Below are 57,671 nucleotides of genomic sequence, written 5' to 3'. Positions count from 1 at the left end.
ACCCTTTTTAATTCAGCAAGGATTTATAATGCGTACGCCAAGAGGAAGAGAAGTTACAGAATTGGCATACAAACATTTAGGAAGAATTAAAGGTAGAAGTCAAGGAGAATTGTTTTAGTCTAAGAAACAAGAAACAAGAAAATAGATTGATTTTCTGATAAAATATAATTTAGTAATACATAAAATAGAGATAATAGATTTTGAGTTGGAGTCTTTGTTCTTAATTCTATTTTCTTTGTTCTGATTTATGAATATAAAAAAAGTAATCCCAATTTTAGAATGGTTGCCAAACTATAATAAATCGCTTTTTAAGGGCGATTTAATTGCGGGCATTACTGTAGGTATTATTCTAATTCCGCAAGGAATTGCGTATGCATTAATTGCAGGTTTACCACCTATTTACGGCTTATACTGTGCCTTAGTTCCACAGGTAATGTATGCCATTTTTGGCTCCTCAAGGCAAGTCGCAATAGGTCCTGTAGCTATGGATTCTTTAATTGTTGCAACAGGAGTTTCTACATTGGCATTAGCAGGTTCCGAAAGTTACATTTCCATAGCCATTCTATTAGCATTATTGGTAGGAACTATTCAATTTATAATGGGTATTTTTAGTTTAGGGTTTATTGTAAATTTCCTCTCTAAACCCGTAATTACAGGATTTACATCTGCAGTTGCATTGATAATTGGACTCAATCAATTTCGAAACTTGCTAGGAGTAGATTTTGTACAAAGCGATCAAGTACATATAATTTTAGAAGATATTTGGTTACAAGTTTCAACATTTAATTTGCATACAACCATTATCGGATTAATTTCTGTAGCAGTAATTATTTTTTTTAGAAAAATAAATAAAAAAATACCCAATGCTTTAATTGTAGTTGTTTTTGGAATTTTAATAACGAAATTCTTTGGAGATTCTATGAATAATGTAGCTATTGTAAAAGACATTCCCTCTGGCTTACCAAGCTTTAGTATTCCTACTTTCGATGTAGAACAAATAAGAGAATTATTACCAATTGCATTAACCTTGGTAATGGTTGGTTACTTAGAAACCATTTCAATAGGAAAATCTTTAGAAGCAAAACAAGAAGAATATCGCGTAAGACCCAATCAAGAATTAATTGCTTTAGGGTTAAGTAACATCGTAGGTTCTTTGTTTAAAGCCTATCCTACAACATCAAGTTTTTCACGTTCTGCCATCAATCAAGAAAGTGGTGCAAAAACAGGAATGGCAGCATTAATTTCTGTAGTAATGGTAATTATTACCTTACTTTTTTTAACGCCATTTTTTTACTTTTTACCCAAAACAGTTTTAGCAGCCATAATAATTGTAGCTGTTTTTGGTTTAATTAACTTTAAAGAAGCCACCTTTTTATGGAAAGCAAATAACTTAGATTTCTGGTTAATGATTGCTACTTTTTTATCAACCTTATTTTTTGGTATCGAATATGGTATTATTGTAGGAGTAGGTTTATCGCTAATTATTTTAATTTTTAGAACCTCAAGACCTTACTTTACAGAGTTAGGCAAAGTGCCAAACTCTAATTTTTATAGAAATAAAAACCGTTTTAAAGAAGTAATTATCGAAGACGATATATTGGTTTTTAGATTCGATGCGCAATTATTTTATGCAAATTCGAGTTATTTTAGAGACAATTTAGATGCAATGGCTTTAAAAAAAGGAGACCATTTAAAGTTGATTGTAATTGATGCAGAAAGTATTAATAGAATAGACAGTACAGGGGTAGAAATGCTTAAAGAAAGAATTAAATACTATCAAAAAAAGGTGTAGCCTTTTATTTTTCGGGTGTTAAAGGCCCAGTTAGAGATTCGCTTTTTAGAGGCGGATTGTTAAAAATAATTGATTTGAATCATTTTTTTATGAGAGATAACGATGCCGTTATTTACTATAAAACAGGAGACAGAGCACATCAAGAAAAGTACGCAAAATACATTCATCAAGCTTACGAATAAAAATAAAATAGCTGACAAATATCATTGGAAAAATTGTATTTCTATTGTTATTTAGAGCTTTGTAATAAAAATAGAGAAGAACATGATTATAGAACAAATTTATACAGGTTGCTTAGCACAAGGTGCTTATTATATCGAAAGTAATGGAGAAGTTGCGATTATAGATCCGTTAAGAGAAGTGCAAGATTACATCGATAAAGCAAATAAAAATAATGCGAAAATAAAATATATTTTCGAAACGCATTTTCATGCAGATTTTGTAAGCGGACACGTAACTTTAGCAGAAAAAACACAGGCAAAAATTGTTTTTGGTCCCACAGCTAAAACAAATTTCGATGCCATTATTGCAAAAGATAATCAGGTTTTTAAAGTAGGAGAAATTACCATAACCTTACTGCATACACCTGGCCATACTATGGAAAGTTCTTGTTATTTGTTAAAAGACAAAAACGGAAAAGACCACGCAATTTTTAGTGGAGATACCTTGTTTTTAGGAGATGTAGGAAGACCAGATTTGGCACAAAAAGGAGACATTACACAAGACGATTTAGCTGGATATTTATTTGATAGTTTGCGAAATAAAATAATGCCTTTAGCAGACGATGTTATTGTATATCCTGCTCATGGAGCAGGTTCTGCCTGTGGAAAAAATTTAAGCAAAGAAACTGTGGGCACGATTGGCGAGCAGAAAAAAAACAATTATGCACTAAGAGCAGACATGACAAAAGAGGAATTTATAAAAGAAGTTACAGAAGGTTTATTACCACCACCAGCTTATTTTCCTTTAAATGTAAAACTGAACAAAGAAGGCTACAAAGACATCGAAGATGTAATTGAAAAAAGCACAAGACCTTTGTCTGTTAAAGAATTTGAAATTGCTGCAAACGAAACAAACGCTGTTGTTTTAGATGTAAGACATCAAACAGAATTTATAAAAGGTTTTATTCCTCAATCTATTTTTATAGGAATCGATGGTGGTTTTGCACCTTGGGTGGGTGCATTAATTAAAGACATTAAGCAGCCTATTTTATTGGTTTGTGAAAATGGTAGAGAAGAAGAAGTAATTACCCGTTTATCGAGAGTTGGTTTCGATAACGTAATAGGTTATTTAGAAGGAAGTTTTAAAGCTTGGAAAAATGCAGGCAAAGAAATAGACACTTTAGAGTCGATTTCTGCGAATACTTTAGAAGAAAAAATAAAAGAAAATATTCCTGTTTTTGATGTAAGAAAACCAGGAGAATTTGCAAGTGAACATATAAAAGTTGCCGCAAATACACCCTTAGATTTCTTAAATTCTCATATTTCTGAATTTCCTAAAAAAGGAGATTTTTATGTGCATTGTGCAGGAGGATATCGTTCTGTAATTGCAGCTTCAATTTTAAAAGCAAGAGGATACCATAATGTAATTGATGTTGCAGGAGGGTATGCAGCTATTAAAAAAACTAGCATAGAAAAAACAGATAAAGTTTGTTCTTCGACTTTAAAATAAGTAAAATGAAAAAATATGTCTTTTGGATTTTAGTTGGAATATTTTTTTCTAGTTGCGATACTCAAGAAGAAATTAAAACAATTTCTACAAAAGAATTAAAAGCACTTTTAGCAAAAGAAAATATTCAATTAATGGACGTTAGATCTCCAAAAGAAATAAAAGAAGGCTCTATTAAAACGGCCATGTTTGCCAATTATTTCGATAATGATTTTGCTAAAAAAGTAACACAGCAGTTAAACAAGTTAAAACCCGTTTATTTGATTTGTAGAAGTGGCAACAGAAGTGGTAAAGCATGCAAGATTTTAAAAGAAAAAGGGTATAATGTAATAAATGTTTCTGGTGGTTATAACCAGTGGAAAAAAGAAAATTAGCTAAATTAAGCTACCCAAAAGTTAATGATAAAAACCCTTTGTGCACAAAGCAAAATCTTTTGTAAGCTTTATAGTTGGTAAAATCGAATATTAAAAGAAGCTGTCTCGAAAGTATAAAAATTTGTCATTTCGACTGTAATTTTGTCATTTCGACTGTAATGGAGAAATCTTATTTATCGAATTTTAGTATTTTAGATTTTTCGATAACTTCGGTAGCTACTTTCAATCAAAATATATTTTAATTTTAGTAATGCTCAAAATAACAGTTAAATTTACTTTTGTGACAGCCTGTTTTATGTTTTAGCCTAAATATGTTCTTAACATGTGTCCTTTAGATTTTGATTTTAAACGATTTAAAGCGCGTTGTTTTACCTGACGAACACGTTCTCTCGATAAATCGAATTTTTCACCAATTTCCGATAAACTAGAAGCAGTTTCATTTCCAATTCCATAAAACATTTTAATAACCTTGGCTTCTTTTAAAGACAAAGTATCCAAAGCTCTGTCTATTTCTATAGATAAAGATTGGTTCATTAAATTTTTATCGGGTTTTGGAGATTCATCATACTGCAATACGTTGTATAAATTAGCATCTTCACCTTCTTTAAAAGGAGCGTCCATAGAAACATGTCTTCTAGAATTTCTTAAAGATTGTGCAACTTCAGTTTCAGTCATATCTAATTGCTTCGCAATTTCTTTATGTGTTGGCATGCGTTGTTCGTCTTGCTCTAATCTGGCATATATTTTTTTAATTTTACTAATGCTTCCAATTTTATTTAATGGCAAACGTACAATTCGAGATTGTTCTGCAAGTGCAGACATTATAGATTGACGAATCCACCAAACAGCATAAGAAATAAACTTAAAACCTCTGGTTTCATCAAAACGTTTTGCAGCCTTTACCAAACCTAAATTGCCTTCATTAATTAAGTCAGATAATTTTAAGCCCTGTCCTTGATACTGTTTCGCAACAGATACAACAAATCTTAAATTTGCGCTCACAAGTGTATTTAATGCTTTTTCATCTCCTTTTTTAATTTTTAAAGCCAATTCTACTTCTTCATCAGCAGTAATTAACCCAATTTTACTAATTTCTTGAAAATATTTTTCTAAAGATTTTGCGTCGCGATTGGTTACTTGTTTTACAATTTTAAGTTGTCTCATATATAATTTTTGATTTTTTTTATTAATTAAATGATTTTTTTAAAGAGAAAAAACGCTCTTAAATAATGTTTGTTATAAAGCAATGTTTCTAAACAAATTAGAAAACAGAAGAAATAAATAAAAGAATTTGATTTTTTAGAACTGATAAATCAATAATAGAAAGATGATATTTTTTTCGATTCTTCATAAAGTCCCAATATACAAAAAAGCGCTATTTTTAGCTAAAAATGGCGCTTTTTCTTTTCTTTTTTAACTAAAATTAACGAAAAAGCCAATTTTAAATAATAATGATGCTGTTTATAATTAATTTTACAAGTATATTTTTAGTAAAAAAATAGTATGTTGTTTATTTTCTAAATTTTTGAGCGTCGTTTAACATAATATCTAAAGCTTTTGTAGATATTGAGAGTTCCCATAAAACAAGTAATAAAGAAACGAGTAAACATAAAATACTTCCTGTAAAAAATAATTTGCCCACAAGTTGATTTTCAAAAAACAAAGCAAATAAAGAACCGGTGCAAAGAATAAAACCGATAACTCCGCATATTTGCATTCTTTGAATTACCCAAATTCTCTTTCTTAAAATAGGAATTTGGTAATTTATTTGATCGTCGTTACAATGTTTTTTGTTCTCGTAAAGCTCTCTTATAAATTTTGCAACTGTTGTAAAACGATTGTTGTAAGCTAACAGTAGTAAACTAATAGAACCAAATAATATGGCTGGCGTACTTAGTTCCATATCTTTAAAATATCCTTTGAGATTTCAAATACATCTTTTTCTAATACTTGGTATTGGTAATCTAAATCTGTAACCATTTGGTTACCTAGTTTTATTTTTTTAATAAATTTTAAGGCTTTGGGTTTTAGTTTTACCACTGCATTTTTATGCATAATAATGGTAGCATTATCAACAGTACCTAATAAGCCTCTAGGTTCTTCTAAAGCTCTTATAGAATAAGAATAAAAAAGAAATTGTGGTTTCCAAAGAGGAATAATTACCCATTCTTTTCTTTTGTGAGCTTCTATAAATGCATTTGTACAATCTTGTATGGTTCCGTTTTTAAACTTAAAACCTAAGGTGTCTAAACCATAGTTTTTTATAATATTTCTCGAAAATCTAGAAATCCCTGCACCTTCATTAATTCCTTGAATGGTTTTATTAAATTTTTCTGCATTTGCGGGTTTTAAAATGTCATTAATAGAACTTACAAGTGTTTTTGGTACATAATCTGGAACTCCCCAAATACAAAACGGATTGTATAATGTAGAAAATTTTACAGTTGTTTTTGCCACAGTTTCAATATATTTTCCATGAGAAGATGGCAACCAGGCACCTAAAACCAAATCTATTTTTCCTTCTCTATATTCTTTAAATAATTCTTCATGGGGTGCAGTATGTAGTTGGTATTGTTGCCCAATAGAATCGAAATAATTAAGTACAACTGCAGCAGCTACTTTATGAAAACTTAAATCAATTTGACCTATTTGTAATATTTTATGTTTCATTTTAAGGTTTACAGGAATAAATGGTGTAACTAATTTGAGTTTTTGTGTAATTTTCTGGTAATTAAAGTATTAAAGAGGTAAAAATAGTTATTCTTAAAAAGAGTTGTTTAAAAGCTCCAACACCAAATTTTGGTGTTGGTCACTTTTATTTTTAATATAAATGGATTAATTTAAAAAAGGATAATCTGTATAACCTCTTGCAGTTCCACCACCAAATAAAGTATGGTCGTCGCTAATTTCATTCATTTCGGCATTTAACTCAACACGCTTAGGATAATCTGGATTTGTTAAAAATTTTCTACCAAAACCAACCAAATCAACTAAATTTTTACCTAATAAATCGTTGGCTTGTTCTGGAGTTTTGTTTCCTGTTGCAATAATTGTTTTGCTAAAATTTTTTCTTAATTGAATTCTAAAATCATTCGGAATTTCTGGAGCATCATCCCAATCGGCTTCACACAAATGAATGTAAGTAACGCCAATGCGCTCTAATTCTTTCGCGGCAATTTGTATGGTTTCTAAAATTTCTGGATCGTTCATGTCTTTAAAACTAATAAAAGGAGACAAACGAACGCCTGTTCTTTCGGTTCCAACTTCCTTGGCAACAGCTTCTGTTATTTCAGTTAAAAGTTTAACTCTGTTTTCTTTGCTTCCTCCGTATTCGTCGTTTCTTTCGTTAGAATTACTTCTTAGAAATTGGTCGATTAAATACCCATTTGCTCCGTGAATTTCTACACCATCGAAACCTGCTTCTATGGCATTTTTTGCACCAACTCTAAACTCTTCAATTACTTGATTGATGTCTTGTTGTGTCATTTCTTTTGGTGTTTCTACAGGTACAAAAGTTGCATCTCCATTTGGGGCGCCATCAAAAATATAAACGCTCGTTTCTTTTGCAATTTTTGCAGAAGGTCCTATAGGTTGTAAGCCATTTACTTTAGAACTCGAAACACGGCCAACATGCCATAATTGTAAAAAGATTTTGCTTCCTTTTTTGTGCACTTCGTCTGTAATTAATTTCCAACCTTCAATTTGTTCTTTTGTATAAATTCCGGGTGTTTTTGCATAGCCCATTCCTTGCAAAGAAACTTGTGTTGCTTCTGTAATTATAAGTCCAGCAGAAGCTCTTTGCCCGTAATATGTTGCCATTAATTGGTTGGGAATATCACCAGGTTGAGATGCTCTTGAACGGGTCATTGGTGCCATTAAAAAACGGTTTTTTTAAAGAAATTCCGTTCATATCATAAGGTGTAAAAAGTGTGTTTTTCATATTATTTTAATTTAAAATTTTTGTTAATTTTTCTCTACTAATTATTGTAATATAGCCCGCAAAAATACCTATTAATAAAGGTATAAATAGCTTGGAAAAAATGGTTGTTATTGTTGCTTCTGAGGCAAAATATAAGACTGTTCCTAAAAAAGTTGCGGCAATAAATTCTTCCCAACCTTCTATAATTTCTAAAAAAATAAGAAGCGTTGCAATCCAAAAAACTACGAATGCAGTAACATATAAATCGAAACTTGGTTGTGCTATTAATGTTTTTAAGTAAACAATAAGGTAATTTCCTAGCAATGCAATAAAAATACCAATAAAAAATGCGATTAACATTTTAAAAGACTTTTTCATGTTGCAATTGTGTAAAAAATAGTTCGCCCACGCAAAAAATACAACCCATGCTTTTATAGAAAGCCAACCAGAGATTACAATAACAATAGCCGCAATTAATCCAACTAAAAGAGAATGAAGTATGGTATTTTTATATTTTTTGTTCATCTATTTTTCTTTGAATTCTACAGTGGTAAATATTATTGTGTTTTTTCCGATATTTTCTAGGTTATGAATAAAATAGTTTTGTTCGTTTAAATGTGGAAAATATTTGATGTCATTTTTTTGATACTCAGTTTCAACAATACGACCATCTTTATAATAAGATCTAGATTTTCCTTCTGTAATTGCTGTGTAAAAGTATGGTTTGCAATGTTTGTGAAAGGGCAACGATTTTCCTGCCAATAATCGAATGTTCCAAACTTTAAAAGTTTCTGTTTCTAACAATAAATGTTCGCCAACATTTTCGTTATTTTCTGCTGTTTTTAATGCTTCTTTTAAGTCTTCTGTCCAAAAGGAGTTCCAGTTTCCTTTTTTGTTTATTTCTGTTGTTTTCATTATTTCTTGTGGATTAAAGTGTCCATAGAAATTTTATTTTTATCGATATTAGTTATAATAAAATAGAAGAACAATGCATAAATCATTTGCATTCCTGCCCACTCCCACTTTTCTATTAAACACGAACCGGTTATTAAAATAATAATTACAATTGCTCCAGTAATACTTGCTCTGTAGGTAAACCACCCAAGGATTAATAAAAGCCCGACTGTAAATTCTAAAAAAGGCAAAACACTTCCCCAGGTTGAAACCATAAAAGTTGGTAAAATACTATCTTGAAATGTGGTAACCATCCAATCTTTAAATCCGTTTAATTTAGAAAAACGCACCAAACCATGCCCTAAAAAATTAACACCCATTGCAATACGAAGCAAGGCAAAACCTGTTTGTTGTGGAGTTGTTTTCATAATTTTATTTTTTAAAATGATATTTCAGCAATTTGTTATCTAACATTAAAGGAATAAAAAGCGATTTCGTTTTTTTATCGAAAAAAGTATCGGCACTTCCTTTTTTTAGGTTGATAACCTTTGTTGTTGTATTTAATTTTTTGGAATAATATAACAGTTCGCCAGCCAACCAATCTGTTAGTAAAAAACCGTGTAAAGTTTCACTTAAACCATCTAAGTTGCCAATAGGTTTTGTAATCGGTTTTATGTTTTTAGATTTTAAATCGACACTTAGTAAATTTCCGTTTGTGGTAGTTTCATAAGTTTTTGGATTCATGTTTTTACCCCAATTAGCAACAAATAATTTGTTTTTAGAAACGTATAAACCATTTGGCATGTTTAAATTTTTGTCTTTTAACCAAAGTTCTACGGTTCTATTTCCTTTTTTAGGTAATTTGTAAATTCCGCTAAAACCAAAAGTGTTACTGGCATATACATTCCCTTTTTTATCAACGGTAATGTCATTTAAAAAAGTAGCGTCTTTAGCTTTAAATTTTTCTACTTTGCCAGATTTTATTTTTATTTCTACAATCTCATCAATATCTGTAGTATATAATTTTCTCTTGAAAATAACCAATCCTTTTGGTGCATTTAAACCTGTAATCCATTTTTCAACTAATATTTTTCCATCTAAACGAACTTTAGAAATATAACCATTTCCATCTTTTTCTGTAGGAGCACCATTTATATTCGAAACATATAAAACGTTGTTTTTTGTGTCTAAGACAACACTTTCTGGGTTTTTGAACCCTGTAAGTTCCCAATCTTTTTCTAATTGAAAAGGCAATTTACTTTGCGCATTTACAAATTGAGAAATGATGAGCAATAATGTGTATAACTGTGTTTTCATTGTGTTTGTTTTTAGCAATTACTTTATTTGATTTTCTTGATTTTCAGCCCCGATTGAACTTTTTAACTTCGCTCAAGACAAACGCTGTGTTTGAAATCCTTTTTGCTATTTCTGCAAAAAGATTAAGTAATAAAAGCAGATTCTTAGCTTCTAATTATTAAACTTAAATTCCGAATTATCTTCTGGTGTATTTGGATCGTTTTTTACCATATTTGCAATCTCGTCTTTACGCATAAATACAACACCTTTGTGCTTTTTTGCATATTGTATAAACTGGTCAACTGCATTTACAACTGCTGGAGTTCCGCCAATTCTATCGTGCATGCTTATAGACATCATGCGTCTTTTTGTTGCCCCTTCTTTATATAATTGATCGAATTCCATTTTTAATTGTGCCAAATGCTGATTTGGACTCCAGTGTTTTCCTTCGATATTTACAATGTCGTTATTTCTTAAAGTGTAAGGCATTACTACAAAGTTCTTTCCTCTAACTTTTGTAATAAATGGTTCGTCTCTACTTAAATCGTCTATGTGGTATAAGAAATCTAATTCTTGTAACACCTTTAAAGTATTTGGGCCTCTTCGCAACCAGTTTGCGTTGTAACCACGACCTCTTTTACCTGTAATTGCTTCTACAGTATCAATTCCTTTTTTTATAAAATTAAGTTCGTCTTTATAGCTTAAATTCCACTGATCTTTCCAAGCAATTCCATGGGCAGCAATTTCGTGCCCTCCATTTGCAATGGCTCTTGCAACTTCTGGATATTTTATAGCGGCTTCGCCAACGACGTGAGAAGTAACATAAATATTGTGTTTTTTCCAAAGGTCTAACATTCTATAAACCCCTTCTTTTGCTCCATAACGAAACCAACTTTCTGCAGGCATGTCTGGATTGCCTTTTGGTAACGGGTTTCCAGAAAAAGGACTTTCTGCGCCTTCTGGTTGTCCGCCAGTTTCAAATTGCATAGAAACCGAAATCACCAATTGTGCACCATTTGGCCAATAGCTTTTTCTGCTTTGTATTTCGCTACTTAATTTCTTTTTTTCTGGTGCTTCTTCTTTTTTAGCATCATATACCGAAAATGTTATTAGTACAATGGCCGCAAATGTTTTGTATAATGTTTTCATTTTTTAAAATTTATTTCTTTTATAATTATTCTACAAAATTAGCGTAGAAGTGTAGGGTTAATGTTGTACAAATTCATTGTATATTTGTATAAAACCATTAAAGTGAGATGAAAAGGTTTACTATTTTAAAATCGATTGATGTTATTGAGTTTGAAGCGAAACAAACTTGGGGATATCCAAAGCACAAACACAATTTTTACGAACTTACCTTTATCTTAAAAGGAAAAGGAAAACATGTGTTTAACGATAGCGCTGTTGCTTATAAAAAAGGAGATGTTTTCTTTTTAACACCCAAAGACGAACACGAATTTTTGGTAAAAGCACCTTCTAAATTTGGAATTTTAAAATTTACAGAACAATTATTTTTAGAGAAAACAAATTTTAGTATAATAAACAAAGAGTTAAAAGCTCAGTTAGAATCGATTATTTTTAATTCTTCAATTTCTGATAAAAGCATAAAAGCTTACCAAGAAGATAAAAAGCAATTGTTATACTTGTATAAAATGATTAAAACGGAGTTGGAATCCCCTAATTTACGGAGTAGAAATATTATTTTAGAGTTGTTTGGTGCTCTTTTATTAATTGTTTCTCGAAATTTAATTTCTAATGTAGATTATGTATCGAACCCAATTTTATTGGAAAAAGAAAAAATTGAAAACATTTTAAGATACATAAGATTGCATCTTTTTGATGCAGATAAAGTAAAAATTAAAGCATTAGCCAATACCTTTAACATGTCTGCCAATTACATTAGTATTTATGTGAAAAAACAAACAGGAATTTCGATAAAAGACTACATTATAAAATCGAAATTAAAATTGGCGGAAAGGCTTTTAGAAGAAAGTAACTTAAATATCACGCAAATTGCTACAAAAACGGGTTTTGTAGATGTGAGCCATTTTAGTAAAATATTTAAAAATAAATATGGAAAAAGCCCAAGTGAATATCATAAAAAGTAAAAAAAAGCTGCCTAAAAAAAATTGAAATGTAATTTCGACTGTAATGGAGAAATCTTATTTATTGAATATCTAGATTTTTCGACTTCACTTAAAAGGATTTGTTATTTTTTAGACAGCCTCTTTTAGTAGGTTTTAGAACTTTAAAGTTACGCCAACTAAGAAGTTTCTTGTGGCTTGTGGGTAATAACCAGCGCCATCTTCTGTAATTGTATTTCCATTTCCATCAGAATAATCGTAGGTGTAATAATACCCTCTGTTTACATATTCTGCATTAAAAATATTATTAACTAATGCAGTAAACACGATTGATTTAAAGATTCTTTTCGGCGAAATTTGATACACAAAATTCAAATCACTCGTAAAAAATGCATCTAAAACGTCGTTATTAGAAACACGACTTCCTAAATTACTCATTAATTGTTTTCCAACGTATTTAGAGAGTAAAGAGAATTGTAAATTATCTAAAGGTTTGTAAGTAAAAATGTTTCCAACAACTACTTCTGGCGAAAAAGAAAGATCTGTTTTTCCTAAATTCTCTAAACTTCCTGCAATAGAAGCAATAAAATTTCGATTCTTATTACTACTAAATGCCGCATTTGGGCGTATAGAAAATCGATCTGAAAGCGTAATATCTGCATCTATTTCTAAACCTAACCTGTAACTATTTCCAGAGGTTGCTCTCACTGGAGCGCCAACATCATCCAAAGCACCTGTTAAAACTAACTGATTTTTATAATTCATATAATAAATATTGGTATTTAATTTTACAGTTTCCTTTTTTAAACGCCAACCCAATTCGTAATCGTGTAAAGTCTCTGGTGTTGTAACTCCGTTTTCGAAATCGTTTCTATTTGGTTCTCTATTTGCCACTGCAAAAGAGGCGTATAAATTGTTGTCGTTGTTAATTTCGTAAGTAAAACCAAACTTCGGATTAAAGAAATTAAAATCGGCATCAACGTCAATAGGCACAATATCCGAAGTAATTCCTTTGGTTTGATAATTTACAAAACGACCTTGTAAATCTACATAAACACCTAATTTCTCACTCACATCGAAAGTTGCTTTTGCGAAAGCAGAAAAATCTGTTTTTTGGGCATCAGAAAAATAATAACGATCTCTAATATTGGCATTTGTACCAAATTGTTTTGCCCAAATTACTTCCCCAAAATGATCTCCATCATATTTAGAATACGAAACTCCAGAAACAAAATTTAAACCTTCTGCTTTATAATTTGTGCTGAAATTTACGACATGAAAATCATTATCTAACCAACGTCTAACAATTAAATCGGTTTCGCCATTTCCATTTGTAGCTTCTACAATTCCGCCAAAATCACTTACATCTTCATCTTCTTTAAACTGCTCGAAATATCCAGAACCTTTGGTGTAATTCAACCCTAAATTTGTAGACCAGTTTTCGTTAATTTTTTCATTCCAGTGCAATTGATAATGATTTTGTTCGTAATTATCTACCTCATTTTCATAGGTATAAGGGTTTTGTCTTCTGTCTTCTTCTAATTGTTTTTTTGTTAAACCAAACCAAGATTGATACGTTCTTTCTTTTCCACCAAAAGTAATGGCTTTTATCAACGTATTTTCATCAGAATAACTTCCTTGTAAATAGTACGATTTTAAATCAGAAAAAGCTCTATCTACATAACCATCTGAATAAATATTAGACAAACGTCCAGCAATTTCTACATTATTATTTAGTTTTCCTGTACTAAATTTTACCGTGTGTTTTCTGGTCGCAAAAGAACCAAAAGAATTTGAAATTTCTCCAAAAGCTTCTTCTGAAACGGCATCTGTTAAAATATTTAAACTTGCACCAAAAGCACCAGAGCCGTTTGTAGAAGTTCCTACTCCACGTTGTAATTGTAAATTCTGAGTAGAAGAAGCAAAATCGCCTAAATTTACCCAAAAAGAACCGTGACTTTCTGCATCGTTGTAAGGAATTCCGTTTACAGTTACATTAATTCGTTCGCCATTAGAACCACGAACGCTCATATAAGTGTAACCAACTCCAGCACCAGCATCGCTAGATGAAACTACGTTTGGCAAATAATTCATTAAAATAGGAATGTCTTGCCCTAAATTACGTTTTGCAATTTCTTTCTTAGATAAGTTCGAAAAAGTAACAGGTACATCTGTATTTACACGAACTGCAGAAACCAAAATTTCACCCAATTGGGTTGCATCTGTATTTAGTTGAATTACATACTCTTCGTCTTTTATAATGGTAATTTTCTCGGAAATAGTTTTGTAACCAACAAAAGAAGCCTGTATCGTATAAACACCTTTTGGTAGGTTAATACTAAAATTTCCATCGAAATCTGTTGCTGTTCCTTTTTTAGTTTCTTTCACTAAAATGGTTGCACCAAATAACGGATTTTTGTTTTCATCGACAATTTTTCCCGAAAACCTAAACGATTGGGCGTTTGCAACAATACTTGCAAACAAGAATAAAAAAATGGATATTTTTTTCATTTTAAAAAAATAAAACGAATAAAAAGAGGTAATTATTCTTATAATTAATATTGAATAACTTCGTTAAAAACTTATAAATTATTAGTTTTAAAATATCACTTCGAGCGCAGTAGAGAGGTTTTAATAATTCTCGACTGCACTCGAACTAACAACTAAATAATTTAGTTAAGTTCGAATTTCCCTAAACAGCATTATCTGTTCTAGGTTCTTTGGGTATGATCTCAGCCTTTTCCAGTATTCAGCCATCAGTATGCAGTTTGCAGTTTAACTGCTTACTGCCAACTAAAAAACTGCCAACTAAATTAGCACCCCTTTTTGAGAGCGACGCAAAATTACGCTATTATTTGTAATTTCTGAAAAGAAATAACGACAAAGGATGCTTAACAGATAAATAATAAAATTTACAAACATGAAAAGAATCGCAATTAATGGAATGGGACGAATTGGACGTGCCGCTTTAAAAGTAATACTAGACACACCAGAATTAGAAGTTGTGGCAGTTAACGATTTGGTTACTGCAGATAATATTGCGTATTTATTAAAGTACGACAGTGTTTATGGAGTTTACGAAAAGGAAGTTTCTCATGACGAGAATCATTTAATTATAGACGGTAAAAAAATTAATTATTACTCTAATAGAAATCCAGAAGAATTACCTTGGAAAGAAAACAATATCGATATTGTTATTGAAAGTACAGGTTTTTTTACAAATCGCGAAGATGCTGCCAAACATATCACTGCAGGTGCAAAAACGGTTGTAATTTCTGCACCTACAAAAAGTGCAGATACACCTACAATTGTACACGGTGTAAATTCTGAAGCTGGTAAAACCAGTATTTTTTCTTGTGCAAGCTGTACAACAAATAATATTAGCCCGGTTGTAGAGGTTTTAGGTAGAAGAATAGGAATTAAAAAAGCAATTATGACAACGGTTCATGCTTATACAGCATCACAAAACATGGTAGATTCTGTTTCTAAAAAGAACTATAGAATGGGCAGAGCTGGAGCTGCGAATATTGTGCCAACTTCTACAGGCGCTGCAATTGCAACCACAAAAGCGTTGCCACAATTTGCCAATAAGTTCGATGGTGTTGCATTGCGAGTGCCAATTCCAGTAGGTTCTATTTCAGATATGACTTTCGTTACAGAAAAAACAGTAACTGTCGAAGAAGTGAATGCAATTTTAGAAGAAGAAGCCACAACAGATCGTTACAAAAAAGTATTAGCGACAACTTACGAGCCTATTGTTTCTTCGGATATTGTTAAAAGTTCGTTTGCATCTACAGTAGATTTAAGTATGACAAGAGTTGTCGATGGCGATTTATTAAAAGTAATGACTTGGTACGACAACGAATGGGGATTTACCAATCAAATGATTCGTCAAATATTAGAAATTTAAATCAAAAAATAATTCCTCGAGGCTCAGTTTCGAGGTTTTTCGTTTAAAATGTCATTTCCGTGAAAACGGAAATCTAAATACAGCATTTTGGTTTTTTGACCTTTTTAGGTAACAATGAAACCAGCGAAATACCTCTGTAGCTATGTCTCGAGGATGGTTAGTTTCAAGAAATTTTTTATTTTCTACAAAGTTTATTAGAAAGAAGCTGTCTCGAAAGTATTAAAATTGTTATTTCGACTGTAATAGAGAAATCTTATTTGTTGAATTTTATATTTTCGATAACTTCGTTAGCTACTTTCAATCAAAATATATTTTAATTTTAGTAATGCTCAAAAATAACAGGTAAACTTACTTTTGTGATAGCCTCTTTTTTGTTTACTCTAACTTTGGCTTTTTTCGAAGTGCTTTTTTAAGTGCAGTTTTTTTATTTTTTTCGATATTTTTTTTAATAGCAGCTTTACTTGGTTTTGTTTTTATTCTTTTTTTAGGACGAATTAAATTTGTTTTAATCAATTCCAAAAAACGTTTTATGGCAATTTCTTTATTTTTATGTTGAGAACGCGTTTCTTCGCAAAATAGCACCAGCGTATTTTCTTTCGTTAATTTTGATGAAAGTTTCGTTTTTAAAAGCTCTTTTTCATTATTGGAAAGCGATTCAGAATTTTCTAAATCGAAGGTCAATTCAATTTTAGATGACGTTTTATTTACGTGTTGCCCGCCAGCGCCAGAACTTCTAATGGCCTTAAAATTTAATTCTTTTATGATGTTTTCTTTATTCATAAATAAGATAACTGTCTGTTCGAGCGCAGTCGAGAACTATTAAAACCTCTCAACTGCGCTCGAGGAGACAGGAATACAATTAATTTTATTTCGCAATTACAATCAAGTATTGGCTCATGACTCTAAAAACGAAGCAATCTTCTTTCTTAATAATTAAAATTAGCACTAAAGCCCTCTGAGTTTTGATGCAAAAAATGCATATCTACATCTCGTAAAGAATCAGAAAACGAATGCAAACCTTTCTTTTCTTTTAGAATTTTATCAATGGCTTTTATGGCGTTTTTTAAACGTGTTTCTTTATTACCTTTTAATAAAATATAATTTTTGTTGTGTTTTTTTAATGCGTTTTCGAAAGCATTAAACATTTCTAAACGCTGTTCTGGCCTGTCACGCAAATCGTCTGCTTCCCAAGGAGTATCTATGTAGGTTAGTAAATACAAATCGTATTCGTTTTTATCTGCTGCTTCATTTAATTGATCATCTACAAAACCACCATAAAATTCTTCAGAATATACTTTTGTTTCTAACAAATCTGTATCGCAAATTAATATTTTGTCTGCTTTTTTAGCGAGCGAATTTTCTAGTTTTATTTGTCCGATTGCGATGGGTAACAAATCGTCTTTTTCGCAAGTTTTACGTTCGTTGTTCCATTTATTTTGCAAATATTCACGAGCAAATTCAGGAGCCCAAACCGTATTGTAATGCCTTGCTAAATGGCGTGAAAGAGTTGTTTTTCCTGTAGATTCTGGCCCAAATAAAACAACTTTTACGATGTTGATTTGGGTTTGTGTAAGTTCTTTTTCCATGCGAAATAACCAAAAATGGCAATAAAAGTAAATCCGAAATATTGAAAACTTGTAAAGGTAAATCCTTTATATAAGTATAAAGGTACAGAAATTAAGTCTCCAACAATCCAAAAAAGCCAGTTTTCTACTTTTCTTTTTGCCATTAACCACATGCCTACAAAGAAAATTCCGGTAGTAATTGTATCTATATAAGCCACCCAACCTGTCCATTTATCGAATGTTTTATAAACGATAAAAACAAACAATAAAGTGGCAAAAAAGATGGCAATCGCTGTTTTTTTCTCTTTAGCAGTTGTCCAAGAAATGGGCGTTACGTGTGTATCATCGACTTTACGTGTCCAAACATACCATCCATAAACGCTCATTATAAAGTAGTAAACATTTATCATCATGTCTCCTAAAAGTCCCCATTTTAATAATAAATACACAAAAATTACGGTGCTTATCATTCCAGTAGGAAACACCCAAATTTTATTTTGTTTCGAAAACCAAACAGATAAAAAACCAAAAACAACAGCAATAATTTCGAGTACGATATCTATGGTGGCGTATTCTTTATATTGAGAAAAAAAGAAATTAAAAATTTCTGACATCGAGTTTTATTTATAAGTTGTAAATTTAATACATTCTGTTAGTTCGAGTGATTTTTTCGATTGAAATGAGAAAAAAATGTATCGAGAACTTTTAGCTAAGTTATTATGGATTTTTGCTGGAGTTTATTTTTAGTGAAGTCAAAAGGCAGGAATGATAAAGAGAATCTACTTTTTTAAATCGTTAAAAAAGCTTTCGTTGTCTTCAAAAGCAGTGCCAATAACTACCAAATCTGCGCCAGCATTAAAAGTTGCATTTAATTGTTTTTTAGAGCGAATGCCACCACCCACAATTAAAGGAATAGTTAAACTTTTTTTTACAATGTTAATAATACTTTCGTCCACAGGCACTTTGGCTCCAGAACCGGCTTCTAAATAAATGAGATTTTTGCCAGTATATTCACCAGCCAAAGCAGTGTTTACAATCAATGTTTTGTTTTTTTGTGCAATTGGTTTTGTGCTAGTTACTTTTTGCGTGGCAGTTTCTTTTTGCCCATCGATTAAAATATAGCCAGTGGGTAAAATCTCTAAATTTGAATTTTTTAAAAAAGGAACTGCTTTAATTTGTTGCTCGATTAAATATTCAGGATTTCTGGCAGAAAGTAAGCTTAAAAATAGAATTCCGTCTGCTTTATGTGTAATTTGAGAAACATTACCAGGAAAAAGTATAATTGGTAACTGCGTTATACTTTTTATTGCCGAAACTACTTTTTCTGTTTGATTGTTTTTATCGGTACTACCACCCACAAAAATATGAGTAGCAATAGATTGATGCACTTTTTCAAGAAAAGAAGGTAAATTTTCTAAATTAATTTTTTCGGGATCAATTAAAACAGCCAATAATTTTTTGCCTTCTTTTTTTGCCTGTAAGATGTTTTGGTAGATATTCACAATTGCGAAAATACAATTTTTTGTTGCCTTGAGTAAAGTAGAAAGTTTTAAGAGTTTAGAGATTTCTCGATACAAATTTTTCGTTCCTCAAAATTCACTTGAAAAGAAAAACTACTTTGTAACTTTTTCATTTAATACTTTAACATTATTTTTAATACGCAAACACACAAGTAAAGCCTTCAAACTCTAAAAACTGAATATTATAAGCAGTTTGCTCTCCATTATAACGAATTTCTCCCGTAGTTTTTTCGTCTTCAAACTTAAAATCTTCAATATAAATATGGTGTAAAAAAGTAGTTTTTTCTTTCCGTAAATTTTGTATAAACTCTCTTTGGCACCCCAAACAATGGTTAATTTGCTTATCAAAGCATCATGGTTTGCAATGGTTTTATACTCTTCGAGAGGTGTAAATTTATGAGCGATTTTTAAAATTTTATCGCGTTGTTTTTCAATATCAATACCAACATGTAAATCATCAGAAATAATAAGGGCAGTAAAGGTAAACGAATGTGTAATGGAAATAAACTTTCTGTCTTTTAAATGGGGTTTTCCAAATTCGTCATAAACCAAATCAAAATCTGTGTAACCTACTTTTTTTAACAGATGTCTTATGCTTAAAAATCCTTTTTGGTGTAGTTCCGATTTCATTGAGTTCAAACGAGTTGAGCTACTTTCAGAAAGAGAAACGCCGTTTTTTAAATCTGGTATCGATTCTTCAATCTTCCAAATCAGTACTTTAGTAGTTTTGTTAACCGTTAATGTTTTGTAAAGAGCCATATTTTTTAATTTCTATGTCGTAACTTTGCAGTCGCAAAAAAACAGAATTTAAATATACAAAAATATGAGTGCAACAAAAGCATACGTTCCGTTTAAAGTTAAAGATATTTCTTTAGCAGATTGGGGAAGAAAAGAAATTGAATTAGCAGAAGCAGAAATGCCTGGATTAATGAGTTTAAGAGAAGAATATGGAGAAAGCCAACCTTTAAAAGGAGCAAGAATTGCAGGTTGTTTGCATATGACTATTCAAACAGCGGTTTTAATAGAAACGTTACAAGCGTTAGGTGCAGAGGTTACTTGGAGTTCTTGTAATATTTTTTCTACACAAGACCAAGCTGCAGCTGCAATTGCTGCAACAGGAACACCAGTGTATGCGTGGAAAGGTATGAACGAAGAAGAATTCGATTGGTGTATTGAGCAAACCTTATTTTTTGGTGAAGATAGAAAGCCATTAAACATGATTTTAGATGATGGTGGAGATTTAACCAACATGGTTTTAGATCGTTACCCAGAATTGGCTGCAGGAATTAATGGTTTGTCTGAAGAAACAACTACAGGAGTTCACAGATTATATGAACGTGTAAAAAACGGAACCTTACCAATGCCAGCAATAAATGTTAACGATTCTGTTACAAAATCGAAATTCGATAATAAATATGGTTGTAAAGAAAGTGCAGTAGATGCAATTCGTAGAGCAACAGATATTATGTTGGCAGGAAAACGTGTTGTGGTTTGTGGTTATGGAGATGTTGGTAAAGGTACAGCTGCTTCTTTTAAAGGTGCAGGTTCCATTGTTACGGTTACAGAAATCGACCCAATTTGTGCGTTACAAGCAGCAATGGACGGTTTCGAAGTAAAAAAATTAGAAACCGTTATTGCCAATGCAGATATCGTAATTACCACAACAGGTAACAAAGGAATTGTTCGAGGAGAACATTTCGAAGCAATGAAAGACAAAACAATTGTTGCAAATATTGGTCATTTCGATAATGAAATTGATGTACCTTATTTAAATGCAAACAGCGAAAAAGTGGAGATTAAACCACAGGTAGATAAATACAATATCAACGGAAAAGATATTATTTTGTTGGCAGAAGGGCGTTTGGTAAATTTAGGATGTGCAACTGGGCACCCAAGTTTTGTAATGTCTAACTCTTTTACAAACCAAACCTTGGCGCAAATAGAATTGTGGACTAATAAAGATGCTTATGAAAATAAAGTGTATATGCTACCAAAACATTTAGATGAAAAAGTCGCAAAATTACACTTGGCTAAAATAGGGGTAGAGTTAACAGAATTAAGCAAAGAACAGGCCGATTATATTGGCGTAACTGTAGAAGGACCTTATAAACCAGAGCATTATAGATACTAAAAATAGGCGTTAATTTTTTAATTGCAATTTTTATAAACTATTTGCCATTTCGAAATACGCCTTTTATGGCGATTGAGAAATGGCATCGAAATTTAAAATCCTTACATTAATTTGTAGGGATTTTTTTACTTTAAATGATTGTTATTCACAAAAAATATATCGATAAGTTGGGCGTTTTAACAGGCTATCCACTATATCTTTTTATGCTAAATTTATTTTCAGCACCTTGTACATTTAAATATTATTTCGAGTCTTAAAAAACAAACTAAAATTTTTATAGAGTTTAGCATAAAAAGGATGCCGTTTCTATCCTTAACGCGGGTTTTCGAGTCTTAAAATATACTATTTATGATTTGAAATTACTGTAATAAAACGCTTTTTTTCCTTTCTATTTTATTACAAAAAGAAACTGTAACGAATGCTATGTTTTATTTTCTAATTTAGAAAAACATCATTTAGTTTTACAGTAAGATCAAATCATAAATTATAAATCTTTAAAAGCAACCACCAAAAATTACTGCTAAAAACGGAATATTTATTCTACAACCACTCTCCAGCCATAAGGGTCCTTAGCTTTATTGGTTTGAATGTCTGTAATTGCTTTCTTTAAAGTTGCTGCAAAAGGTTTTTCTAATTCAGGTAAATCGTAATCTGTTCCTTGGTACCCAAAACCAGCAATGGGAGAAATAACAGCCGCAGTTCCTGCTCCAAACATTTCTTTTAAGTTTCCAGATTGTGCAGCCGAAATTACTTCAGAAACCGAAATTTTACGCACTTCAACATCCATATTCATGTCTTTTGCAATTTGAATAACACTTTTACGTGTAATTCCGTCTAAAATTCTATCGCTTGTTGGGCTCGTAATTAAAGTGTCGTTAATTCTAATAAAAATATTCATGGCACCAGCTTCTTCAATATACTCGTGCGTATTATCGTCTGTCCAAATTACTTGGTTGTATCCTTTCTCAATCGCTAATTGAGTTGGGTAAAACTGCGCAGCATAATTTCCACCAGCTTTTGCAAAACCAACACCACCATTAGCAGCACGTGCGTATTTTTCTTCAATTAAAACTTTTACTTTTCCAGCAAAATAAGCCCCAGAAGGTGCTGTACAAATTAATAATTTATATTCGTTTGCAGGAGAAGCATGAAAACCGTTTCCAGAAGCAAACATAAAAGGGCGAATGTATAAAGAACTTCCTTCGTTTGTAGGAATCCAGGCTTCATCTACTTTTAACAATGTTTTTAAGCCATCCATAAAAACATCTTCGGGTATTTGCGGAATTACCAAGCGTTCTGCAGATTTATTTAAACGTTTACAATTGTCTAAAGGTCTAAATAACAACGTGTTTCCTTCTGCATCTTTGTAGGCTTTCATTCCTTCGAAAATAGATTGTCCGTAATGAAAAATCTTTGCAGAAGGGTCTAAAGAAATGGGGCCATAAGGCTCTATTACTGGGGTTTGCCATTTTCCATCTTTATAATCGCAAACAAGCATATGATCCGAAAAAACGCTACCAAAAGGCAAGTTGTTAAAGTCTATGGTATCTATTTTAGACTTTTTTATATGTTTGATTTCTATAGTAGAACTCATAATTAAATTGATTAAAATTTAGCACAAATGTACATAATTTATTTATCTGAAAGAACATAATAATATGGGTTTTGCACTAAAATTATGTACATTTGCATTAAAATTATTAAATATGCAATCTATAAAGGTAATCGTTAAATTTTGTGCAATCGTAGCATTGGTTTTTACAGCTTGTAAAGATGGAAAAAAAGACCATAAAACACTAGAAAATACCACAGAAGAAATGGCATACGCAACTTTTGGAGATAAAATTTCTGAAAAAGATGCGTTCACAAAAGACCAAATGTTGGCGAAATTCGAAAACATGAATGTGGGTGATACTATTGATGTAAAATTTACTTCAGAAATTAAAGAAGTTTGTTCTAAAAAAGGTTGTTGGATGAAACTACCTTTAAATGAAGAAACAGAAACCATGGTTCGTTTTAAAGATTATGGTTTTTTTATGCCTTTAGATTCGCAAGGAAAACAAGTAATTGTAGAAGGAAAAGCTTTCGTAAAAATTACGCCTGTAGAAGAATTGCAACATTATGCACAAGATGCAGGAAAAAGTAAAGAAGAAATTGCCAAAATTACCAAGCCTAAAAAAGAATTTGCTTTTGAAGCCAAGGGTGTTTTATTAGGAAAAAAATAATATTAATTCGAAGTAATCAAAAAATATAATTTCAATCTAAATCGTGAAAAGAGAAATACGAATTACTTCAGATGGTTCTACAACCATTCATTTACCAGATTGGAATGAGCAATATCACTCTAAAAATGGCTCGATTAACGAAACCTATCACGTTTTTATAGAAAACGGTTTAAGACAAATTTCTGCAGATAAAGTTGCGATTCTCGAAATAGGTTTTGGTACAGGTTTAAACGCTTTTATTACTTATTTAGAAGCCAAAAAACCAGTAGATTACGTTGGGGTAGAGGCATACCCAGTAATTTCAGAAGAAATTAAAAAAATGAATTTTATTACTGTTTTAGATGCCAAGGAAGAAAATGCAATTTTTAATAAAATGCACGAAGTTCCGTGGGAAGAAAAACATCAACTTACATCAAATTTTTCAATCTTAAAAAGAAAACAATTTTTCGAAGACATTTCAGATAAAGATGCCTTTCATTTAATTTATTTTGATGCTTTTGGTGCACGTGTGCAACCACAATTATGGACAGAAGATATTTTTGCTAAAATGTTTACAGCCTTAAAAGAAAACGGAATTTTAGTAACTTATTCTGCAAAAGGAAGCGTTAGAAGAGCTATGCAAGCAGTTGGTTTTACAGTAGAACGTTTGCCTGGACCTCCAGGAAAAAGAGAGATGTTAAGAGCTGTAAAAAAGTAAGTAGTTTTCAGTTGGTAGCTCAGTTTTTAATCTTAGTTTTAAAACATAAAAAGGTGTTATTGTGCATGTTGATAAAATTCTGGCAATTCGAGTAAATTTGTATCGAGAATAAGAACTTTAAGAGGCACAATAATATCAAGAACTTTTACTAAATTTACATTTTAGTAAAAATTATAAAAAAAATGAAGTTCGAAAGAAAATTTGGCAGAAAAAAAGAAACAAAACCCAAAAAAGGACTTTTTTTGGTGATTTTATTAGCAGTTGTTCTACTTCTTTGGTTCAAAGCAGAAGCAATCATGGAGGCTTTATTTTAAGATTTTCTTTATTTTTTAAACGTTCTTCCTTTCCAATTATACTTAGAAAATAAAGATTTTAAAACAATAAACACACTAAAAAAAGGATAAAAAAAACTACACAACACATACCATTTGTAGCCCGACTTTTTATGTTTATAAAAATTAATTGTCGGCATAAATAAACACAAATCAATACTAATTTTTAGGGTTATTGGAAACAATTTAAGCAATACACTATCGAAGTAAAATAAGCTAAAAAGAACCATTAGGTTTGTAAAAAAGATCAATACACCTATTAATTTTACTTTATAATCTTTAATTTTACTGGTTTTGGAAGCCCATCTAACTCGTTGGTTTATTAGGTCTTTCCATGTTTTTACAGGAAAAGTAGTTACCATAGCATTTCTCGATTTTAAAAATTTTACCGATTTTTTATCATTTTCTATAAACTTTTCAAACAGAAAAATATCATCGCCACTGGCAATGGTGTTGTTGCCACTAAACCCATTTAATTTTAAAAAAGATTCTTTTTTATACCCCAAATTGGCACCATTACACAAAAAAGGAAAATGAATACCAAAACCTCCAATTGTGCTTGCTTGCAAACTTATAAAATCTAACAATTGAAACTGCTCTAAAAAACCATGTTTAACCTTATAATTTACAGGAGCAACTACCATTTTCGGTTTTTTTTGTTGAATAAAATTATCGAAAGTTGTTAGCCAATTTTCAGGTAAAATACAATCTGCATCTGTAGTAAGAATCCAACTGTTTTTGGCGATGGAAATGGCTGTTGTAATCGCATCTTTTTTGGGTGAATTTGTGGTTCTTACATTTTTGATAACATGTATGTTCGTTCGAGTGATTTCGCTTTTTCGCGAAATTGTATCGAGAACTCGTTCAATTATCACTAAAGAATTATCAGAAGAGGCATCATCCACAAAAATAAATTCTACTAATTCCTTCGGATAATTTAATAGAGATATAGATTTTAATAAATTCGGCAAATTTTTGGCTTCATTTCGAAAAGGAATAATTACAGAAAACGAAGTTTTTGGTTTTGAGTTTTTAAGTATAAATTCATCAACTTTGGTAAAACCCACAGCGAGTGCAATTATTAAAATTGCATATAAAATGAATGTAAAAAGGGCAAACCAAATCATTTTACGAAGTTAGGTTTAAAAGTTAATACAAAATAGCTTCCAATAATTGCGGGAAACATAAAATTAAAAATCCACATAAGTGTGGTAATCGATAAAATAATAAGCGGTTCAATATTAAAAAAAGAAAACACCCAAATTGCAACAGTTCCTTTTAAAACCACATCGAAAAGCGATAGCATGGGCACCACAGAACTGATAAAATAAACGGTTGTAATCGCAATAATTGCATTTGTGTAAGAAATATCAGCTTTAAAAATTAAAAGCAAAAAATAAAATTGATGCGAAAAAACAACAAATCGGAATAAGGAAATCAAACTAACTTTCACATTTAATTGTAATGGAATTTTGTTGATAAAAATTCTCGCTTTTTCAATAGAATATCCTTTGAAAGAAACATTTTTAAAACTAAAAAAAAGAATAAAAAATATTAAAATACTCACTAATAAAAAGTATAAAATACTAGAATAATCAATAGAAATATTATGATTGCAAACAAAATACCCAAAACCAATAACGCCAAAAACAAGCGTAATTATCATTTGATAAAAGTTGCCCACCAAATTTAAGCCCATAATTTGTTTTCGAAAAGGTTTTTTAAAATACAATGCTTTTGCACCATATTCGCCAATTCTGTTTGGTGTAATTAAAGAAGTTGTTAGTGAAGCGAGGCTTTGAATTGCAGCATTTTTTCTACTTGTTTTTACACAAAAAGAAGCAAGAGTTTGCCATTTTATAATTTCTAAAAACCAGTTCAAAAAAGTAAAAATGAATAGAAAAATAAGGTTTCGAATCGAAAAAATGTTGTTTTGAATCCAATTTTGATAAAAATCAAAAAACAGAAACTCACGATTAGAGGTTAATCTTTTCCAAATAAAATACCCACAACCAATTACAATAGATAGTTTTATGAGCAACCAAAAGAATTGTTTAGATTTGTATGAAAGCGAGTTGTACATTTAGTGCAAAGTAATAAATAATCGTTTGTAAAAAAGAACGATATACACAAAAAACAATCTACGATTGTGGCGATAGAAAAAATAATTTTAGGAATTGACCCAGGAACTACAATTATGGGGTTTGGATTGATAAAAATTGTTGGAAAAAAGATGGAGTTTATTCAAATGAATGAGTTACTGCTTACAAAATACGACGACCATTATTTAAAATTAAAACTAATTTTCGATAGAACTATTGAATTGATTGACACTTATAACCCTGATGAAATTGCTATTGAAGCGCCCTTTTTTGGAAAAAATGTACAAAGTATGTTAAAATTAGGAAGAGCGCAAGGTGTTGCCATGGCTGCAGGTTTGTCGAGACAAATTCCTATTACAGAATATTTGCCAAAGAAAATTAAAATGGCAATTACCGGAAATGGAAGCGCGAGTAAAGAGCAAGTTGCACTAATGTTAAAATCGCTTTTAAACTTAAAAACTTTACCCAAAAATTTAGATGCTACAGATGGTTTGGCGGCTGCAGTTTGTCATTTTTACAATTCTGGGCGAGTTGTTGGAGGAAAAAACTATACTGGTTGGGCAAGTTTTGTAAAGCAAAATCCTAAAAAAGTTAAATAATTTTTTAGTTTTCAGTAGCAGTAGCAGTAGCAGTAGCAGTTTGGGTTAACAATTTTTAATATAATTTAAGTCATGAGCTTTATAGACCTATTAGCATTTAAAAAATCGTTTACTTTATCGATGAAAATTTTTGAAATTTCTAAATCTTTTCCAAAAGAAGAAAGATATTCTCTAACAGATCAAATAAGAAGATCTTCTAGAAGTGTGTCTGCAAATATATCTGAAGCTTATAGAAAAAGACAATATCCAAAACACTTTTCAAGTAAGTTAACTGATTCTGATGCTGAAAATTCGGAAACTTTAACTTGGCTAATGTTTGCTTTAGAATGTAAATACATTGATAAAGGTACTTTTGAAAATTTATCTGCTGAAAACTCAGAAGTTGGAAAGTTAATTAATTATATGATTAATAATCCTGGTAAATTTGGAGTTAAATAGCTCTGCCAACTGATACTGCTACTGAAAACTATTTTATGTCTGGAATCTACATTCACATCCCATTTTGCAAACAAGCATGTTTCTATTGCGACTTTCATTTTTCTACTTCTTTAAAGAAAAAAGAAGCAATGCTTTTAGCTTTCATTAAAGAAATCGAAATCAGAAAAAGCGAGTTAGGTGATAAAATTGTAGAAACCATTTACTTTGGAGGAGGAACCCCATCTGTTTTAAATAAGGATGAAATAGAGCTTTTAATAAATGCTGTTTACAATAACTTTAAAGTGGTCGCCAACCCAGAAATTACTTTAGAAGCCAACCCAGATGATTTATCTGAAGAAAAAATAATCGCACTTTCGAAGTCACCAATCAATCGACTAAGTATTGGAATTCAATCTTTTTTCGAGAGAGATTTAAAGTTGATGAATCGTGCACATAATTCCATAGAAGCTAAAAATTGTTTGTCTGTCGCAATTCGCCATTTTAAGAATATTTCTGTAGATTTAATTTACGGAATTCCAGATTGTTCGAATAAAGAATGGCGAGAAAATATACAAACAGCCTTAAGTTTTGGTATTTCACACATTTCTAGTTATGCCTTAACTGTAGAACCAAAAACGGCTTTAGAAACGCTTATTGCTAAAGGAAAAATTAAAAAGGTTAGCGAAAAAAAAGCGCAAGAACAGTTTTATATTTTAATGGAGGAATTAGAAAAGGCTGGTTTTATTCATTATGAATTATCTAATTTCGGGAAAGAGGGGCTCTTTAGCAAAAATAATTCTTCTTATTGGTTAGGAAAATCGTATTTAGGCATTGGCCCTTCTGCACATTCTTTCGACGGAAAACAACGGAGTTGGAATGTTAGAAACAATACCCAATATATTAAATCTATTCAAGAAAATAACTTGCCAATAGAAAGAGAAACTTTATCTAAAACCGATAATTATAATGAGTATATAATGACAGGTTTACGCACCATTTGGGGCGTTTCTTTAGCGAAAATAAAAAGTAATTACGGAGAAAAATACCTACATTATTTAAAAAATCAATCTCAAAAATATATAGATGAAAAATTACTAGAAATTGTAGTTACAACAAACGGAGTAGAGAAATTAACAACGACAAAAAGAGGAAAATTCTTATGTGACGGAATTGCATCGGATCTTTTTATGTTGAATTCAATTTAAAAAACCAATAAGATTTTTTAAACATCTTCTAAAAAAGGTATATTTGAGATAATATTAGTGTAATTTTTAGCATCCATGAAGGCAACCATAGAGTACAATTCTAGGAGAATAGTCGTAAATATTTCCAATCCTTTAGATATTTCTATACCCATAGACACTTCGAAAGAGAATGTAAATGCTTGGTATATAGGCGATCCAAAAATTTCTCCGGAAGAAATCGATGGCGAAACTGTAAAAGTTTCAGAAGGGGCTGTTGTAAATTTTAATAATATTCACTTTAACCCACATTCGCATATTACGCACACAGAGTGTGTGGGGCATATTACAGAAAAAGTACATTCTGTAAATAAAAATTTAAAATATTTTATATTTCTTGCAGAAGTAGTTACAGTTGCGCCAGAAAGTAAAGGCGACGATTTGGTAATTTCGGCAAAACAACTAAAATCGGCGTTAGGAAATAAGAAAAGAGATGCGATTGTAATTAGAACGATACCGAATTTATCAGATAAAAAGTCGATGAGATATTCGAATACGAATCCGCCTTATTTGTTAGAAGAAGCTGCTATTTATTTAAGAGAAAAAGGCATCAAACATTTATTAATCGATTTGCCTTCTGTAGATAAAGAAAAAGACGATGGGGCGTTGTTAGCACACAATGCTTTTTGGAATACTTCAGGAAAAATAAGAATGAATGCAACAATTACAGAGTTTATTTACGTGCCAAATTCAGTAGAAGATGGAGAGTATTTGTTGAATTTAATGATTGCTCCTTTCGAAAATGATGCAACTCCAAGCAAGCCTGTTTTGTATAAGATTATTAAGTAAACTTAAATAATGTTCATTCAAATTTGTTAAAATCTGTAAAATTTCTGAAATTTTTGTCAGTTTTTTTTAGAGAAATTCGTGTCTTAAATCAGGATTTTCAAATGGTAAATGGAATCAAACCCTAAAACCACTTTTTACGTTTAAAGTACCAAACAGAAACAATGGTTACTAAAACCATTACTCCTAACAAAATAAAATACCCATATTTAAATTTTAGTTCAGGAATATGTTCGAAATTCATTCCATAAATTCCTGCTAAAAACGTAAGCGGAATAAAAATTACAGAAAGAATCGTTAACGTTTTCATTACTTCATTTAAACGATGTCCTTGAATACTAAAAATTAAGTTTATTTTACTTTCTAACTCTTGTAGTTCAAAATCGATGTTCGATATTAAATTATTCGTTTGCTCTTTTAATTCGCTAAAATATTTTACGTTAAAACCTTTAATTTCTATTTTTTCTAACTTAACAATGGTGTCTTTTAAACTAATGGTTGCTTTTTTAAAATTAAATAACTCTTGCTTTCTTTTTTCTACCAAAGAAGTAAATTCTGGAGTTGGTTTTATATTCGCAGAACTCAACTCATTTGAGCTTAATTCTGCGTTTTCTTGATAGGTATCTTGGTAATTATCAATAATAGATTCTAATAATAAAAATAATAAATAATCGGCTTTTTTCTTTCTAACAATGCCTTTGTTTCCTTCTAAACGTTCGCGAATCCAATTAAAATAATCGCCTTGTTTTTCTTGAATAGACCATAAATAATCAGGCGAAACAATAAAAATCATTTGTTCAGACTCAAATTTAGCGCTTTCAGTAATTAAAACACGTGTAGTTACAAACAACAAACCATCTAGTAAAATAACCTTATTAGGGTGTTCTTCGTCGCTTAATAGTTTTATTAAAAAATCGTCTAATTTATTTTGATGAATTACCTTTTTAAAATCTTCTTGGTATTTAATACCATAAGTGTTTAACCATTGTGTAGTCTCATCATTTTTAGTAAAAATTATTTCATTTAATGAAGCAGTACTTCTTTTTTCGTAGTTTTTACTCGAATAATTTATAATAGAGGACTTATTTAGAAATTCGTTTTCCATTTGAATAATAGTTGTAAATTTGGTAGATAAAGGTAGTTTTTAAATTGTAATAAATATAATATTTTATGCACATAGAAGAATTAAGAGATTTTTGTATTGCCAAAAAAGGAGTTACAGAACATTTTCCTTTTGATGATGTAACCCTTGTTTTTAAGGTGATGGGAAAGATGTTTGCTTTGGTGGGTTTAGATAGATGGGAAAATGGAGAACAGAAAATAAATTTAAAGTGCGACCCAGATAAAGCCGAAGAATTACGTGGAGCGTATGAGGGAATAGAACCTGGTTTTCACATGAGTAAAAAACATTGGAATACCGTAATTATAAATTCTTTAGATGTTTCTGATGATTTGGTTAGAAAATTAATTAACCATTCTTACGAATTAGTAGTAAAAGGTTTGACGAAGAAATTACAGGCAGAATTAGATAATTTACATTAAAAATAATCTTAAAAAAACTGTTTAAGTGAAGTTTTACATCATTTAAACAGTCTTTTATTGATTTTAATTAGCTAGTGACAGCTACAAGTAGGAGTTGTAAAACTATTTGTTTTTAAATTTACAGGAAAACCTTGGTTGTAATCTAGGTTTTCAAAATAAAACTTTCCTCTTTTTTTATTGTAGTTTCCAATTTCGTTCATGGTATTTACATCGTATAAACGGCCATTAACCATCGTATAAATAACAGAATTAGAGTTTCGAATGTTTTCTAAAGGATTCTTATCCATTACAATTAAATCTGCTAATTTACCAACTTGTAAAGAACCAATTTCATCTGCAGCACCAATGTATGCTGCACCATTAATGGTAGCTGCTTTTAAGGCTTCTAAATTCGACAAACCTCCTTGTTGTAGCATCCACAACTCCCAATGTGCACCTAAACCTTGCAATTGTCCGTGTGCACCTAAATTTACTTTTACGCCCAATTTTGAAAGATTTGTAGCAGACTCAGAAACTAAAACATGTCCGTTTTTATATTCTTCTTCAGGCACCATAGTTCTGTGTCTCGAACGTGTGTCCACGACATATCTTGGGGTGTATTTTAACAAGGTTTTATTTTCCCAAACATTTGTTTTTTGATACCATTCGAACTCGCCATTCATGCCTCCATAATTTACAATTAAAGTTGGTGTGTAGCCAGTTTTACTATTTTTCCAAAGAGTTAAAACATCTTTGTACAAAGGTGCAACAGGTATGTTGTGTTCAATTCCTGTATGTCCATCAAAAATCATACTCATGTTTGCATAAAAATTAGAACCACCTTCAGGTACAACATTTACACCATATTCTCTTGCTGCCTGCATAATTTGTTGACGCTGTTCTCTTCTTGGTTGATTGTAACTTTTTACAGATTTTGCTCCAAAAGCTTTTGTTCTAGAAATTGCAAAACGAGCATCTTCTAGGTTATTAACAACAGCTTTAAAATCGCCTTCTGCTCCATATAAAATAAAGCCTGTAGAAAACATTCTTGGGCCAACCATTAAACCGCTTTTTTGCAGTTCTTCTAAAGTAAAAGCGGCAGCTGTATTTACAGAAGGATCGTGAGCAGTAGTAACACCAAAAGCTAAATTTGCATAAAATTGCCAGTGTTTTTGGGTGCTTAATCCGTTTCTAAAAGCTCCTACGTGTGCGTGAACATCTACAATTCCTGGCATAATTGTTTTGCCTTTTAGATCGTACACTTTTGCATTAGATGGCACAGCAACTTCTTTAGAAGTACCTATTTTTTCTATTTTGTTTTTATGAATAACAATGGTTCCGTTTTCAATAATCTTATCATTATCCATGGTAATTAAACGAGCGTTTGTAAAGGCAATTCTTCCATCAGGAATGTCAGATTTTGTCGTCAATCCAATTTTTGTACTGGTTGCAGCTACCGTCGATAAATTGGTTTTTGCAAACGGATTTGTAGTGTTATTTTCGACAATTTTCGAAAAATATTCGTCACCCAAAGTCCAATGTACTTTTTGGTCGTTAGAAGACCAATGCAAATTAATTCCAGCATTTTCCGACAAACTTTCTACATGAAAAGATTTGGTATTGGCATCTAAATTAATTTCACTTCCATTCATTACAAATGGTGCTAAATACAATTTATGAAGATGAATAAAGGCTACCCAATTGTTACTTTTACTTGGTACCAATCTGTTGGCCAATTTAGACGAGAAATGGCTTTTTACGTCTTCTCCATTTAAATTTACACTCTTTAGTTTTTTTGTTAAACCACCAAAGAAAGACCCACCAGTTTGAAAAAACACTCGTTCGTCATTGGCAGAAAATGTTGGAAATTCTCCTTCATCACTTATTTTATTCGCACCAGAACCATCTAAATATGCAGTGTAAATTCCTGCTTTTGTAGTGTAATCGTAACCTTGATCTCCATTGCCGTTTTCTTTTCGATACACAATTCTTGTTCCTGCATTATTATAAGCAGGAGTTCTATAAATTCCTTTTTCTGAAGTTAATTTAGTAACTCCAGTACCATTTAAATTAACTTTATAAATTGCGCCTAAATTCTCGTCATTCCAAGTTACAAAAATTACTGAATTTCCGTCAGGAGAAAAGTTTGGTTCTGCTTCAAAATCTTCTAAAGAAGTTAATCTTATTGGTGCACCATTTGGTAATTCTTTTTTGTAAATATGCCCTAATGCAGTAAAAACAACCACCTTACCATTGGGCGAAGTTTTTAGGTCTTTAATCATTTTTGAAGTAAAATTAGGTTCAAAAACCTTTCTTTTTACACGATGTGTCTTTGCCAATTTAATATCTTGATTCACTTCAAAAGGAATGTTTACGACTTCTTTAGAATCGATATTAATTTTGTTGATTTTACCTTCTGACCAAAAAATAATTTCTTTGTTATTTGGCAACCACGAAAAATGCGGATACACACCAAAAACAGCCCACGCTTCTTGTTGGTCTTTACTTAAATCGTAATAAATGGGCCATTCTCGTCCAGTTGCTAATTCGTGTATGTATAAAACTGTTTTGGTTCTTACACGTTTTACAAATGCCAATAATTTACCGTCTTTAGAAACTACAGGTCTTGCAGCACCCCCAGGACCACCTGTAACTTGTTTTGTTTTTCCAGTTTCGAAATCGTATTGTTTGATAACGTAAATCTGCTTGTTTGGGTCTTTGTTATATTGAAAATACCCTCCAGGATACATATCTTCTGCATAGTATAAATACCTTCCATCTGGTGAAATAGAAGGGTCGTTTACATCTTGTTGGTCGTTTTTTCGGGTTGTTAACTTTAAACCGGCTTCGCCAGAAAGTGGGTATTGCCACATTTCTCCAGCACCAACAGAACGTGTAGATGTAAAGTGTTTTCTAGCCACTAAAGATTTTCCATCTGGCGTCCAAACGGCGTTATTTAACAATCTGTATTTTTCTTTTGTAATCGATTTTGCGTCACTTCCATCAGCTCTCATTACCCAAATATTATTTCCTCCTTCTGCATCACTAGTAAAAGAAATGTATTTTCCATTTGGGCTAAACCTAGGTTGCACTTCGTAGGCCAAACCAGAACGTAAAATAGTTGTAGTTCCGCCAGAAATTGGCATTTTATAAATATCGCCTAATAAATCGAAAACGATGGTTTTACCATCTGGACTTACATCTAAATTCATCCAAGTTCCCTCGTCTGTATTTAAAGTAAATGTATTGTATAACCAATTTTCGTGCGGATTATTCACATCCCATTTTGCCGGTTTTTCTTGTGCAATTAAGGCAGAAGAAATTACAAATAATAAGATATATATGCGTTTTTTAATCATTATAAATAAAATTAATGTTTTTTTTGAATTATAAAAATAGGGTTTATATTTTAGTCGAGTTCATAAAGTTTTCTTTAAAAACTAATTTTAGGTAAAAAATAACTTCTTGGGCATCTTTTTTTGAAAAAATAATGGGTGGTTTTATTTTAATGACGTTATTATCAGGGCCATCTGAGCTCATTAAAATTCCAAAATCTTTCACTCTATTGATTAAATATTCAGTTTGTTTTGGTAGCGGTTGTAAATAATTGTTAACCAGTTCGAAACCAAGAAATAAACCTTGGCCGCGAACATTTCTAATTATTGGAAATTTCTTAGATAATTTTAAAAGTTTTTGCTTTAAATAATCTCCAACTATCAACGCATTTTCTTGTAAATTATTGTTTTTTACAGTCTGTAATACCTGAGTTGCAATTGCACAAGAAACTGGGTTTCCGCCAAAAGTATTAAAGAACTCCATGCCGTTAGCAAATTTTTCTGCAACTTCTTTTGTACAAACCACTGCCGTAATTGGGTGTCCATTACCTAAAGGTTTTCCAATGGTAATAATATCTGGAATTACGTTGTGCAATTGAAAACCCCAAAAGGTTTTTCCTACTCTTCCAATACCCGTTTGTACTTCATCTGAAATACACAAACCACCTGCATTTTTTACTTTTTGATATGTTTTTGCTAAGAATCCTTTAGGCAATTCTACTTGTCCGCCACAAGAAATAATGGGTTCTATAATAAAACCGCCTACTTTTTTATTTTGTTGATGAATGTTGTTGATTAAAAGTTGCACTTCATTAGCATATTTTTCGGCCGTATTTTCGCCTCTATATTTTCCTCTAAACGAGTTCGGAATTGGAAAAATATGTGTGTTTTTTGGCGTTCCTTTTCCACCTTTTCCATCAAATTTATAAGAAGAAATATTTATGGTTGCATTTGTGTTGCCATGGTAACCCATTTCGCTTGCAATAATTTCTTTAGAATTTGTAACCGTTTTTACCATTCTAAGAGCAAGTTCATTAGCTTCGCTTCCAGAATTTACAAAATATAAAACCGCCATTTCTTTTGGTAAAGTTTCTAGAATTTCTTTTGCTAAATTGTTAATGTTTTTATGTAAATAGCGGGTGTTGGTATTTAAAACCGCCATTTGTTTTTGCCCCGCTTTTACAACCTCGAAATTTTCGTGCCCAACATGTGCTACATTGTTTACGGTGTCTAAATATTTTCTTCCAAAAGCATCCATTACATATTGGTTCCAACCGCGAACAATATGTAATGGTTTTTTATATTGAAGTCGCATTGCTTTTCCTAAAAGTGTTTTTCTTTGAGAAAGAATTTCCTTAGAATTATCAATTAAATTCTCTTTAGACCCTTTAATTTTAAATAATAAATTCGGGTTGGGGCATATGCTTTTCCAAACCTCAATTTCATTAAAAAAGGCAACTCCTGGAAAAGTGTTTTTATAATTTAGCATCGATAAAAACGCTTGAAAATGTAAATGTGGTGCCCAATTGCCATTTTCTGGATAATTTGCTAAAACAGCGATTTGTTCTCCTTTCTTAATTGTGTCTCCAGTTTTGTGTTTTAGAACGCTTTCTGCAGTATTGTGCCCATACAAAGTATAAAAATAAAAGTCTTTTTGTTGATGTTTTAAAATAATGAAACCGCCATAATCTTTATCACTTAAATTCTTATTGGCAACCACAACTTCTCCATCGAAAAGTGCGTGAACAGGTGTGTTTTCTGGCAACCAAAAATCAACTCCTAAATGAATCGTTCTACTTTCTTTTCCGTAATTACCAACTTTATCGTAAGAGGTAGCAGTGTATAAAGAACGAGGTTCTAAATAGCCCCCAGCAATAATTTTAGAAGGCACTTTTTTTTGAAGTTGATTGATTTTAAATTGAAATAAATCTAAATCGTTGTATTGTTTTTGATGCCCAATCCAAAGGCTAGAAACACTTAAATCTAACTCTTCAACTTTATTTTTATTGATGGTTGGAAACAATGTTGCCAAAGAAAAATCTTGTTTTTTAGCCCAATTTTTAAATAGATGTTCTTTTGGATGTGCCGTAAATGCACACGCATTTCTAAAACTATAATGTGCAAAATCTTTAGAAACTAATTTCCATTTTCTTAGTAATTTCCAAGCAGGTTTTTCACTTATTAATAAATAATGGTTTTCTGGATTTTCTTTTTTGTTAATTGCCGATTTTGTGACAGAAATCACCAAACGAATTCCTATTAAAGTATATAAATATTTTAATTCTTGTTCTTCTAATTTAAAAACGGAATGATAGCCTTTTACAATGGATAAACTGGCTTCTAAAGGATCGTTATAATGCATTATTGCATAAGCACAAGTTATCGCAACATCGTTAATTATTTGTGTTTTTATAGCGTCTCCAAAATCTATTATCGAAGTTACAGTTGGGTTTTCTAAATCGTCGGAAACTAAGATGTTGTTGTCATTAACATCATTATGTACAACACTTTTTCGAAGCGTTTGATACTCTTTTTCAAAATTATAAAACTGATTTAAAAAATAGGAAACCAATTCTTTTTTATCATTAGAAAACAAATGCAAATATTCTTTTACCCAAGCAGTTTGTGCAATGTCCCAAGCGAATGTTCTGTTTGCTTTTTTATGATTAAAATCTAAAAGAGTTTTGGTAATTTCTCCTGCTTTTTGTCCTAAACTAAAACGTAAATGGTTTAATTGCGGGTTTACTTTCGACCAAACTCGACCATTTATCCAAGAAAGCAAACGCACTTTTCTAAATGATCCGCTTTCGGTTTTAATTTTCGAAGTATAGTTTCCAGAATTGTTTTTTACCAACTGAGGGAACTCAATATTTTTTTTAGAATTAGAAAGATGCAACAGCATTTTTTCTTGAAAATCTAACTCAGATTGAGGAGAATTTTTAGAGGCAAATTTTAAAATATAAGTCGGTTTATTGTTAACTTTAATTTTAAAATTTGACTCTAATTCTCCAGGTAATTTTGAAGCCTTTCCTTTAATACCATATTGTTCAAAAAGAACCTTTTCGGCTTCAATTACCTGCATTTTAGAAACTATTTTAAGTTTTTAAAAGTTTTATGTATTTCTACAAAATCGGTTTTGTTTTTATTCGAAAAAGGAACTAAATAAAAACTATAAGAATATGTATTATTTGCTTTAAATTGATATTTTTCTTGTGGTTTAGAGTACCAACTATCATCACCACCTACTCCTCGTTGACCAAAATCGATGTTTAGTTGTACCAAGTTTTTTTCTTTAATATCTATGGTGTGTTTGCTTCTGTTAGAATTGTTATAATCTAAACCAGCTGTAGCGTCAAAATCTTCATTTTCCATATGAAGGGCACTAAAACTTACGAGGTTTTTATTTCCAGAAACAACCAACAATCCGTTATTAGAGTTGTTAGAAACTGCCAACCAACGTGTGTCTGTTTTATAACCATTTTCTTGTGGGCGAATGTAAGGCACATATTGTTCGCTTACTTTCGAGTTGTACAAATCTACAAATGCAGAAGCCTTTCGATCTTGATAATTTTCCCAAGGTCCGCGTCCAAAATAAGTAAGATTATCGAATTCTTTTTGAACCTGCATTCGCATTCCAATTCTTGGAATATCGCCTTTATATTCCGACGAATTTAAAGTATTGTCAATTTTAACAACACCATTTTCTAAAACGGAATAAGTAGATGTAAAGGTGGTGTTTACTCCTGGTAAATTATAAGTAATAGTTACCAAAACTACATTGTTTTCGAGGGTTTTTGTTGCGATATTTTTTACAGTTGCGTTTAAAGAAGCATTTTTCCACTCGATATTTCTATTTTCCATTTTGTTTCCAAAATCGTTGTCGGTTACAGCTCTCCAGAAATTTGGTTTTGGTCCCTTTTTATTGTTTAAAAGTTCTTTGTTTTCGAATGTATAAGATGTTATTTGTCCTTTATTTTTATCGAAATTTATTTTAAAATTATTGCCAGAAATTACTATTGAATTTCTGTTTTCAGAAACATTTGGTTTGTTGTTTTTACTTAGTTTTGTGGCTTTAGAAACATATTTACTGTCTAACGAAATTTGCTCGTGTGCCACTTCGAAACCTTTGGGTAACAAGCCCCATTTGTTTTTTGTGGTTGCAGAAATCTCAACAAAATATTCTGTATTAGGTTTTAATGAAATGTTTTTTAAAGGAATTCGAATTAGTTTTCCAGTATGTGTTTCCACTGAAATATCTGTAAAAGAAGTTTCTTCTAAAACAACTCCATCTGCTTTAATTTTTACAGAGAAATTAAAATTATTTAAGTCGGTAAAATCGTATAAATTTTCGAGTAAAACTCTTAATTCGTTATGTCTGGTAATTCCTTTGTTTTTAAAGTTAATAAATTCGTGTGCTTTTTTAACTTCATGTAAGCCAGGTTGCGGTGTTCTGTCTGGAAATACAATTCCGTTATTCAAAAAAGTATTGTCTGTTGGCATATTTTTTCCATAATCGCCACCATAAGCATAAAATTTCTCTCCTTTTTCGTTTGTTTTCCAAATCGATTGATCTACCCAATCCCAAATAAAACCTCCTTGAAGATTGTCATACAACTCAATAATATCCCAATAGTCTTGAAAATTACCTGTGCTGTTTCCCATTGCGTGTGCATATTCGCTAGGTATAAAAGGACGGTCTGTTTTCGATTTTCCAATTTCTTCGAATCTTGCTGGAGAAGGGTATTGAGGCACAATTATATCTGTATTAGAATCCATATCAAACAAAGTCGAATCGTAATCTTTGTATGGTCTTTCGTATTGAACAGGCCTTTTTGTGTTGTCGTTCGCTTTAATTTCGCTATATCCTTTATAGAAATTTACACCATTTCCAGCTTCATTTCCCATAGACCAAATTACAACAGATGGGTGGTTTTTGTCTCGTTTTACCATGCGCACCATTCTATCTACATGCGCTTTTTCCCAGTTTGGTTTTTTGGCCAAAGAATATTTTCCATAATACATTCCATGAGACTCGATATTGGCTTCATCGACAACGTAAATTCCATAAATATCACACAGTTCGTAAAAACGTTTTCCTCTTGGATAATGGCTTAAACGAACTGCATTTATATTGTTTTCTTTCCAAAGTTTTATGTCTTTTAAAATTAATTCTTCCGACATTACATGTCCAGTTTCTGGATCTGTTTCTTGGGTATTTACCCCTTTTAAAGTAACTCTTTGTCCGTTTATTAAAAGCAAACCTTGTTTAATTTCAATAGAACGAAATCCAATTTTTGTGTTTGAAACCTCTAATAAATTTCCTTTAGAATCTTTAACTTTTATAAGAAGTGTATATAAGTTAGGGTGTTCTGTATTCCATTGTTTTACATTTGGTATTGTTGCAGAAAAACGAATTTTCCCTTTCGATTTTTTCGAAATTTCATCCGTTTTGGTGTCTGTTTTTACAGATTGGTTGTTGCTATCTAAAAGTTGATATTCGATTGTTGCATTTTGTGATTTGGTCAAATGATTTTCAACATCAACCTCTAAATTAAAAACCCCATTTTTATAAGCACCGTCTAAAATTGAAGTTACTTCGAAATCTTCAATTCTAACTTTTGGTTGTGCATACACAAAAACATCGCGTTCAATTCCGCTAATTCTCCAAAAATCTTGGCATTCTAAATAAGAACCATCTGTCCATCTAAAAATTTGAATAGCCAACCTATTTTTTCCTGTTTTAGCAGCATCTGTAATATTAAATTCTGCAGGAAGTTTACTGCCTTGAGAATATCCAATATATTTTCCATTTAGCCATACAAAACCGCCAGATTTCATAGCGCCGATATGTAAGAAAATTTCTTTTTCTTTCCAGTTTCTATCGATATTAAACTCTTTAATATAAGAACCAACAGGATTGTAATTATCTGGAACATCTCCTGGGTTTTTAGGGTATCTTGTATTCACTAACTCGATATCATCTGCAATCATCGCTTTGTAATCTGCAAACTCGTATTGATGGTTTACGTAAATAGGCGTGCCAAAACCTTCTACTTCCCAGTTAGAAGGTACTTTTATATCGCTCCATTTTTTAGTATTGAAGCTGTTTTTCATAAAAGTAGTAGGTCTTTTTTTAGGATTTTTTACCCAATTGAATTTCCAAATTCCGTTTAATAATTTATAAAATTCTGGACGGTTAGAAAAACTACTTTTTTCATCCGCAAAAGAAGTAAAAGAAGCATGTGCCTCTAGCTTATTTTCGCTAATAACTTGTTCGTTTTCTATATAAAATTTGTAATCTTTTATAGGATTTTTTTGTTGAGAATTTAAGTTTGATGTAAAAGCAACAAAAGTAATAAGAACTGTAAATAAATGTTTCATTGGGTTAAATTTTGCCCTAAAAATAAGTATTTCTTGCCAACCCTCAATGATTATTTGTAATTTTGGAAAAATATTTTTTATGGTTGTAAAAGGAAACATTGTAGAGATACAAAATAAGCGGATTTTTAAAGGAGAAGTTGTTGTTGAAAATGGAAAAATTTTAGAAATTCGAGAATCTAATCACAATCAAGAAAATTTTATTTTACCGGGTTTTGTAGATGCACATATTCATATAGAAAGTTCGATGTTAGTACCTTCTGAATTTGCAAAAATTGCGGTAACTCATGGAACTGTTGCCACGGTTTCAGACCCACATGAAATTGCCAACGTTTTAGGTGTAAAAGGTGTTGATTTTATGATTGAAAATGGAAAGGAAGTTCCGTTAAAATTCAATTTTGGAGCGCCAAGTTGTGTGCCAGCAACTTCTTTTGAAAGTGCAGGCGCAATTATAAATTCAGATGATATTAAAAAAATGATGGAAAATGCAGATATTAAATATCTCGCTGAAATGATGAATTATCCAGGTGTTTTATTTGATGATGAAGAGGTTTTAGCAAAAATAAAACATGCAAAAAATAACAACAAACCAATTGATGGACATGCCCCAGGATTAAGAGGCGAAGATATTACCAAATACATTGCTGCAGGAATTTCTACAGACCACGAATGTTTTTCTTATGAAGAAGCGTTAGAGAAATTGCAAAAAGGAATGAAGGTTTTAATTCGTGAAGGAAGTGCCGCAAAAAACTTTGAATCTCTAATTGATTTACTACCAGAATATTTCGAAAAAATGATGTTTTGTTCTGATGACAAACATCCAGATGATTTGTTGTTAGGTCACATCAATCAACTTTGTGAAAGAGCAGTTTTGAAAGGTATTGATGTTTTTAAAGTTTTACAAGCAGCTTGTGTAAATCCTGTAAAACATTACAATTTAGACGTTGGTTTATTACAAACCGGAGATACTGCCGATTTTATTGTTGTGGAAGATTTACAAAAATTCAAAGTTTTAGAAACCTATATTAATGGAGAATTGGTCGCTAAAAACGGAAAATCTTTTGTTAAAAATGTAGATTTTGAAGTGTTGAATCATTTTAACATAAACAAAAAGAAAATACAAGATTTTAGATTTGAATCATCAGCAGAAAAAATTAGAGTTATTGAAGCTTTAGATGGCGAATTAGTTACCAATCAAATCGAAGCAAAAAGTTTAATTCTGGATGGCAATTTAGTTTCGAATACAAAAAAGGATGTTTTAAAAATAACGGTTGTAAATCGTTATAAAAATGAAAAACCAGCAATTGCATTCATCAAAAACTTCGGATTAAAAGAAGGTGCCATTGCAAGTTCAGTTGGGCACGATTCGCACAATATTATTGCAGTTGGTGTTTCTGACGAAGCCATTTGTAAAGTTGTAAATTTAATTATTGAAAATAGAGGAGGAGTTTGTGCTGTAAATTCATCCGACGAAAAAATTGTTCCATTACCAGTTGCAGGAATTATGAGTGACAAATCTGCTCAAGAAATTGGAAAAACGTATGCAGCATTAGATAAAATGGCTAAAGAAATGGGTAGTAAATTACGAGCTCCTTACATGAGTTTGTCGTTTATGGCTTTGTTGGTAATTCCTTCTTTAAAACTGTCTGACAAAGGGTTGTTTGATGGAAATAGTTTTCGATTTACTTCATTAGAAATTCAATAAAAAATGTTTAAAAAAGAACTTCGAAAAATATATAAAGCAAAAAGAAAAGAATTATCTCCAAATCAAAAATTAGAAATGGAGCAAGAAATTTACAATCAAATTTTTGAATTGAATTTTTCTGAAATACAGGTTGTTCATCTTTTTTTAACTATCAGAAAATACGATGAAATTAACACACAACCCATTATCAATTTTTTAAATAAAAATAACAAAACAATCGTAGTGAGTAAATGCGATTTCGATAACAATACATTACAACATTTTATTCTCGATAAAAACACCCAATTAGAAGTTAATTCTTGGGGAATTCCAGAGCCTGTAAATGCAAAAGAAATACACCCCAAAGAAATAGATTTAGTTTTTGTGCCTATGCTAATTTCTGATGAAAATAACTACAGAGTTGGCTATGGAAAAGGATTTTACGATGGTTTTTTAGCCGAATGCAAACCTACCGTAAAAACAATTGGAATTAATTTTTTTAAACCGATTTCAAAAATTAAAGATATTCATAAATTTGATGTAGCTTTGAACCAAATTATTTACCCAAAGAAATGAGCTTACAACAAGATTTAGAAAACAGAAGTGGAGCTAAATGCGAACTCTGTGCTGCAACCAATAATTTAGCTGTTTACGAAGTAAAACCAACATCTACAGGTGGTGTTGATGGTAGTTTGTTGGCTTGTGAAACTTGTATCGATCAAATTGAAAATCCAGAAAATACAGATGTAAATCATTGGCGTTGTTTAAACGATGCTATGTGGAGCGAATTTAGAGCTGTAAAAGTAGTTGCTTGGAGAATGTTATCTCGTTTAAAAAACGAAGGTTGGCCAAAAGATTTGTTAGACATGATGTATTTAGAAGATGATGATGTACGTTTCGCAAAAGAATCTGGAGATCATTTAGACGAAAGCGAAAAAATAATTCACAGAGATGCCAATGGCGCTATTTTACAAGCAGGAGATTCTGTAGTTTTAATCAAAGATTTAAAAGTAAAAGGCTCTAGTATGGTTGCCAAACAAGGAACTGCAGTTCGCAGAATTTCATTAGACCACGAAAATGAAAAATATATTGAAGGTAGAGTAGGCTCAACTCAAATTGTAATTATTACAGATTATGTAAAAAAAATGGCTGATAAAGAATAGTACTATTTGGGCGTTTCCTTTCAGGTCTCGCTTGGAGTTTATCTTGAGCAAAGTCGAAAGGAACTCGCTTTTTTTCTGAAAAAGAAAAAGAGCTCAAACAAATGCTACAATCGCTAATGCACCTGTTTGTCAATAACTATCATTACAACATTTTTTGTTGTTTTTTATAAAAAGAATCAGCTTGCAATTTCATTAAATCACGAGCCATTTTTTGTTTATAAGCATATATTTCTTCCTCTGTGGCAATATCTTCATACACTTTTTTGTTAATAGCAATATCTGCTTGTAACAATTCATTTCTTTGGTTTACTTGTTGTTTTACCCATGTTTTTACAGCAGTTTCTTCGCCTTCTAATTTAAAATCATACTCGCCTTTTGGAGAAATTAATTTGGCGAAAATGGGTGAGGTTTCAATTGCTAAAAACAACAAGAAAATAAAGAAAGAAGTAAACCAAGGCAATTTGTTTAAAGCATTAATTCTTGCCATCAAACCGTCAAAATTTGTAATAATAGGCTGTGTTTTGCTTTCGTAGTTTTTCTGATTTTCTATTAATGTTGCAATAGCTGCTTCTTTATTTTTAATTTTTTCGGCGTTTTCTTTTCTTAAATTATTCAATAAAAGTAAAGAAGCATCGTGTTTTTCTCTTTTTTCTTTATAAACAGGTCCTTTGCCCAATAATTTGGTTCCTTTTCTACCTTCAGCTTCTGCAATATAGGTTTCGTACAAAGCATTTGTTTTTGCTTCTTGTGTATTTATTTCTTGTTTTAAGACCTCAATTTCTGCATTTATTTTTGCGATTTCTGGTGCAAATTGTGCTGCTATTTGCGTTTTATTATCCAAAGTCATTTGGTTTTTTTCTGCTAACAAAACCTGATTAATTTCTTTCTTAAACAGCTTTAATTCTAATGGTTTAGAAATTACAATCGCAATAATAACTGCCAATAAAATACGTGGTGAAGCTTGTAAAAATTCTTTCCATTTAGCATCTGATTTTTTTATTGTGGAAACAATAAAACGATCTAAATTAAAAATTAGCAATCCCCAAATTAATCCAAAGAAAATGGAAGTATAAATGTTATCAAAAACTGTAAACAGCGCGTAACTTCCAGCAATGGTTGCCATAATTGCTGTAAAAAAAACGGTGGCTCCAATACCCACATATTTGTTTTGTTCTCCATTAGAACAGTTTTCAATTAGGTTTTTATCGACTCCAGAACAGGTAAGAAAGAAATTTTTAAGCACAGATATTTGTTTTTTAAACTGTCAGTTCTAGTAGAATTACTGAGGGATGAATTTATTTATAACGAGAGCTTATAAAAGACTTCTCGATACAATTTTCTCATAAAATCGAAAATTACTCGAAGTGACATTGTGAATACTTACAACGTATTAAAAAAGAATTTGTTACATAAAAAACCTCGAATTTCGAGGTTTTTAGATTTATAATGGGTGTTGACTTTATTATTCAGTCATTATAAATTGATTTAGTTTATTTTTTCTCTGGTGGAAGTGGAGGTGAAATCTTATTTGGAGCTGTAACTTTTTCACGCTCTTTATCCCGCATTATGCATTAGGAATACACAAAAGGAGGACTTAAATCATTAATTTGGGAGAATAAGCCATCCATCCAAGGTCTTTTTTTAGTGTTTAAAGCAATCTTTAAGACCTTTCTGTTAGCATGATTTACTGTCCAAGCTCCTAATGCAAAGCAATAGACTTTTAGGGTTTTTAAAGTTGCTCGATTATGATGATTTAAGGCAAAATGTCTAAACAAACTCATTAGGTTATAAGCCACCATAATGAATCTAAAGGAAGCCTCAGTTGCCCAAAAATCCTTTAAACAAAAGTTATCTAATCCAAAGTCTTCTTTGAGTTCTTTGATTCTGTTTTCACAATCAGCTCTGGTGTTGTAGATATTCCAAACTTGGTCTAGCGGTAAATCTAGATTGGTTACATAGCAACTAAAACGATAACCAGGCAGATCATCAAAAAGTAATTTTCCAGCTGCTTTTGGACGATCTTCTACTTTCTTTTTTATGACAATATAGCGCCTTGACTTACCATCTGTATGGTTAAAAATCATCTCATTAAGCTCAATTCCTTTTGTGAGTTCTATCCAATTATCCAAACCCCAAACTGCATTTTTTATATTTGGGTACATACGTGCTGCCATAATGTAATTGAGTTGTTTGCCTTCTAGATAATCTAATAAATCTTGTGTGTAAAAACCACTATCTGCACGAACTAAACCAACTCTTTTGTCCTTTAAAGCTTCATTGAAGGTTTCTTCCATAAACTCTTTACAGCTACTACTATCTGCTGTATTGCCTGGTCTTAACCAAGCATTGGCAACCATTCTGGTTTGGCTTACAAAGGCCATTAATGGGTGATGTGAGTTCCTGCCTTTTTTATTGGGATTATAACCTTTTGCGCTACCTTGTTGCTCTCCATATCTTGTAATAACTGTGCTATCAAAATCTATAGTTAAGTTGTCAACATCTAATTGCTTGAAAAACCAATGTTGCAACTTTGGAAATACTTCTGTATTGCGCTTTTGAGAAAACTTGCCAAAAAAACGACTATAGGTACTTTGTGATGGCATACGATTCCATCCAAAAATATCTTGCAATGTGCTATCATAACGTAACCAATCACAATGGATATAACGAGAAGCTCCTGTCCAAATACTCAACCAAAAAGCTTCAGTTATATGTGCAGGATTATAACCTGCATTAGAGCTTGGTTGAGGTAAATCTAATTGTGCTAGTTGTTCTCTAATTTCTGTTTGATCAATAAAACGCTTCATTAAGCTCATCCCTCCAAAAGGGGTGACTTTCTTACTTGAATACTCAATAGGGAGATTAACCATTTGGGTTATGTGTTAAATTCGCTATAAAGCTAATAATCATAAGCGTTTATACAAAATTTTAAATCATCTATTGCATAATTCAGGTTTATTAGACATTTTATTGTTATAAATTTCTTTCAAATAAATTAGGTTTGCCTTTCTGTTATCATCAGTTCGTTTTACTTTACTAGCAAGTCTTTGATAAGTATATACCCAGTCTGGTTTTGGTGGTGGAGGAACAATTTCAAAAACATTTTCAACTGATTTTTTTTGCGTTGCAGACATTGAATTATAAATGTTTTGCATTTTTACAATATTTTTTTGTTTGTAAATATTGTTTTTTTTTCCAGCCGTCAAAAGTGTTTTATACTCTTGCATTTGCTTTTTTGAAGCAATTGGTTTTTGTGGGATTGTATCGTTTAAGTAACTGTCTTTTAAAGTATTTAGGTCTTCCAATTTTGTGCTTTCTTCTGGTTCAAATTGTAATTTTTTAGGAATAAATTGCTTAGAAGATGAATTACTCGGTATTGGAGAATCTATATATTTTTTGTCTAGTTTACTTTTATCATTAGACTCTTTTAAAGACTTATTTTTTTTATCAGAAGTTTTTAATAATTCTCTTAAAACTTTATTTAGTTGAATTCTTAATTCTGGTTTATCATCAAAAAATTCGCAAAAAACAGTACCATTATAGAATGTTTTAGTAATATAATTGTCAGGTAATACAGAACTTGCTTTTGCCCTTCTATTAGAAAGTATTTTACCAGAACTATTGGTTAATTTACCATCTTTATTGTAATATTTTGTGTTGTTGTCCACTTTTACATAATAATAATTTTGCTTCTTTATTTTTGTAAAACCTGTTTCTATTTTTTTATCTTGATTTGTGTAAGCCTGCTCGTAAATAGTTTCAATTTTATTTTTCTTTTTAGAAACTGCTTGTTCATAAATAGTTTCAATAGGTTCTTCCTTTTCTTCTACTATTACTTTTTGAGCCTCAACTCTTTCTGCAAAGAGGAAGATAAATGCTGCTAAAAGTGGCATTACAGCCAGTTTTTTTAACCAGATTATGGTTTTAGAACTTTGTGTTGTCATCATTTCTAATCTTTTTTTTGTGAGTGAATAATTCAAATTACTGGCCAAGTAATATTCGTTGTTCCAAGCAGCTTTATTTAATAATAAATGCTGGTATTGGAATGGATTTTTATATAGATTGATAACCTTTTCGTCGGCTAAAAATTCATGATTTAATTGGATTGCTTTTTTTAAGAAAATAAACAACGGATTTATCCAAAAAATAGCTTGCAAAAGTTCTATAAATAAAACGTCAAAAGTATGTTTTTGAGTTACATGTGTTAATTCATGTGTAAATAATTCTGCTTCTATTTTTCCATCATTAAAATCGTTTTTGTTGATGAAAATAAAATTCCAAAATGTGTGTGGTAGTATTTTATCATTTACCAAAACAAGTGTTGCTTTTCCGTGGTTTACTTTTTCATTTTGACCTATTTTTCTTATAATTTTAAATAAATTTCTTCCAAACCTAAATAATAGCATCGCGAAAATAAATAAGTAGATTCCAAGAATTATTTGAGAAAAATTGATACTTTCTTCTATAAGTATTGGAGTGGTATTTTCCACAAAAAAAGAATCTTCTATGGTTTTTGGAACTGTATTTACAACCACTGGTTTTACATAGGTTGTAAAAGTTGTTAATGGCGCTAAAAATGAAAAAAACACACTTCCTAACAAGTGAAAACGATTAAAATTGTGCATCTTTTCTTTTTCCAACATAAAATGATAGAAAAATAGCAAAAGTGCTAAACAAGTTGCTGATTTTAAGAGGTAAATAATCATTTTTGTTGCTTTTTAATTTGACTGTCAATTACCTTTTTTAATTCTTCTAGCTCTTCTGTAGAAAGGTTGGTTTCCTTTGTAAAAAAAGAGGCAAATTGGCTCGCAGAATCATTAAAGAAATTTTTTATTAAGCCATTTACATGGTTCGAAAAATAATCGGTCTTTTTAATAATCGGATAATATTCTCTCGATTTTCCAAATAATTTATAGTTGATAAAACCTTTATCAGTTATTCTTTTTAGCAAAGTTGCTACTGTTGTTGTGGCTGGTTTTGGCTCTGGAAAATCTTCTAATAAATCTTTTAAAAATGCTTTTTTACGTTTCCATAAATACTGCATTAATTGTTCTTCGGTTTTAGATAATTGCATACGAATTTCATTTTTATTCTACAAACATAGAATAAAAAATTGAATTCTACAAGTGTAGAGTTGAATTTTTTTTGCAAAAAAACACCCCATAACAAAATGTAACTTGTTATGGGGTGCAATCTTTAAAGTATTACTAAATAATAATTAATACGAACTTTTATTATCTATTTGATAAAAAGTGTTACTCTTCTAGCTAATTGTCTAGCATCTTTAGCAACACTGGTGTCTTCACCTTCACCTTTATAAGACAATCTGTTCGCATCGATACCTGAAGCTACTAAAATATCATACACTTTTTTGGCTCTGTTTGTAGATAACGTTTGGTTGTATCCGTTAGCTCCAGTTTCATCTGCATAACCCACCAATTCTGCTTTTACAGATGTGTTTTCTTTCATGTATAACTTTAAGTAGTTAATGGCATTATGAGAACCTTTTTGAATGGTTGTTTTATCAACATCGAAATAAACATTTACGTAACCATTATTAAACAACTCTTTAATAAAGTCTGTATTTGCAACTGTATTTGTAGTGTTGTTATTGGTTGCTTTGTTATATCTACGATCTAATTCCGACATTAATTTATTTTTATCAAAGTCAGTATTTTTCTTTTTCAACTCAGCAATTTTATCTTCTGCTTGTTGCAAACGTTTTTGAATTTCTTCTAACTCGTTTGTTTCCATAACATCTTCTGAGTACCAATCTGCATGTTTTTCGTGGCTACCTAAAGCAATGTTTAAACCAGCAGAATAGTTAAAAATACCACCAGTTAAACCTCTTCTTTTAACAGTTGTTGTTCCATCGAAAGTACGTTGTTGATAAAAATGACCAATTGCAGATACATCTAAAAATAAAGAAACCCTATCCGTTAATTTTACTTGTGGAGTAATACCAGCCATTACATTAATTACTTGGTCTCGACTAACTTCTACAGGCGATTTTGGGTATAACCTAGAAAGACCTGCTCCACCATGGAATAAAAGATTAAAACGGTTTGTCCAACTTTTAAAGTTTAAGATATTTCCTGCATTTACAACACCTTCTAAAGTAGCTCTGTAATAGTTAGATTCAAAAGGTTTACTGTTTTTACCTTCGGTAAATTTATTGTACCCCAAATCTAAGCGCAACCCAAATTTTTCGTTAAACATGTATCTAACCCCTAAGTTAGTTTGCCAAAAATCTGGATGTTTAATTTCTGGATTGTAACCCGAAGCAAGTGGAAATACAGGTGTATGAACACCAGCACCTACATCTATAGACCATTTGTTAAAATCTTGAGCGTTTGCTTGAAATATGGAACCCAATAAAAGTGCTCCTAGTAATAATTTTTTCATAGTTTTATATATTTAAAATTTAATACAAAAATAAACCATTAATATTGAAAGCGATTGAGAAAAGCGTTAAAACTATGCATATTTAAAGTGAAAGTTTTCTTAAATTATGGGCTTGTTAGGTGTTAAAATTTAACAATTTATTAAAAGTTCTTTCGAAATTGTAAGTATAGAAAAGCTTTTTATATTTGTATTGTACAATTAATAATTTTAATCTATAAATACTATAAATGGTATTGTCTAAATAAAAATGAAAAATAAATTAATACTATTGGTAAGTGTCGTGCTTTTCGCATCTTGTGCGACTAAAAAATTTAAAGAAAAATGGTTAGAAAAAGAAGCACCAGCAACTTTTAAGGCAAGATTTGAAACGACACAAGGTAATTTTGATATTGAAGCAACCAGAGAATGGTCTCCAAAAGGAGTAGATCGTTTGTATCAGTTAATTAAATATGGTTATTATAATGATGTTGCGATTTATAGAGTAGTACCAAATTTTGTGGCTCAATTTGGTATTCATAACGATTCTTTAATTAATAAAAGCTGGCAAAAAGGTATTGAAGATGAACCTGTAATTATGAAAAATGATTCTATGACGATTTCATTTGCTAGAGGAGGAGTAAACACAAGATCGAATCAAATTTTTATCAATTTAAAAGAAAACCATCGGCTAGATAAATTGGCATATTCTGGTGTTACAGGTTTTCCTGTGGTTGCAAAAGTAATTGCTGGGCAAGAAAATGTTTTAAAGTTTTACGATGGTTATGGAGATAAATTAGGAAGACAACAAGGTAAAATTAATAAATTGGGCAATGCTTTTTTACGAGAAAACTATCCAAAGGTAGATTATATTAAAAAAGCGTATTTTATAAAATAACGTGTAAAAAAAACCTGTTGTGTTTTTTCATTAAATCCTGTCAGTTCGAGTGATTTTATGGAACGAAAAATTGTATCGAGAACTATTTAAAAGCTAATACCATTTTAATCGTAAAATTTACTCGAACTAACATTTTTAAATGTTTTTAATTCAACATATACAACATATAAAAAATTAAAATTTACTTATTTTTCGTATAAATGTAAAAATTGGGATCTACTTTAAAATCATTTTCAGTCGATTTTAAACTCAATTTTTTCCAATTTTCAGATGGATAAATCCATTGTTCTTCATTATTTATGGTAACTTTTATAGGCATTTTAAAGCCATCTACAACATTTACCCATCTATAATTTAAAACGTTATTGTTTGTTGAATATTCTAACGTAGGAATTCTAATATCTCTTAAATATTGATTGAAAAACGGAGTTAAATCCATACCTGTTTCTTTACTTAAAAAACCTTCAATTTGTTGTGTGGTAACTGTTTGATGGTAAAAAACCTTGTTTATTTTTCTTAAAATCATTCTCCATTTTTCATCATTATCTACCAATTGTCTTAAGGTATGTAGCATATTACCACCTTTGTAATACATGTCTCCAGAGCCTTCTTTATTTACATTGTAAGTTCCAATAATGGTTTTTTTATTGGTAATGGCTTTTCTTGTACCAATTACATATTCAGACGATGCTTTTTTACCATAATAATAGTCTAAAAATAAATTTTCTGAATAATTGGTAAAACTCTCATGGATCCACATATCTGCAGCATCTTTGTAAGTAATATTATTTGCAAACCACTCATGGCCCGATTCATGAATAATAATAAAATCGAACTTTAAGCCCCAACCAGTTCTCGATAAATCTTTTCCTAAATAGCCTTTTTTATATTTATTCCCATAGGTTACAGAGCTTTGATGTTCCATACCTAAATAAGGTACTTCTACCAATTTAAAACCATCTTCGTAAAAAGGATAAGGACCAAACCAGTGTTCGAAGGCTTTCATCATTTTTGGGGCATCTTTAAAATGTTCTTTGGCTTTTTCTAGATTGTATTTTAATACGTAATAATCCATATCTAAATCTCCTTTTTCACCAGGAAATTTTTCAGAAAAATGGGCATAATCGCCAATATTTACATTTACCCCATAATTGTTTATAGGATTGTTTACAAACCAATGGTATGTTTTTGTATCTCCATTTTCTTCTACTTTTTCTAATCTTCCGTTCGAAACATCCATTAAATTTTTAGGAACTGTAACACTAATTCGCATGCTTTCCACTTCATCATACATATGGTCTTTGCATGGCCACCAAACACTTGCCCCTAAACCTTGGCAAGAAGTGGCTACAAAATGATTTCCGTTTTCGTCTTTTTTCCAAGAAAAACCTCCATCCCAAGGTGCTCTAACGGCCTCTTTTGGGTGTCCTTCATAATAAACAACCACACTTTCTGTTTTTCCAATTTCTTGCTTTTTAAGTAATTTTATAAAATGGGCATTTCCTTCGTTAATAATTTCCAACTCTTTATCATCTTGTGTTGCTTTTAAGATTTTTAAAGGGTTTTGCAAATCTATTTGTAGGGTTTGATATTCTTTTAAAACTTTATATTTAATGGTGTTTTTTCCAGAAATAAACTTCCTGTCGGGATCTACTTTTACATCTAAATGATAGTAGGTTAAATTCCACCAAATTCTTTCTGGGGTAATAGCGCCTCTTAAAGTATCTTGTCTTGTAAAATTGCTTTCTTTTACATTTTGATTTTTAGAGTTGTTTGATTTCTTTGTTTTTTTATCGCAAGAAAAAATAAGAAAACAACAAATTGCAAGGCAACATAAATTTTTCATAAGGGGTAATTTTAATGATAATTATTTAATTTGAAATCCTTTGGCAGGTTTGGCATTTAAAAGATGAGTTACAAAATAATCCCATCGTTTTCGAGTCATATAATTAGTCATGTCTCCATAACCATGTCTTTTGTTTGGGAATAAAATCATATCGAAATCTTTATTGGCCTTAATTAATGCTTCTACAACCAGCATTGTGTTTGAAGGAGGAACATTATTGTCCATAGAACCATGGGTAATTAATAATTTTCCTTTTAAATTTTTTGCAATTAATTGATTTGCCTGATTGTCGTAATTCGTGGTTCCATCTGCTTTTCCTTCCATTTTTCCGTTTACCAAAAGACCTTGCCATTTTTCGCCCCAATCTGCTTCGTAATTTCTATTGTCGTGGTTTCCAGCTCCAGAAACAGCAACGTCATAAAAATCTGGATAGGCAAAAACAGCTCTTGTAGAAGCAAAACCTCCACCAGAATGTCCCCAAATTCCAACACGCTCAATGTCCATTCCTTTATACTTTTGTGCCAATTGTTTAATTGCTGTAATATTATCTGGCAAACCATTATCGCCCATGTTTCCATAATACGCATCATGAAAAGATTTAGAACGCATTGGAGTGCCCATGGCATCTACAGCAACCACTACAAAACCTAACTCTGCTACTGCCTGAAAATCTCCCCAAACAGGTTTAAAACCATAATATCCAACACTACCAGATTGTGGACCTGGATAAATATAATTTAAAACAGGGTATTTTTTAGCTTCATTATAATTACTTGGTAAGAACATTAATCCGTAAATATCTGTTTTTTCGTCTCTTGCTTTTACAGAAAATTCGATGGGTTCTTGCCAGTTATTGGCTTTTAATTCAGAAATATCTGCAGTTTCTAAATCCATTATTTTTTCTCCATTTCCGTTTCTTAAAACAGATATAGGAGGATTTGTTGTGGTAGAATAAATATCTACCAACAGAGTATAATCATCAGAAAAAGTAACAGAATGTGTTCCCTTAGAAGGGGTTAAGTTAATGAGGTTTGTTCCATCGAAATTTATTTTGTAGTAATAATTATGGTATGGATTTCCTTCTTCTTTTCCACCAGCAGTAAAATAGATTTGTCTATTTTTTTCATCGATATTTTTAACCTGTTTTACAATCCAATCTCCAGAAGTAATTTGGTTTTTTAACTCTTTTGTTTTTAAATCATACAAATAAATATGCCCCCAATTGGTTTTTTCTGAATACCAAATAAACTCGTTAGAATCGAACAAAACTTTCCAGTTTTCGGCATTTACACCAGATTCGTAATACGTATCTACTTCTTCTTTATAAATCGATTCAACTTGTCCAGAAAAGGCATCTGCAATTTGTAAATGAGCAATTTTATGATCTCTAGAGCCAGAAACAAATGCAAATAGGGTTCCTTCTTTATTCCATTGAGCGTCTAATAATTCGTTATTCCAATCTGCTATATGGTCTGTGGTGGTGCCTCTTTGGAAATCTGGTTTCATTTTTAAACGAACTGTTTTTGGTTGATTTCCTAAATGGATAATTACCCTTTCTATTCTAAAAACTTTTTTATCTCCAGGAAGTGGGTGTTTCCAAGCTTCTAATTTTGGATGCCCAACATTGGTAGAGGTTAAATACATCATACCCACACCTCTTGCATCTTGCTGAAACGTAGCAATTTTATCGGAATTTGGCGACCATTTTAAAACGGCTCCGTCACTTTTAACCCAACCAGCATTGTTGGTTGCGTAGCCATAATCTTCTTTTCCGTCGAAAGTAATTTGCGTTTTTTTACCTGTTTCGAGATTACGAATCCAAAGATTGTAGTCATTAATATAAGCTGCTAATTTTCCATTAGGAGAAACATGCTCGTTTCTATTTACTCTTTTTGTAGTTGATGTTTTTTTAGAGATAGAATTATCAGATAAATTATAAATATACTGTTGTCTGTTTGCTGAAAAACTTACCGTTTTTAAATCTTTAGACATCGAAACTCCATAAATCGGCAATTTGTTTGCCTTTATTTCTTTATCGAGTTCTTTAGATAGTGCCTCTGCTAGTTTTTGATGATCGAAAGCATCTTTTTTCGTTTTAGAGTTTGCATTTGCCAAAACAAACTTTTTTCCCTCTTTATTGGTGGTTGAATATAGTACAGAATTTTCGCCCACAAAAGAGCTTCCAGAAACCTGGTTATGTACTTTTCGATACAAATTGCGGTTCATATGTTTTGCAGCCGCTTCATATTCTGCAATTGTAAATTCTTTCTGTTTTTCTTCCGAAGAACAACAAAACATTAATAAAGAACAACAAGTTATAGCCGTAATTTTAAAAATTTTGAATTCCATTTTTGTTAATTTTTTGATTGCTGATGTAATTCAGAGAAATATTGATAAAAATAAGGAATCGTTTCGATGCCTTTTAAATAATTCCAAATACCAAAGTGTTCGTTTGGCGAGTGAATTGCATCAGAATTTAAGCCAAACCCCATTAAAATAGTTTTACTTTTTAATTCTTGCTCAAAAAGAGCTAGAATAGGAATACTACCTCCACTTCTTTGTGGAATTGGTGTTTTACCAAAAGTAGTTTTATAGGCTTTACTAGCTGCTTGGTATGCAATATTATCTATTGGAGTTACATAAGCTTGCCCTCCATGATGCGGTTTTACCACTACTTTTACAGCTTTTGGAGCAATACTTTCGAAATGTTTTTTGAATAATTTGGTGATTTCTTTCCAATCTTGATTTGGCACCAAACGCATAGATATTTTAGCAAATGCTTTACTTGCAATTACTGTTTTTGCACCTTCGCCAATGTAACCTCCCCAAATTCCGTTTACATCTAAAGTTGGTCTTATAGCATTTCGCTCGTTTGTAGAATAGCCTTTTTCTCCATAAACATCGCCAATAGCAATCGATTTTTTATAATTCTCTAGCGAAAAAGGAGCTTTTGCCATCTCAGCTCTTTCTTCTTCGGATAAATCTTCAACTTTATCGTAAAAACCTGGAATGGTAATGTGATTATTTTCATCATGTAAAGAAGCAATCATTTTGGTTAAAATATTAATAGGATTTGCAACTGCACCACCATACAAACCAGAATGTAAATCTCTATTGGGTCCTGTAACTTCTACTTCAACATAACTTAAACCGCGCAAACCTGTTGTAATGGAAGGAATGTCGTTGGCAATCATGCCAGTATCAGAAATTAATATCACATCGTTGGCTAATTTTTCTTTATTTCTTGGAACAAACCACGCCAAACTTTCTGAACCAACTTCTTCTTCGCCTTCAATCATAAATTTTACATTGCATGGTAAATTTCCTGAGGAAGTCATATATTCTAAGGCTTTTACGTGCATGTACATTTGACCTTTATCATCACAGGCACCTCTTGCAAAAATGGCTCCTTCAGGATGATTTTCGGTTTTTTTAATTACGGGTTCAAAAGGTGGAGAGTGCCATAAATCGATAGGATCTGCTGGTTGTACATCGTAATGCCCATATACTAAAACTGTGGGTAAAGCCGGGTTGATAATTTTTTCTCCATAAATTATTGGATATCCAGGTGTTTCGCACATTTCTACATGGTCGCAACCCGCTTTTTTTAAACTTTCTAAAATAAAATTAGCTGTATTAAAAACCTCTTTTTTATAGGCTTTGTCTGCACTAATAGAAGGAATTTTTAATAAATCGATTAACTCGTCTAAAAAGCGTTGTTTGTTATTTTTTATATAAGAATTTATAGAACTCATGTATGTTTTTTTTATTTCTCTCAAAAATATAAAAATTATAATGAACAAGTTTGTAGTTTCTAAGGATTGTTTATATTTGCATCCCGAAATCTTCGGAAAAGTTGCAGGCGTGGTGGAATTGGTAGACACGCTAGACTTAGGATCTAGTGCCGAAAGGTGTGAGAGTTCGAGTCTCTCCGCCTGTACAAAGTAAAAGCTGAAGTGAAAACTTCGGCTTTTTTATTTTAATTATTTTTTATGAAAGCATATCCATTAAAATTTTCGCCAGTATTTAGCTACAGATTGTGGGGAGGAGAAAAATTAAAAACGGTTTTAAATAAAGAATATTCAGAAAATAATATTGGAGAATCTTGGGAAATATCTGATGTAAAAAACAGCGAAACTGTAGTTTCTGAAGGGGTATTTAAAGGAAAAACGTTAAGAGATTTAATTAAAGAATTTAAAGGAGATTTTTTAGGAGATAAAGTTTACCAACAATTTGGAAATGAATTTCCTTTATTGATAAAATTTATTGACGCAAAAACACCTTTATCCATTCAAGTGCACCCAAGTAACGAAATCGCAAAAGAACGACACAATTCCTTTGGAAAAAACGAGATGTGGTATGTAATGGAAGCAGATAAAGATGCCGAATTAATCGTTGGTTTCGATAAAGAATTAGACAAAGAATCTTACAAAAAACACTTAAAAGAAGGTAGTATTTTAGAAGTTTTACATCACGAAAAAGTTTCTAAAGGAGATACTTTTTACATTCCAACAGGAAGAGTTCATGCCATTGGTGCTGGAGTTTTATTGGCAGAAATCCAGCAAACGTCAGATATTACTTACCGAATTTACGATTACGATAGAGTAGATGCTAAAACCGGTAAATTAAGAGATTTACATAACGATTTGGCGATTGATGTAATTGATTTTAAACCTTATAAAGAATATAAAACTTCTTATAACACCACGAATGCCTCTAATAAATTAGTGCACTCACCTTATTTTAAAACCAATATTTTAATTGTTGAAAATAGGGTTGAAAAAGACTACTCTAATTTAGATTCTTTTGTAATTTATATTTGTGTTGAAGGCTCTTTGGAACTTAATTTCGAAAACAAAATCTATCTATTTAAAAAAGGTGAAACTATTTTGTTACCAGCTTCTATAGATAAA

Annotated in this window: 48 protein-coding genes, 1 tRNA gene and 1 pseudogene (2 of these 50 running past the window's edge); 20 read left to right on the top strand and 30 right to left on the bottom strand. The window is 31.2% G+C overall.

Annotation, left to right across the window (positions count from 1 at the left end):
• The 4 genes from ruvB to JL193_RS06535 all read left to right on the top strand — a co-directional run.
• Nucleotides 1–118 carry the 3' portion of a Holliday junction branch migration DNA helicase RuvB gene (gene ruvB / locus JL193_RS06550; protein ID WP_207973021.1) on the top strand. It extends 905 nt beyond the left edge of the window, so only the last 118 of its 1,023 coding nucleotides appear in the window; its start codon lies off the left edge, out of view; it ends in the stop codon at nt 116–118.
• 129 nt (nt 119–247) lie between these two features.
• Complete coding sequence (locus JL193_RS06545) at nt 248–1,792, top strand: SulP family inorganic anion transporter (RefSeq protein WP_243456858.1); 1,545 nt, start codon at nt 248–250, stop codon at nt 1,790–1,792.
• Nucleotides 1,793–2,056: 264 nt separating this feature from the next.
• A complete protein-coding gene (locus JL193_RS06540; protein ID WP_207973020.1) occupies nt 2,057–3,463 on the top strand; it encodes an MBL fold metallo-hydrolase in 1,407 nt (468 codons plus the stop codon).
• 5 nt (nt 3,464–3,468) lie between these two features.
• Nucleotides 3,469–3,834: a rhodanese-like domain-containing protein gene (locus tag JL193_RS06535; protein WP_207973019.1), complete on the top strand. Its 366-nt coding sequence runs from the start codon at nt 3,469–3,471 to the stop codon at nt 3,832–3,834.
• Nucleotides 3,835–4,134: 300 nt separating this feature from the next.
• On the opposite strand, the gene JL193_RS06530 is transcribed toward JL193_RS06535, so the two are convergent.
• The 9 genes from JL193_RS06530 to JL193_RS06490 form a co-directional block, all read right to left on the bottom strand.
• A complete protein-coding gene (locus JL193_RS06530) occupies nt 4,135–4,998 on the bottom strand; it encodes a sigma-70 family RNA polymerase sigma factor (RefSeq protein WP_207973018.1) in 864 nt (287 codons plus the stop codon).
• Between the two features lie 346 nt (nt 4,999–5,344).
• Entirely contained in the window at nt 5,345–5,737 is a 393-nt protein-coding gene (locus JL193_RS06525) for a DUF2721 domain-containing protein (protein WP_207973017.1), read from the bottom strand.
• Entirely contained in the window at nt 5,728–6,504 is a 777-nt protein-coding gene (locus tag JL193_RS06520) for a glycine betaine ABC transporter substrate-binding protein (RefSeq protein WP_207973016.1), read from the bottom strand. Before JL193_RS06520 ends, JL193_RS06525 begins: the two co-directional genes overlap by 10 nt.
• Nucleotides 6,505–6,669: 165 nt before the next feature.
• Entirely contained in the window at nt 6,670–7,710 is a 1,041-nt protein-coding gene (locus JL193_RS06515; RefSeq protein WP_207973015.1) for an alkene reductase, read from the bottom strand.
• Nucleotides 7,711–7,780: 70 nt separating this feature from the next.
• Nucleotides 7,781–8,278 carry a DUF1097 domain-containing protein gene (locus tag JL193_RS06510; protein WP_207973014.1) on the bottom strand — a complete coding sequence of 166 codons (498 nt, stop codon included), beginning with the start codon at nt 8,276–8,278 and terminating at the stop codon, nt 7,781–7,783.
• A complete protein-coding gene (locus JL193_RS06505; RefSeq protein WP_207973013.1) occupies nt 8,279–8,668 on the bottom strand; it encodes a hypothetical protein in 390 nt (129 codons plus the stop codon). It abuts the gene before it with no gap.
• Nucleotides 8,668–9,075: a DoxX family protein gene (locus JL193_RS06500; RefSeq protein ID WP_207973012.1), complete on the bottom strand. Its 408-nt coding sequence runs from the start codon at nt 9,073–9,075 to the stop codon at nt 8,668–8,670. The genes JL193_RS06505 and JL193_RS06500 overlap by 1 nt, the downstream gene beginning before the upstream one ends.
• Before the next feature lie 4 nt (nt 9,076–9,079).
• Nucleotides 9,080–9,964: an SMP-30/gluconolactonase/LRE family protein gene (locus tag JL193_RS06495; protein ID WP_207973011.1), complete on the bottom strand. Its 885-nt coding sequence runs from the start codon at nt 9,962–9,964 to the stop codon at nt 9,080–9,082.
• Nucleotides 9,965–10,114: 150 nt separating this feature from the next.
• Nucleotides 10,115–11,092 carry a polysaccharide deacetylase family protein gene (locus JL193_RS06490; RefSeq protein WP_207973010.1) on the bottom strand — a complete coding sequence of 326 codons (978 nt, stop codon included), beginning with the start codon at nt 11,090–11,092 and terminating at the stop codon, nt 10,115–10,117.
• Nucleotides 11,093–11,199: 107 nt separating this feature from the next.
• On the opposite strand from JL193_RS06490, the gene JL193_RS06485 reads away from it, so the two are divergent.
• The gene (locus JL193_RS06485) at nt 11,200–12,051 is read left to right on the top strand and encodes an AraC family transcriptional regulator (protein WP_207973009.1); all 852 of its coding nucleotides are present in this window, start codon (nt 11,200–11,202) and stop codon (nt 12,049–12,051) included.
• A 132-nt stretch (nt 12,052–12,183) separates the two neighbouring features.
• On the opposite strand, the gene JL193_RS06480 is transcribed toward JL193_RS06485, so the two are convergent.
• Nucleotides 12,184–14,538, bottom strand: coding sequence for a TonB-dependent receptor (locus JL193_RS06480; protein ID WP_207973008.1), 2,355 nt, complete (start codon nt 14,536–14,538; stop codon nt 12,184–12,186).
• A 409-nt stretch (nt 14,539–14,947) separates the two neighbouring features.
• Between JL193_RS06480 and gap the strand changes: the two genes are divergently transcribed.
• Nucleotides 14,948–15,937, top strand: coding sequence for a type I glyceraldehyde-3-phosphate dehydrogenase (gene gap, locus JL193_RS06475; protein ID WP_207973007.1), 990 nt, complete (start codon nt 14,948–14,950; stop codon nt 15,935–15,937).
• Between the two features lie 375 nt (nt 15,938–16,312).
• On the opposite strand, the gene arfB is transcribed toward gap, so the two are convergent.
• The 5 genes and pseudogenes from arfB to JL193_RS06450 all read right to left on the bottom strand — a co-directional run bounded on the left by arfB (nt 16,313) and on the right by JL193_RS06450 (nt 19,781).
• Entirely contained in the window at nt 16,313–16,717 is a 405-nt protein-coding gene (arfB, locus tag JL193_RS06470; RefSeq protein WP_207973006.1) for an alternative ribosome rescue aminoacyl-tRNA hydrolase ArfB, read from the bottom strand.
• Nucleotides 16,718–16,863: 146 nt separating this feature from the next.
• The gene (locus JL193_RS06465; protein WP_207973005.1) at nt 16,864–17,523 is read right to left on the bottom strand and encodes an AAA family ATPase; all 660 of its coding nucleotides are present in this window, start codon (nt 17,521–17,523) and stop codon (nt 16,864–16,866) included.
• On the bottom strand, nt 17,484–18,116 hold the full coding sequence (gene pnuC, locus JL193_RS06460) for a nicotinamide riboside transporter PnuC (protein ID WP_207973004.1): 633 nt from the start codon (nt 18,114–18,116) through the stop codon (nt 17,484–17,486). Before pnuC ends, JL193_RS06465 begins: the two co-directional genes overlap by 40 nt.
• Nucleotides 18,117–18,281: 165 nt before the next feature.
• Nucleotides 18,282–19,007: a phosphoglycerol geranylgeranyltransferase gene (locus tag JL193_RS06455; RefSeq protein ID WP_207973409.1), complete on the bottom strand. Its 726-nt coding sequence runs from the start codon at nt 19,005–19,007 to the stop codon at nt 18,282–18,284.
• Between the two features lie 148 nt (nt 19,008–19,155).
• Nucleotides 19,156–19,781, bottom strand: a pseudogene (locus tag JL193_RS06450) (4'-phosphopantetheinyl transferase family protein).
• Between the two features lie 64 nt (nt 19,782–19,845).
• On the opposite strand from JL193_RS06450, the gene ahcY reads away from it, so the two are divergent.
• Nucleotides 19,846–21,153, top strand: a complete 1,308-nt coding sequence (gene ahcY / locus JL193_RS06445) for an adenosylhomocysteinase (protein WP_207973003.1) — start codon at nt 19,846–19,848, stop codon at nt 21,151–21,153.
• Nucleotides 21,154–21,688: 535 nt separating this feature from the next.
• On the opposite strand, the gene JL193_RS06440 is transcribed toward ahcY, so the two are convergent.
• Nucleotides 21,689–22,747 (bottom strand): branched-chain amino acid aminotransferase, encoded by a 1,059-nt coding sequence (locus JL193_RS06440; protein WP_207973002.1) that lies wholly within the window; start codon nt 22,745–22,747, stop codon nt 21,689–21,691.
• Nucleotides 22,748–22,859: 112 nt separating this feature from the next.
• On the opposite strand from JL193_RS06440, the gene JL193_RS06435 reads away from it, so the two are divergent.
• Nucleotides 22,860–23,378, top strand: coding sequence for a DUF4920 domain-containing protein (locus JL193_RS06435; RefSeq protein ID WP_367890034.1), 519 nt, complete (start codon nt 22,860–22,862; stop codon nt 23,376–23,378).
• 43 nt (nt 23,379–23,421) lie between these two features.
• Nucleotides 23,422–24,075: a tRNA (5-methylaminomethyl-2-thiouridine)(34)-methyltransferase MnmC2 gene (gene mnmC2, locus JL193_RS06430; protein ID WP_207973001.1), complete on the top strand. Its 654-nt coding sequence runs from the start codon at nt 23,422–23,424 to the stop codon at nt 24,073–24,075.
• Between the two features lie 322 nt (nt 24,076–24,397).
• Here the strand turns inward: mnmC2 and JL193_RS06425 are convergent, their stop codons facing one another.
• Both JL193_RS06425 and JL193_RS06420 read right to left on the bottom strand, forming a co-directional pair.
• Nucleotides 24,398–25,534: a glycosyltransferase family 2 protein gene (locus tag JL193_RS06425; RefSeq protein WP_207973000.1), complete on the bottom strand. Its 1,137-nt coding sequence runs from the start codon at nt 25,532–25,534 to the stop codon at nt 24,398–24,400.
• Complete coding sequence (locus JL193_RS06420) at nt 25,531–26,289, bottom strand: hypothetical protein (RefSeq protein WP_207972999.1); 759 nt, start codon at nt 26,287–26,289, stop codon at nt 25,531–25,533. Before JL193_RS06420 ends, JL193_RS06425 begins: the two co-directional genes overlap by 4 nt.
• A 267-nt stretch (nt 26,290–26,556) precedes the next feature.
• On the opposite strand from JL193_RS06420, the gene ruvC reads away from it, so the two are divergent.
• From ruvC to JL193_RS06400, 4 genes are all read left to right on the top strand, one after another.
• Entirely contained in the window at nt 26,557–27,108 is a 552-nt protein-coding gene (gene ruvC / locus JL193_RS06415; RefSeq protein ID WP_207972998.1) for a crossover junction endodeoxyribonuclease RuvC, read from the top strand.
• A 72-nt stretch (nt 27,109–27,180) separates the two neighbouring features.
• On the top strand, nt 27,181–27,546 hold the full coding sequence (locus JL193_RS06410) for a four helix bundle protein (RefSeq protein ID WP_207972997.1): 366 nt from the start codon (nt 27,181–27,183) through the stop codon (nt 27,544–27,546).
• Nucleotides 27,547–27,581: 35 nt separating this feature from the next.
• Entirely contained in the window at nt 27,582–28,730 is a 1,149-nt protein-coding gene (hemW, locus tag JL193_RS06405) for a radical SAM family heme chaperone HemW (RefSeq protein ID WP_207972996.1), read from the top strand.
• Nucleotides 28,731–28,805: 75 nt separating this feature from the next.
• Nucleotides 28,806–29,555: a cyclase family protein gene (locus JL193_RS06400; RefSeq protein ID WP_207972995.1), complete on the top strand. Its 750-nt coding sequence runs from the start codon at nt 28,806–28,808 to the stop codon at nt 29,553–29,555.
• Nucleotides 29,556–29,676: 121 nt separating this feature from the next.
• Here the strand turns inward: JL193_RS06400 and JL193_RS06395 are convergent, their stop codons facing one another.
• Nucleotides 29,677–30,657, bottom strand: a complete 981-nt coding sequence (locus JL193_RS06395; protein WP_207972994.1) for a magnesium and cobalt transport protein CorA — start codon at nt 30,655–30,657, stop codon at nt 29,677–29,679.
• Nucleotides 30,658–30,722: 65 nt separating this feature from the next.
• Between JL193_RS06395 and JL193_RS06390 the strand changes: the two genes are divergently transcribed.
• Nucleotides 30,723–31,094, top strand: coding sequence for an MmcQ/YjbR family DNA-binding protein (locus JL193_RS06390; protein WP_207972993.1), 372 nt, complete (start codon nt 30,723–30,725; stop codon nt 31,092–31,094).
• Between the two features lie 71 nt (nt 31,095–31,165).
• Here JL193_RS06390 and JL193_RS06385 read toward each other — a convergent pair whose 3' ends face one another.
• The 3 genes from JL193_RS06385 to lacZ are packed head-to-tail and all read right to left on the bottom strand — an operon-like array spanning nt 31,166 to nt 40,789.
• Entirely contained in the window at nt 31,166–34,432 is a 3,267-nt protein-coding gene (locus JL193_RS06385; RefSeq protein ID WP_207972992.1) for an amidohydrolase family protein, read from the bottom strand.
• A 43-nt stretch (nt 34,433–34,475) separates the two neighbouring features.
• Nucleotides 34,476–37,490, bottom strand: coding sequence for an aminotransferase class III-fold pyridoxal phosphate-dependent enzyme (locus tag JL193_RS06380; protein WP_207972991.1), 3,015 nt, complete (start codon nt 37,488–37,490; stop codon nt 34,476–34,478).
• Between the two features lie 8 nt (nt 37,491–37,498).
• Entirely contained in the window at nt 37,499–40,789 is a 3,291-nt protein-coding gene (gene lacZ, locus JL193_RS06375; RefSeq protein ID WP_207972990.1) for a beta-galactosidase, LacZ type, read from the bottom strand.
• A 79-nt stretch (nt 40,790–40,868) separates the two neighbouring features.
• Between lacZ and ade the strand changes: the two genes are divergently transcribed.
• From ade to JL193_RS06360, 3 genes are read left to right on the top strand one after another with little or no spacing between them, the layout of a single operon-like run.
• Entirely contained in the window at nt 40,869–42,491 is a 1,623-nt protein-coding gene (ade, locus tag JL193_RS06370) for an adenine deaminase (RefSeq protein ID WP_207972989.1), read from the top strand.
• 3 nt (nt 42,492–42,494) lie between these two features.
• Nucleotides 42,495–43,046: a 5-formyltetrahydrofolate cyclo-ligase gene (locus JL193_RS06365; RefSeq protein ID WP_207972988.1), complete on the top strand. Its 552-nt coding sequence runs from the start codon at nt 42,495–42,497 to the stop codon at nt 43,044–43,046.
• Complete coding sequence (locus JL193_RS06360) at nt 43,043–43,633, top strand: PhnA domain-containing protein (RefSeq protein ID WP_207972987.1); 591 nt, start codon at nt 43,043–43,045, stop codon at nt 43,631–43,633. Before JL193_RS06365 ends, JL193_RS06360 begins: the two co-directional genes overlap by 4 nt.
• Nucleotides 43,634–43,775: 142 nt before the next feature.
• On the opposite strand, the gene JL193_RS06355 is transcribed toward JL193_RS06360, so the two are convergent.
• The 5 genes from JL193_RS06355 to JL193_RS06335 all read right to left on the bottom strand — a co-directional run bounded on the left by JL193_RS06355 (nt 43,776) and on the right by JL193_RS06335 (nt 50,038).
• On the bottom strand, nt 43,776–44,876 hold the full coding sequence (locus tag JL193_RS06355; protein ID WP_207972986.1) for a DUF4407 domain-containing protein: 1,101 nt from the start codon (nt 44,874–44,876) through the stop codon (nt 43,776–43,778).
• A 328-nt stretch (nt 44,877–45,204) separates the two neighbouring features.
• A complete protein-coding gene (locus tag JL193_RS06350; RefSeq protein WP_207971324.1) occupies nt 45,205–46,503 on the bottom strand; it encodes an IS1380 family transposase in 1,299 nt (432 codons plus the stop codon).
• A 63-nt stretch (nt 46,504–46,566) separates the two neighbouring features.
• Nucleotides 46,567–48,339, bottom strand: coding sequence for a M56 family metallopeptidase (locus JL193_RS06345; protein ID WP_207972985.1), 1,773 nt, complete (start codon nt 48,337–48,339; stop codon nt 46,567–46,569).
• Nucleotides 48,336–48,707, bottom strand: a complete 372-nt coding sequence (locus JL193_RS06340) for a BlaI/MecI/CopY family transcriptional regulator (RefSeq protein ID WP_207972984.1) — start codon at nt 48,705–48,707, stop codon at nt 48,336–48,338. Before JL193_RS06340 ends, JL193_RS06345 begins: the two co-directional genes overlap by 4 nt.
• Nucleotides 48,708–48,871: 164 nt before the next feature.
• Entirely contained in the window at nt 48,872–50,038 is a 1,167-nt protein-coding gene (locus tag JL193_RS06335; RefSeq protein ID WP_243456857.1) for an OmpA family protein, read from the bottom strand.
• 247 nt (nt 50,039–50,285) lie between these two features.
• Between JL193_RS06335 and JL193_RS06330 the strand changes: the two genes are divergently transcribed.
• Nucleotides 50,286–50,912: a peptidylprolyl isomerase gene (locus JL193_RS06330; RefSeq protein ID WP_207972983.1), complete on the top strand. Its 627-nt coding sequence runs from the start codon at nt 50,286–50,288 to the stop codon at nt 50,910–50,912.
• Nucleotides 50,913–51,093: 181 nt separating this feature from the next.
• On the opposite strand, the gene JL193_RS06325 is transcribed toward JL193_RS06330, so the two are convergent.
• Genes JL193_RS06325 through JL193_RS06315 form a run of 3 tightly spaced genes read right to left on the bottom strand, consistent with a single transcriptional unit; the run spans nt 51,094 to nt 56,513 of the window.
• Nucleotides 51,094–52,758 carry a M1 family metallopeptidase gene (locus JL193_RS06325; RefSeq protein ID WP_207972982.1) on the bottom strand — a complete coding sequence of 555 codons (1,665 nt, stop codon included), beginning with the start codon at nt 52,756–52,758 and terminating at the stop codon, nt 51,094–51,096.
• A 21-nt stretch (nt 52,759–52,779) separates the two neighbouring features.
• Complete coding sequence (locus tag JL193_RS06320) at nt 52,780–55,107, bottom strand: S9 family peptidase (protein ID WP_207972981.1); 2,328 nt, start codon at nt 55,105–55,107, stop codon at nt 52,780–52,782.
• Between the two features lie 5 nt (nt 55,108–55,112).
• On the bottom strand, nt 55,113–56,513 hold the full coding sequence (locus JL193_RS06315) for a dipeptidase (RefSeq protein ID WP_207972980.1): 1,401 nt from the start codon (nt 56,511–56,513) through the stop codon (nt 55,113–55,115).
• 103 nt (nt 56,514–56,616) lie between these two features.
• On the opposite strand from JL193_RS06315, the gene JL193_RS06310 reads away from it, so the two are divergent.
• Nucleotides 56,617–56,698, top strand: a tRNA-Leu gene (locus JL193_RS06310).
• 52 nt (nt 56,699–56,750) lie between these two features.
• Nucleotides 56,751–57,671, top strand: the 5' portion of a protein-coding gene (locus tag JL193_RS06305) for a type I phosphomannose isomerase catalytic subunit (protein WP_207972979.1). 54 nt of this gene lie beyond the right edge of the window; 921 of the gene's 975 nt are visible here — the first part of the coding sequence; it begins with the start codon at nt 56,751–56,753; its stop codon lies beyond the right edge, outside the window.

The organism is Polaribacter batillariae, from assembly GCF_017498485.1.
GTDB classification, from domain to species: domain Bacteria; phylum Bacteroidota; class Bacteroidia; order Flavobacteriales; family Flavobacteriaceae; genus Polaribacter; species Polaribacter batillariae.
Note: the sequence above shows the minus strand (reverse complement) of the source record. Positions and strands in the feature narration are given on the sequence as shown.

Bases quoted from the DNA above. Each gene is read 5' to 3' on its own strand.
- JL193_RS06545 (WP_243456858.1), top strand. From the start codon at position 248: ATGAATATAAAAAAAGTAATCCCAATTTTAGAATGGTTGCCAAACTAT.
- JL193_RS06540 (WP_207973020.1), top strand. From the start codon at position 2,057: ATGATTATAGAACAAATTTATACAGGTTGCTTAGCACAAGGTGCTTAT.
- JL193_RS06535 (WP_207973019.1), top strand. From the start codon at position 3,469: ATGAAAAAATATGTCTTTTGGATTTTAGTTGGAATATTTTTTTCTAGT.
- JL193_RS06530 (WP_207973018.1), bottom strand. From the start codon at position 4,998: ATGAGACAACTTAAAATTGTAAAACAAGTAACCAATCGCGACGCAAAA.
- JL193_RS06525 (WP_207973017.1), bottom strand. From the start codon at position 5,737: ATGGAACTAAGTACGCCAGCCATATTATTTGGTTCTATTAGTTTACTA.
- JL193_RS06520 (WP_207973016.1), bottom strand. From the start codon at position 6,504: ATGAAACATAAAATATTACAAATAGGTCAAATTGATTTAAGTTTTCAT.
- JL193_RS06515 (WP_207973015.1), bottom strand. From the start codon at position 7,710: ATGGCACCAATGACCCGTTCAAGAGCATCTCAACCTGGTGATATTCCC.
- JL193_RS06510 (WP_207973014.1), bottom strand. From the start codon at position 8,278: ATGAACAAAAAATATAAAAATACCATACTTCATTCTCTTTTAGTTGGA.
- JL193_RS06505 (WP_207973013.1), bottom strand. From the start codon at position 8,668: ATGAAAACAACAGAAATAAACAAAAAAGGAAACTGGAACTCCTTTTGG.
- JL193_RS06500 (WP_207973012.1), bottom strand. From the start codon at position 9,075: ATGAAAACAACTCCACAACAAACAGGTTTTGCCTTGCTTCGTATTGCA.
- JL193_RS06495 (WP_207973011.1), bottom strand. From the start codon at position 9,964: ATGAAAACACAGTTATACACATTATTGCTCATCATTTCTCAATTTGTA.
- JL193_RS06490 (WP_207973010.1), bottom strand. From the start codon at position 11,092: ATGAAAACATTATACAAAACATTTGCGGCCATTGTACTAATAACATTT.
- JL193_RS06485 (WP_207973009.1), top strand. From the start codon at position 11,200: ATGAAAAGGTTTACTATTTTAAAATCGATTGATGTTATTGAGTTTGAA.
- JL193_RS06480 (WP_207973008.1), bottom strand. From the start codon at position 14,538: ATGAAAAAAATATCCATTTTTTTATTCTTGTTTGCAAGTATTGTTGCA.
- gap (WP_207973007.1), top strand. From the start codon at position 14,948: ATGAAAAGAATCGCAATTAATGGAATGGGACGAATTGGACGTGCCGCT.
- arfB (WP_207973006.1), bottom strand. From the start codon at position 16,717: ATGAATAAAGAAAACATCATAAAAGAATTAAATTTTAAGGCCATTAGA.
- JL193_RS06465 (WP_207973005.1), bottom strand. From the start codon at position 17,523: ATGGAAAAAGAACTTACACAAACCCAAATCAACATCGTAAAAGTTGTT.
- pnuC (WP_207973004.1), bottom strand. From the start codon at position 18,116: ATGTCAGAAATTTTTAATTTCTTTTTTTCTCAATATAAAGAATACGCC.
- ahcY (WP_207973003.1), top strand. From the start codon at position 19,846: ATGAGTGCAACAAAAGCATACGTTCCGTTTAAAGTTAAAGATATTTCT.
- JL193_RS06440 (WP_207973002.1), bottom strand. From the start codon at position 22,747: ATGAGTTCTACTATAGAAATCAAACATATAAAAAAGTCTAAAATAGAT.
- JL193_RS06435 (WP_367890034.1), top strand. From the start codon at position 22,860: ATGCAATCTATAAAGGTAATCGTTAAATTTTGTGCAATCGTAGCATTG.
- JL193_RS06425 (WP_207973000.1), bottom strand. From the start codon at position 25,534: ATGATTTGGTTTGCCCTTTTTACATTCATTTTATATGCAATTTTAATA.
- JL193_RS06410 (WP_207972997.1), top strand. From the start codon at position 27,181: ATGAGCTTTATAGACCTATTAGCATTTAAAAAATCGTTTACTTTATCG.
- hemW (WP_207972996.1), top strand. From the start codon at position 27,582: ATGTCTGGAATCTACATTCACATCCCATTTTGCAAACAAGCATGTTTC.
- JL193_RS06400 (WP_207972995.1), top strand. From the start codon at position 28,806: ATGAAGGCAACCATAGAGTACAATTCTAGGAGAATAGTCGTAAATATT.
- JL193_RS06395 (WP_207972994.1), bottom strand. From the start codon at position 30,657: ATGGAAAACGAATTTCTAAATAAGTCCTCTATTATAAATTATTCGAGT.
- JL193_RS06390 (WP_207972993.1), top strand. From the start codon at position 30,723: ATGCACATAGAAGAATTAAGAGATTTTTGTATTGCCAAAAAAGGAGTT.
- JL193_RS06385 (WP_207972992.1), bottom strand. From the start codon at position 34,432: ATGATTAAAAAACGCATATATATCTTATTATTTGTAATTTCTTCTGCC.
- JL193_RS06380 (WP_207972991.1), bottom strand. From the start codon at position 37,490: ATGCAGGTAATTGAAGCCGAAAAGGTTCTTTTTGAACAATATGGTATT.
- lacZ (WP_207972990.1), bottom strand. From the start codon at position 40,789: ATGAAACATTTATTTACAGTTCTTATTACTTTTGTTGCTTTTACATCA.
- ade (WP_207972989.1), top strand. From the start codon at position 40,869: ATGGTTGTAAAAGGAAACATTGTAGAGATACAAAATAAGCGGATTTTT.
- JL193_RS06365 (WP_207972988.1), top strand. From the start codon at position 42,495: ATGTTTAAAAAAGAACTTCGAAAAATATATAAAGCAAAAAGAAAAGAA.
- JL193_RS06360 (WP_207972987.1), top strand. From the start codon at position 43,043: ATGAGCTTACAACAAGATTTAGAAAACAGAAGTGGAGCTAAATGCGAA.
- JL193_RS06350 (WP_207971324.1), bottom strand. From the start codon at position 46,503: ATGGTTAATCTCCCTATTGAGTATTCAAGTAAGAAAGTCACCCCTTTT.
- JL193_RS06345 (WP_207972985.1), bottom strand. From the start codon at position 48,339: ATGATTATTTACCTCTTAAAATCAGCAACTTGTTTAGCACTTTTGCTA.
- JL193_RS06340 (WP_207972984.1), bottom strand. From the start codon at position 48,707: ATGCAATTATCTAAAACCGAAGAACAATTAATGCAGTATTTATGGAAA.
- JL193_RS06335 (WP_243456857.1), bottom strand. From the start codon at position 50,038: ATGAAAAAATTATTACTAGGAGCACTTTTATTGGGTTCCATATTTCAA.
- JL193_RS06330 (WP_207972983.1), top strand. From the start codon at position 50,286: ATGAAAAATAAATTAATACTATTGGTAAGTGTCGTGCTTTTCGCATCT.
- JL193_RS06325 (WP_207972982.1), bottom strand. From the start codon at position 52,758: ATGAAAAATTTATGTTGCCTTGCAATTTGTTGTTTTCTTATTTTTTCT.
- JL193_RS06320 (WP_207972981.1), bottom strand. From the start codon at position 55,107: ATGGAATTCAAAATTTTTAAAATTACGGCTATAACTTGTTGTTCTTTA.
- JL193_RS06315 (WP_207972980.1), bottom strand. From the start codon at position 56,513: ATGAGTTCTATAAATTCTTATATAAAAAATAACAAACAACGCTTTTTA.